The sequence below is a fragment of the Ruixingdingia sedimenti genome, from assembly GCF_031432425.1.
Classification (GTDB): domain Bacteria; phylum Pseudomonadota; class Alphaproteobacteria; order Rhodobacterales; family Rhodobacteraceae; genus Ruixingdingia; species Ruixingdingia sedimenti.
Genome location: NZ_JAVKPH010000010.1, coordinates 54,926 through 110,776 on the forward strand (window position 1 = coordinate 54,926; position 55,851 = coordinate 110,776).

General features: G+C 68.7%; 55 protein-coding genes and 1 tRNA gene (2 of these 56 only partly in view). 28 read left to right on the top strand and 28 right to left on the bottom strand.

Annotated features, from left to right (window positions below; translation table 11 throughout):
• The 5 genes from gltB to RGD00_RS10720 all read right to left on the bottom strand — a co-directional run.
• On the bottom strand, positions 1–3,916 hold the 5' portion of the coding sequence (gene gltB, locus RGD00_RS10700; protein WP_310457313.1) for a glutamate synthase large subunit. Its footprint begins 623 nt before the window's first position; the window shows 3,916 of its 4,539 coding nt (coding positions 1–3,916); the start codon lies at positions 3,914–3,916; the stop codon falls past the left edge of the window.
• Between the two features lie 3 nt (positions 3,917–3,919).
• Positions 3,920–4,642 (bottom strand): hypothetical protein, encoded by a 723-nt coding sequence (locus RGD00_RS10705; RefSeq protein ID WP_310457314.1) that lies wholly within the window; start codon positions 4,640–4,642, stop codon positions 3,920–3,922.
• 9 nt (positions 4,643–4,651) lie between these two features.
• Positions 4,652–6,088, bottom strand: a complete 1,437-nt coding sequence (locus RGD00_RS10710) for an NAD(P)-dependent oxidoreductase (protein WP_310457315.1) — start codon at positions 6,086–6,088, stop codon at positions 4,652–4,654.
• A 153-nt stretch (positions 6,089–6,241) separates the two neighbouring features.
• Entirely contained in the window at positions 6,242–7,045 is an 804-nt protein-coding gene (locus RGD00_RS10715) for an undecaprenyl-diphosphate phosphatase (protein WP_310457316.1), read from the bottom strand.
• A 5-nt stretch (positions 7,046–7,050) separates the two neighbouring features.
• Positions 7,051–8,034: a complex I NDUFA9 subunit family protein gene (locus tag RGD00_RS10720; RefSeq protein WP_310457317.1), complete on the bottom strand. Its 984-nt coding sequence runs from the start codon at positions 8,032–8,034 to the stop codon at positions 7,051–7,053.
• Positions 8,035–8,260: 226 nt separating this feature from the next.
• Here RGD00_RS10720 and RGD00_RS10725 point away from each other — a divergent pair.
• Positions 8,261–8,345, top strand: a tRNA-Leu gene (locus tag RGD00_RS10725).
• Between the two features lie 87 nt (positions 8,346–8,432).
• Here the strand turns inward: RGD00_RS10725 and RGD00_RS10730 are convergent.
• Positions 8,433–9,647 carry an AI-2E family transporter gene (locus tag RGD00_RS10730; RefSeq protein ID WP_310457318.1) on the bottom strand — a complete coding sequence of 405 codons (1,215 nt, stop codon included), beginning with the start codon at positions 9,645–9,647 and terminating at the stop codon, positions 8,433–8,435.
• A 210-nt stretch (positions 9,648–9,857) separates the two neighbouring features.
• Between RGD00_RS10730 and RGD00_RS10735 the strand changes: the two genes are divergently transcribed.
• From RGD00_RS10735 to RGD00_RS10770, 8 genes are all read left to right on the top strand, one after another.
• Positions 9,858–11,075 carry a cytochrome P450 gene (locus RGD00_RS10735; protein ID WP_310457319.1) on the top strand — a complete coding sequence of 406 codons (1,218 nt, stop codon included), beginning with the start codon at positions 9,858–9,860 and terminating at the stop codon, positions 11,073–11,075.
• Between the two features lie 94 nt (positions 11,076–11,169).
• Positions 11,170–12,012 carry an inositol monophosphatase family protein gene (locus RGD00_RS10740; RefSeq protein ID WP_310457320.1) on the top strand — a complete coding sequence of 281 codons (843 nt, stop codon included), beginning with the start codon at positions 11,170–11,172 and terminating at the stop codon, positions 12,010–12,012.
• Positions 12,013–12,079: 67 nt separating this feature from the next.
• Positions 12,080–12,694, top strand: a complete 615-nt coding sequence (locus RGD00_RS10745) for a ribonuclease D (RefSeq protein WP_310457321.1) — start codon at positions 12,080–12,082, stop codon at positions 12,692–12,694.
• A gap of 8 nt (positions 12,695–12,702) precedes the next feature.
• A complete protein-coding gene (gene lptC, locus RGD00_RS10750) occupies positions 12,703–13,302 on the top strand; it encodes an LPS export ABC transporter periplasmic protein LptC (protein WP_310457322.1) in 600 nt (199 codons plus the stop codon).
• Positions 13,299–13,850, top strand: coding sequence for a lipopolysaccharide transport periplasmic protein LptA (gene lptA / locus RGD00_RS10755; RefSeq protein WP_310457323.1), 552 nt, complete (start codon positions 13,299–13,301; stop codon positions 13,848–13,850). Before lptC ends, lptA begins: the two co-directional genes overlap by 4 nt.
• Positions 13,850–14,653 carry an LPS export ABC transporter ATP-binding protein gene (gene lptB, locus RGD00_RS10760; RefSeq protein ID WP_310457324.1) on the top strand — a complete coding sequence of 268 codons (804 nt, stop codon included), beginning with the start codon at positions 13,850–13,852 and terminating at the stop codon, positions 14,651–14,653. Before lptA ends, lptB begins: the two co-directional genes overlap by 1 nt.
• A gap of 228 nt (positions 14,654–14,881) precedes the next feature.
• The gene (gene hpf, locus RGD00_RS10765) at positions 14,882–15,457 is read left to right on the top strand and encodes a ribosome hibernation-promoting factor, HPF/YfiA family (protein ID WP_310457325.1); all 576 of its coding nucleotides are present in this window, start codon (positions 14,882–14,884) and stop codon (positions 15,455–15,457) included.
• Positions 15,458–15,493: 36 nt separating this feature from the next.
• On the top strand, positions 15,494–15,958 hold the full coding sequence (locus RGD00_RS10770; RefSeq protein WP_310457326.1) for a PTS sugar transporter subunit IIA: 465 nt from the start codon (positions 15,494–15,496) through the stop codon (positions 15,956–15,958).
• A 7-nt stretch (positions 15,959–15,965) separates the two neighbouring features.
• On the opposite strand, the gene RGD00_RS10775 is transcribed toward RGD00_RS10770, so the two are convergent.
• The 7 genes from RGD00_RS10775 to cysQ all read right to left on the bottom strand — a co-directional run bounded on the left by RGD00_RS10775 (position 15,966) and on the right by cysQ (position 24,515).
• Positions 15,966–17,396, bottom strand: coding sequence for a sulfotransferase family 2 domain-containing protein (locus tag RGD00_RS10775; protein ID WP_310457327.1), 1,431 nt, complete (start codon positions 17,394–17,396; stop codon positions 15,966–15,968).
• A gap of 3 nt (positions 17,397–17,399) precedes the next feature.
• Complete coding sequence (locus RGD00_RS10780; RefSeq protein WP_310457328.1) at positions 17,400–19,097, bottom strand: DUF5927 domain-containing protein; 1,698 nt, start codon at positions 19,095–19,097, stop codon at positions 17,400–17,402.
• Positions 19,098–19,110: 13 nt separating this feature from the next.
• Positions 19,111–20,097, bottom strand: a complete 987-nt coding sequence (locus tag RGD00_RS10785; RefSeq protein ID WP_425603408.1) for a glycosyltransferase family 2 protein — start codon at positions 20,095–20,097, stop codon at positions 19,111–19,113.
• Positions 20,098–20,156: 59 nt separating this feature from the next.
• A complete protein-coding gene (locus RGD00_RS10790; protein WP_310457330.1) occupies positions 20,157–21,389 on the bottom strand; it encodes a glycosyltransferase family 4 protein in 1,233 nt (410 codons plus the stop codon).
• An 8-nt stretch (positions 21,390–21,397) separates the two neighbouring features.
• Positions 21,398–22,297, bottom strand: a complete 900-nt coding sequence (galU, locus tag RGD00_RS10795) for a UTP--glucose-1-phosphate uridylyltransferase GalU (RefSeq protein WP_310457331.1) — start codon at positions 22,295–22,297, stop codon at positions 21,398–21,400.
• Positions 22,298–22,477: 180 nt separating this feature from the next.
• Positions 22,478–23,713, bottom strand: coding sequence for a glycosyltransferase family 2 protein (locus RGD00_RS10800; RefSeq protein ID WP_310457332.1), 1,236 nt, complete (start codon positions 23,711–23,713; stop codon positions 22,478–22,480).
• 7 nt (positions 23,714–23,720) lie between these two features.
• Positions 23,721–24,515, bottom strand: a complete 795-nt coding sequence (gene cysQ, locus RGD00_RS10805) for a 3'(2'),5'-bisphosphate nucleotidase CysQ (protein WP_310457333.1) — start codon at positions 24,513–24,515, stop codon at positions 23,721–23,723.
• Between the two features lie 138 nt (positions 24,516–24,653).
• On the opposite strand from cysQ, the gene RGD00_RS10810 reads away from it, so the two are divergent.
• Positions 24,654–25,475, top strand: coding sequence for an ABC transporter permease (locus RGD00_RS10810; RefSeq protein ID WP_310457380.1), 822 nt, complete (start codon positions 24,654–24,656; stop codon positions 25,473–25,475).
• A 20-nt stretch (positions 25,476–25,495) separates the two neighbouring features.
• Here the strand turns inward: RGD00_RS10810 and RGD00_RS10815 are convergent, their stop codons facing one another.
• Entirely contained in the window at positions 25,496–26,119 is a 624-nt protein-coding gene (locus RGD00_RS10815; RefSeq protein ID WP_310457334.1) for an alpha-ketoglutarate-dependent dioxygenase AlkB family protein, read from the bottom strand.
• A 185-nt stretch (positions 26,120–26,304) separates the two neighbouring features.
• Here RGD00_RS10815 and dnaK point away from each other — a divergent pair, with 185 nt between their 5' ends.
• Entirely contained in the window at positions 26,305–28,215 is a 1,911-nt protein-coding gene (gene dnaK / locus RGD00_RS10820; RefSeq protein WP_310457335.1) for a molecular chaperone DnaK, read from the top strand.
• A gap of 70 nt (positions 28,216–28,285) precedes the next feature.
• The gene (gene dnaJ / locus RGD00_RS10825) at positions 28,286–29,440 is read left to right on the top strand and encodes a molecular chaperone DnaJ (protein ID WP_310457336.1); all 1,155 of its coding nucleotides are present in this window, start codon (positions 28,286–28,288) and stop codon (positions 29,438–29,440) included.
• Between the two features lie 278 nt (positions 29,441–29,718).
• Here dnaJ and glyA read toward each other — a convergent pair whose 3' ends face one another.
• Entirely contained in the window at positions 29,719–31,014 is a 1,296-nt protein-coding gene (gene glyA, locus RGD00_RS10830; protein WP_310457337.1) for a serine hydroxymethyltransferase, read from the bottom strand.
• 150 nt (positions 31,015–31,164) lie between these two features.
• Between glyA and RGD00_RS10835 the strand changes: the two genes are divergently transcribed.
• On the top strand, positions 31,165–31,932 hold the full coding sequence (locus RGD00_RS10835) for an NAD kinase (RefSeq protein ID WP_310457338.1): 768 nt from the start codon (positions 31,165–31,167) through the stop codon (positions 31,930–31,932).
• A 3-nt stretch (positions 31,933–31,935) separates the two neighbouring features.
• Here the strand turns inward: RGD00_RS10835 and RGD00_RS10840 are convergent, their stop codons facing one another.
• From RGD00_RS10840 to RGD00_RS10850, 3 genes are all read right to left on the bottom strand, one after another.
• Entirely contained in the window at positions 31,936–32,334 is a 399-nt protein-coding gene (locus RGD00_RS10840; RefSeq protein ID WP_310457339.1) for a (deoxy)nucleoside triphosphate pyrophosphohydrolase, read from the bottom strand.
• A 118-nt stretch (positions 32,335–32,452) separates the two neighbouring features.
• The gene (gene argJ / locus RGD00_RS10845) at positions 32,453–33,868 is read right to left on the bottom strand and encodes a bifunctional glutamate N-acetyltransferase/amino-acid acetyltransferase ArgJ (RefSeq protein WP_310457340.1); all 1,416 of its coding nucleotides are present in this window, start codon (positions 33,866–33,868) and stop codon (positions 32,453–32,455) included.
• A gap of 19 nt (positions 33,869–33,887) precedes the next feature.
• Positions 33,888–34,733 (bottom strand): peptidylprolyl isomerase, encoded by an 846-nt coding sequence (locus RGD00_RS10850; RefSeq protein WP_310457341.1) that lies wholly within the window; start codon positions 34,731–34,733, stop codon positions 33,888–33,890.
• Between the two features lie 187 nt (positions 34,734–34,920).
• On the opposite strand from RGD00_RS10850, the gene secA reads away from it, so the two are divergent.
• The 3 genes from secA (at position 34,921) to RGD00_RS10865 (ending at position 40,102) form a co-directional block, all read left to right on the top strand.
• Positions 34,921–37,623, top strand: coding sequence for a preprotein translocase subunit SecA (gene secA, locus RGD00_RS10855; RefSeq protein ID WP_310457342.1), 2,703 nt, complete (start codon positions 34,921–34,923; stop codon positions 37,621–37,623).
• Between the two features lie 91 nt (positions 37,624–37,714).
• Complete coding sequence (locus RGD00_RS10860; protein WP_310457343.1) at positions 37,715–38,629, top strand: hypothetical protein; 915 nt, start codon at positions 37,715–37,717, stop codon at positions 38,627–38,629.
• Positions 38,630–38,650: 21 nt separating this feature from the next.
• On the top strand, positions 38,651–40,102 hold the full coding sequence (locus RGD00_RS10865) for a substrate-binding domain-containing protein (RefSeq protein WP_310457344.1): 1,452 nt from the start codon (positions 38,651–38,653) through the stop codon (positions 40,100–40,102).
• Positions 40,103–40,123: 21 nt separating this feature from the next.
• Here the strand turns inward: RGD00_RS10865 and radC are convergent, their stop codons facing one another.
• Both radC and RGD00_RS10875 read right to left on the bottom strand, forming a co-directional pair.
• The gene (gene radC, locus RGD00_RS10870; RefSeq protein WP_310457345.1) at positions 40,124–40,912 is read right to left on the bottom strand and encodes a RadC family protein; all 789 of its coding nucleotides are present in this window, start codon (positions 40,910–40,912) and stop codon (positions 40,124–40,126) included.
• Positions 40,913–41,102: 190 nt separating this feature from the next.
• Positions 41,103–41,474, bottom strand: coding sequence for a hypothetical protein (locus RGD00_RS10875; protein WP_310457346.1), 372 nt, complete (start codon positions 41,472–41,474; stop codon positions 41,103–41,105).
• 108 nt (positions 41,475–41,582) lie between these two features.
• Here RGD00_RS10875 and RGD00_RS10880 point away from each other — a divergent pair, with 108 nt between their 5' ends.
• Entirely contained in the window at positions 41,583–42,365 is a 783-nt protein-coding gene (locus tag RGD00_RS10880; protein WP_310457381.1) for an alpha/beta fold hydrolase, read from the top strand.
• Here the strand turns inward: RGD00_RS10880 and RGD00_RS10885 are convergent.
• From RGD00_RS10885 to RGD00_RS10920, 8 genes are all read right to left on the bottom strand, one after another.
• Positions 42,355–42,843 (bottom strand): cytochrome b, encoded by a 489-nt coding sequence (locus tag RGD00_RS10885; RefSeq protein ID WP_310457347.1) that lies wholly within the window; start codon positions 42,841–42,843, stop codon positions 42,355–42,357. The two genes, RGD00_RS10880 and RGD00_RS10885, sit on opposite strands and share 11 nt — an antisense overlap.
• A gap of 10 nt (positions 42,844–42,853) precedes the next feature.
• Positions 42,854–43,030: a CTP synthetase gene (locus RGD00_RS10890; protein WP_310457348.1), complete on the bottom strand. Its 177-nt coding sequence runs from the start codon at positions 43,028–43,030 to the stop codon at positions 42,854–42,856.
• A gap of 81 nt (positions 43,031–43,111) precedes the next feature.
• Complete coding sequence (locus RGD00_RS10895; protein ID WP_310457349.1) at positions 43,112–43,576, bottom strand: transcriptional regulator; 465 nt, start codon at positions 43,574–43,576, stop codon at positions 43,112–43,114.
• Between the two features lie 257 nt (positions 43,577–43,833).
• A complete protein-coding gene (locus tag RGD00_RS10900; protein ID WP_310457350.1) occupies positions 43,834–44,457 on the bottom strand; it encodes a trimeric intracellular cation channel family protein in 624 nt (207 codons plus the stop codon).
• On the bottom strand, positions 44,454–44,915 hold the full coding sequence (rnhA, locus tag RGD00_RS10905) for a ribonuclease HI (RefSeq protein ID WP_310457351.1): 462 nt from the start codon (positions 44,913–44,915) through the stop codon (positions 44,454–44,456). The genes RGD00_RS10900 and rnhA overlap by 4 nt, the downstream gene beginning before the upstream one ends.
• A 314-nt stretch (positions 44,916–45,229) precedes the next feature.
• Entirely contained in the window at positions 45,230–46,183 is a 954-nt protein-coding gene (gene ispH / locus RGD00_RS10910) for a 4-hydroxy-3-methylbut-2-enyl diphosphate reductase (protein ID WP_310457352.1), read from the bottom strand.
• 66 nt (positions 46,184–46,249) lie between these two features.
• A complete protein-coding gene (locus RGD00_RS10915; protein WP_310457353.1) occupies positions 46,250–46,816 on the bottom strand; it encodes a hypothetical protein in 567 nt (188 codons plus the stop codon).
• On the bottom strand, positions 46,816–47,397 hold the full coding sequence (locus tag RGD00_RS10920) for a LabA-like NYN domain-containing protein (RefSeq protein ID WP_310457354.1): 582 nt from the start codon (positions 47,395–47,397) through the stop codon (positions 46,816–46,818). The genes RGD00_RS10915 and RGD00_RS10920 overlap by 1 nt, the downstream gene beginning before the upstream one ends.
• Before the next feature lie 148 nt (positions 47,398–47,545).
• On the opposite strand from RGD00_RS10920, the gene folK reads away from it, so the two are divergent.
• The 11 genes from folK to recO all read left to right on the top strand — a co-directional run.
• Positions 47,546–48,130: a 2-amino-4-hydroxy-6-hydroxymethyldihydropteridine diphosphokinase gene (gene folK / locus RGD00_RS10925; protein ID WP_310457355.1), complete on the top strand. Its 585-nt coding sequence runs from the start codon at positions 47,546–47,548 to the stop codon at positions 48,128–48,130.
• Positions 48,131–48,213: 83 nt separating this feature from the next.
• Positions 48,214–48,567 (top strand): DNA-directed RNA polymerase subunit omega, encoded by a 354-nt coding sequence (gene rpoZ / locus RGD00_RS10930; protein WP_310457356.1) that lies wholly within the window; start codon positions 48,214–48,216, stop codon positions 48,565–48,567.
• Positions 48,568–48,598: 31 nt separating this feature from the next.
• Positions 48,599–50,713, top strand: a complete 2,115-nt coding sequence (locus tag RGD00_RS10935; RefSeq protein WP_310457357.1) for a RelA/SpoT family protein — start codon at positions 48,599–48,601, stop codon at positions 50,711–50,713.
• A 24-nt stretch (positions 50,714–50,737) separates the two neighbouring features.
• The gene (locus RGD00_RS10940) at positions 50,738–51,523 is read left to right on the top strand and encodes a DUF2062 domain-containing protein (protein ID WP_310457358.1); all 786 of its coding nucleotides are present in this window, start codon (positions 50,738–50,740) and stop codon (positions 51,521–51,523) included.
• 46 nt (positions 51,524–51,569) lie between these two features.
• The gene (locus RGD00_RS10945; RefSeq protein WP_310457359.1) at positions 51,570–52,328 is read left to right on the top strand and encodes a pyridoxine 5'-phosphate synthase; all 759 of its coding nucleotides are present in this window, start codon (positions 51,570–51,572) and stop codon (positions 52,326–52,328) included.
• 3 nt (positions 52,329–52,331) lie between these two features.
• Positions 52,332–52,751 carry a holo-ACP synthase gene (acpS, locus tag RGD00_RS10950; protein WP_310457360.1) on the top strand — a complete coding sequence of 140 codons (420 nt, stop codon included), beginning with the start codon at positions 52,332–52,334 and terminating at the stop codon, positions 52,749–52,751.
• Between the two features lie 53 nt (positions 52,752–52,804).
• A complete protein-coding gene (lepB, locus tag RGD00_RS10955) occupies positions 52,805–53,593 on the top strand; it encodes a signal peptidase I (RefSeq protein WP_310457361.1) in 789 nt (262 codons plus the stop codon).
• Entirely contained in the window at positions 53,590–54,279 is a 690-nt protein-coding gene (rnc, locus tag RGD00_RS10960) for a ribonuclease III (RefSeq protein ID WP_310457362.1), read from the top strand. Before lepB ends, rnc begins: the two co-directional genes overlap by 4 nt.
• Positions 54,272–55,189, top strand: coding sequence for a GTPase Era (gene era, locus RGD00_RS10965; protein WP_310457363.1), 918 nt, complete (start codon positions 54,272–54,274; stop codon positions 55,187–55,189). The genes rnc and era overlap by 8 nt, the downstream gene beginning before the upstream one ends.
• A 36-nt stretch (positions 55,190–55,225) precedes the next feature.
• Positions 55,226–55,561: a DUF1491 family protein gene (locus RGD00_RS10970; RefSeq protein ID WP_310457364.1), complete on the top strand. Its 336-nt coding sequence runs from the start codon at positions 55,226–55,228 to the stop codon at positions 55,559–55,561.
• 39 nt (positions 55,562–55,600) lie between these two features.
• Positions 55,601–55,851: the 5' end (the start) of a DNA repair protein RecO gene (gene recO, locus RGD00_RS10975; RefSeq protein ID WP_310457365.1), read on the top strand. The gene runs 466 nt beyond the window's last position; 251 of the gene's 717 nt are visible here — the first part of the coding sequence; it begins with the start codon at positions 55,601–55,603; its stop codon lies beyond the right edge, outside the window.

Consider the following 55,851-nt stretch of genomic DNA (forward strand, 5'->3'; position numbering starts at 1 on the left):
GGCCCGCGCTGCCGGTCAGCTTGACCGTCAGGTGGTCGGGTTGCAGGCTGTTGCGCATGCCGAACTTGCGCACGATATGGCTGGCCGCCCGCGTGCCGATGGTGCGGTGGGTGTTCCGCACGGCATAGGACAGCTGCATCTTTTCGCCATCCTCGAAGAAGCGCGCCCCGTCGCGGACGATTTCGGCGTCGAGCGTATCCGGCACCGCGTTGCGCGGTTTCGAGCGGTCGTAGGTGATGCGGTTCGCGCCGTCCACGGTGATCAAGAGCGGGTTGAGGTCGAGGTCATCGAGGCTCGCCGCGCCGCGGCTGATCTGCACCAGCAGGTCGGCCCGGCCGATGATCTCGTCCAGCGACCGCGCACCGATGGAGGCCAGCAGTTCGCGCACCTCCTGCGCGTAGAAGGTGATCAGGTTCACCACCTTGTCGGCGCTGCCGGTGAACTTGGCCCGCAGCGCCGGGTCCTGCGTGCAGACGCCGACCGGGCAGGTGTTCGACTGGCATTGCCGCACCATGATGCAGCCCATGGCGATCAGCGCGGCGGTGCCGATGCCGTATTCCTCGGCCCCCATCATCGCGGCGATGATGATGTCGCGCCCCGTGCGCAGGCCGCCATCGGTGCGCAGCGTCACCCGCTCGCGCAGGTTGTTCATGGCAAGAACCTGATGCGCCTCGGTCAGCCCCATTTCCCACGGCAGGCCCGCATATTTGATGCTGGTCGCCGGGCTGGCCCCGGTGCCGCCGTTGTGGCCCGAGATCAGGATGATGTCGGCCTTGGCCTTGGCCACCCCGGCGGCGATGGTGCCAACGCCGGAGGACGACACCAGCTTCACCGTCACCTTGCAGCGCGGGTTGATCTGCTTGAGATCGTAGATCAGCTGCGCCAGATCCTCGATGGAATAGATGTCGTGGTGCGGCGGGGGGCTGATCAGCGTCACGCCCTTGGTGGAATGGCGCAGCCGGGCGATCAGGTCGGTGACTTTCAGCCCCGGCAACTGCCCGCCCTCGCCGGGTTTTGCGCCTTGGGCGACCTTGATTTCCAGTTCCTCGCAGGCGTTCAGGTATTCCGCCGTCACCCCGAACCTACCGCTCGCCACCTGCTTGATCTTGGCGCAGGGGTTGTCGCCGTTGGGGAAGGGGTGCTGATGCGCCGGATCCTCGCCGCCCTCGCCGCTGTCGGACTTGGCGCCGATCCGGTTCATGGCGATGTTCAGCGTCATATGCGCCTCGGGCGACAGCGCGCCGAGCGACATGCCCGGGGTTACGAACCGCTTGCGGATCGAGGTGATGGATTCCACCTCTTCGATCGGCACCGGCTTGCCGAGCGGCTTGATGTCCAAGAGGTCGCGCAGGTGGATCGGCGGGTTGGCCCGCATCGTCGCGGAATACTGCTTCCACATCTCATAGGATGCGCGGTCGCAGGCCGATTGCAGCAGGTGCATGGTCTGCGCTTCCCACGCATGTTTCTCGCCCGTCCGGCGCGCCTTGTAGAAGCCGCCGATGGGCAGAACGCTGTCGCCCGCGCGCCAGCCCCGCGCATGGACCTGTTCCAGCTTTTGCTGGATGCCGGTCACGCCGATGCCGGAAATGCGGCTGTGCATGCCGGGGAAATATTCCGCCACCATCGCGCGGCTCAGGCCCACGGCCTCGAAGTTCAGGCCGCCGCGGTAGGAGGAGATGACGGAAATCCCCATCTTCGACATGATCTTGAGCAGCCCGGCATCCACCGCATCGCGATAGCGGCGCACGGCCTCTACCAGCGAGCCTTCCAGCAGGCCGCGGGTGATGCGGTCGCTGATGCTGTCCTGCGCCAGATAGGCGTTGACCGTGGTCGCGCCGCAGCCGATCAGCACCGCGAAATAATGCGGGTCGATGCATTCGGCGGACCGCACGTTGAGGCTGGTGAAGGTCCGCAGGCCCTTGCGCGTCAGCCAGCTGTGCACCGCGCTGGTGGCGAGGATCATGGGCATGGCCACGCGGTCCTCGTCCTGATGCTGGTCGGTCAGCACCAGATGGCCCGCGCCCGAACGCACGGCGTCCTCCGCCTCTGCCCGGATGCGTTCCAGCCCCTGACGCAGCGCATCGGGCTGGCCATCGGCGGGGAAGGTGCAGTCGATGACCGTGACCTGCGGGCCGAACTGGCGCACCATTTCATCGAATTCCGCATTGGCGATGAAGGGGCTTTCCAGCACCAGGATCTCGGTCTGGCTGCCATCCTCGTCCAGCACGTTCTTGAGGTTGCCGAAGCGGGTCTTGAGGCTCATCACCCGGCTTTCGCGCAAGGAATCGATGGGCGGGTTCGTGACCTGGCTGAAGTTCTGGCGGAAATAGTGGCTCAGCGGGCGATAGACCTTGGACAGGACCGCCGGCGGCGTGTCGTCGCCCATCGAGGCGATCATTTCCTTGCCGTCCTCGGCCATCGGGGCAAGGACCTGTTCCAGTTCCTCCAGCGTATAGCCCGCGGCGATCTGGCGGCGGCGCAGGTCGGCCCCCGTGAACATCGCGGTTTCAGGCAGCGCATCGAGCGTGGGGGAAAGTTCCACCACCTTTTCGATCCATTCGCCGAAGGGCTGGCTGGCGGCCAGTTTGTCCTTGAGCGCGCGGTCGTGGTAGAGCTTGCCTTCGGCCATATCCACCGCGATCATCTGCCCGGGGCCGAGCGCGCCCTTTTCACGCACGCTCGCCTCGTCCACCGGCACCATCCCGGCCTCGGACCCCGCGATCAGCAACCCGTCGCCGGTGATGACATAGCGCATGGGCCGCAGCCCGTTGCGGTCCAGCCCGCCGCAAACCCACCGGCCATCCGTCATCGCCAGCGCCGCGGGGCCGTCCCAGGGTTCCATGACGGCGTTGCAATAGGCGTACATGTCGGCCCAGGCCTTGGGCATCTCGACGGTCGATTTGCTCCATGCCTCGGGCACCAGCATGGTCTTGGTCATCGGCGCGTTGCGGCCGGACCGGACCATCAGTTCGAACACCGCATCCAGCGCGCCCGAATCCGAGGTGCCCGAGGGGATGATGGGCTTGATGTCCTCTGCCATCTCGCCGAACGCGCTCGACGCCATGCGGATCTCGTGGCTGCGCATCCAGTTGACGTTGCCCTTCAGCGTGTTGATCTCGCCGTTGTGGGCCAGCATGCGGAAGGGCTGCGCCAGCCACCATTGCGGGAAGGTGTTGGTCGAATACCGCTGGTGATAGATGGCGAAGGCGCTTTCGAACCGTTCGTCCTCCAGATCGGGATAGAAGGTGGCGACCTGTTCGGCCAGCATCATCCCCTTGTAGATCACGCTGCGGCAGGACAGCGAACAGAGGTAGAGCCCGCTGATCTGCGCCGCGATGGCGGCCTTCTCGATCCGGCGGCGGATGATGTACAACTCGCGCTCGAACTGTTCGCGGTCGATGTCCTTTTCGCAGCGGATCAGGATCTGTTCGATTTCCGGCCGGGTGGCGTTGGCCTTTTCGCCCAGAACCGAGGTGTCCACCGGCACGTGGCGCCAGCCGTAGATATAATGGCCCATGCGCAGCACCTCGGATTCCACGATGGTGCGGCAACGTTCCTGCGCGCCGAAATCGGTGCGCGGCAGGAACACCTGGCCCACCGCGATCCATTTGTCGGGTGCGGGTTCGTGCCCCGTGCTGCGGACCTGATCGTAGAAGAACCGCACCGGGATCTGCACATGGATCCCCGCGCCGTCGCCGGTCTTGCCATCGGCATCCACCGCGCCGCGGTGCCATACGGCCTTGAGCGCGTCGATCCCCGCCTGCACCACCCGGCGGCTCGGCGCGCCGTCGATCGACACCACCAGCCCCACCCCGCAGGAGGCGTGTTCGTCCTCTGCCCGGTAGAGGCTGTTTTCGGCCATCCACGCGCGCTTGGTCTCTTCCGCGGCAACCCAGGCTTCATCGTAGATCGTCATGGCTCACTCCTTGGGGTCGGCAGACATTGCGCGGGCGGGGATGATGCGGGCGGGGGCCTGCGACATCATCATGCCGCAGCCGTATTTCGGTTCGGTGGCGAAGAACCCGGGCTCGCCGGGAAAGACGAATTCGACCGGGCTGTGGTCGATGGGCTGGAACCCCTCGCCCACGTCCCATTCCGACGGGCCGGCAAAGAACAGCCGCCATTCGGAATGCACATATTCCCGCCCCCGCGCACGATGCAGCAGCGCGCCGGTATCGGCATCGGTTTCGGAAAAGGCGAATTCGGTCATCTGCAAGGGGACGCCGTCGATCACCCGCGTCTGCCCCGCCAGCCGGTCGAACCCGTCCACAAGACTGGCCGTGCCGTCATCGCGGACCAGCCCGAAGGAAAACGTGTCCATCCCGCTGGCCAGCAGTTCGGAAAACGACGCCGGGTCCGCCGGATCTGGCGCCAGCGACTGGCGGCGCGGGGGCGACAGGTCGACCGATTCCACCCATTGCGCCTCGTGATCGGTGCGCGAGATGAAATAGGCCCCCATCACGCCGAAATCGACGCGCCACTGGTCGCCCGGCGCATCGGCGCCGCAACGGTAGAAATTCGACAGCTTGCAGCCAAGCGCCTGCACCGTCAGAAAGCCGTCGCACCCCGCCGGCGGGGTGAAACTGCCCGCCCCTGCGGGCCCTGCGGCGAACGCCGCCCAAAGCCAGATCCAACGCCCCATCGCCGCCCCCTATTCCGCCGCGACACGCGCGGGCTGCGCCAGATAGTCGAGGATCGCGCCCGCCGCCTCGCGCCCGTCGCGGATCGCCCAGACCACGAGGCTTGCCCCGCGCACGATGTCGCCGGCGGCATAGACGCCCGGCAGGTTGGTGGCGTGGCTGCGGAAATCGGCCTTGATGGTACCCCACCGCGTCACGCCCAGATCGGCGGCATCCCATCGGGCGGGCAGGTCCTCGGGCTCGAACCCGAGCGCCATGACCACCAGTTCGGCGGGTTCGACGTAATCCGCGCCCTCGATCACCTCGGGCGACTGGCGGCCGGACGCGTCGGGCGCGCCAAGGCGCATGCGCTGGACGATGACGCCCTCGACCGCCGTGCTGCCGGTGAAACCCTTGGGCGCGGCCAGCCAGACGAAATCGACGCCCTCTTCCTCGGCGTTCTGCACCTCGCGCTGGCTGCCGGGCATGTTGGCGCGGTCGCGGCGGTAGAGGCATTTGACCGAGGTCGCCCCCTGCCGGATCGCCGTGCGCACGCAGTCCATCGCCGTGTCGCCGCCGCCGATCACCACCACGCGCTTGCCCGCGGCGTTGAGCGTGCCGTCCTCATAGGCCGGAACCTCGTCGCCGAAGCTCAGCCGGTTGGAGGCGGTGAGATAGTCGAGGGCCGGCACGATGCCGCCCGCGCCCGACCCCGGCGCCATCAGGTCGCGCGCGCGGTAGACGCCCGTCGCGATCAGCACCGCATCATGCTGGCCCCGGATCGCATCGAAGGAAATGTCGGTACCCACGTCGCAGTTCAGCACGAAGCCCACGCCGCCCTGTTCCAGCTGGTCGATCCGCTGCATCACCACGGGCTTTTCCAGCTTGAACCCGGGGATGCCATAGGTCAGCAACCCGCCCGCCCGGTCGTGGCGGTCATAGACCGTGACCTGCACCCCCGCCCGGCGCAGCGCATCCGCCGCCGCAAGGCCCCCCGGCCCGGCGCCGATGATGCCCACACTTTCTGCGCGTTCGGCCATGGGGCGGACGGGCTTGACCCAGCCTTCCTCCCACGCGGTGTCGGTGATGTATTTCTCGATCGCGCCGATGGTCACGGTGCCGTGGCCCGACTGCTCGATCACGCAGTTGCCTTCGCACAGCCGGTCCTGCGGGCAGATGCGGCCGCAGATCTCGGGGAAGGTGTTGGTGGATTGCGACAGCTCGTAGGCCTCTTGCAGGCGGCCCTCGGCGGTCATGCGCAGCCAGTCGGGGATATTGTTGTGCAGCGGGCAATGCGACTGACAATAGGGCACGCCGCACTGGCTGCACCGGCTGGCCTGTTCGGCCGCCTTGGCATCGGCGAATTCGCGGTAGATCTCGTGGAAATCATGTGCCCGCAGGTTGGCCGGGCGCTTTTCGGGCGTCTCCTTGCCGAGCGTGACGAACTTGAGCATCTTTTGCTGGGCCATGACCGATCTCCCTTGCGTCGCGCCGTGGTACAGCGGGCCGCAGGGGAATAAAAGTCAGTACGACTGACCTAAATTCAGCATTTCTGGCCTATGCTGAAATTTTTTGCATTCTAGACCCGGAAAACAGGTCAGTTCAGTTTACCTAACCCAGCGTCACCCCCACCACAAGGCCACCAGAGCCGCCCCGCCGACGATGATTCGCCACCAGCCGAAGGGCGCCACCCCGTGCCGCGCGATGAAGCCGAGCGCCCATCGCACCACCAGCACCGCGCTGACGAAGGCCATGACGAAGCCGATGCCGATGTCCCACATCGCGCTGCCGTCCAGCACGTCGCGGTTCTTCCACAGGTCATAGGCAAAGGCGCCCGCCATCGTCGGCATGGACAGGAAAAAGGAAAACTCCGTCGCCGCGCGCGGGCCCACGCCCATGAACATCGCGCCGACGATGGTGGCGCCCGACCGCGACACCCCGGGGATCATCGCCAGACATTGCACCAGCCCGATGCCGAAGGCCGTGCGCAGCGGCACCTGCGCCGCATCGCCATAGCGCGGCCAGGGGGCCAGACGGTCGGCCAGCAGCAGGATGACACCCCCCAGCACCAGCATCACCGCGATCAGCACCGGGGTTTCGAACAGCACCCGCTTGATGAAGCCATGCGCCAGCACGCCGATCACCACCGCGGGCAGAAAGGCCAGCAGCACCGCGCCGATGAACCGCCGCGCGCCCGCGTCATGGGGGGCCGCCGCGAACAGCCGCGTCAGCCGCCCGGCATAGACGGTCAGCACCGCCAGCACCGCGCCAAGCTGGATCACCACCTCGAAGGTGCGGCCCGCGCTTTCGAACCCGAGGAAATGCCCCGCCAGCAGCAGATGCCCGGTGGAGGAGACCGGCAGGAACTCCGTCAGCCCCTCGATCACGCCCAGAAGCGCCGCGACCAGCGTGTCCGAAGCCGGCATGCCCGTCAGCTGCGCAGGTTGCGGGCCGAATCCATGATCGCCTTGAACTGTCCCGCCGGGCGGTAGGGCCACAGATATTCCGGCAGAACGGCGCCGAGCGGCGTCGGCGTGATGCCCAGATCGGCCAGCCCGCGCGCGTCCGGCGCCACCACATTGTCGCGGCCGAGGTTGCGCAGCTGGTCGCGCGTCAGCACGGTATTGGTGATCAGCCCCATCGTGATCCCCTGCACCATGTCCAGCCCGAAGGCCGGGATCCATGCAAGGAAGGACGGCAGCGGCAGGATCGCCCGGCGGCGCTGGATCACCGCCAGCATCTGGCGCATCAGGTCGCGCAGCGTCGCGACCTCGGGCCCGCCGAGTTCGTAGACGCCGGGCGCCGCCGCGCCGGTGGCCCCGGCCACCGCCGCCTGCGCCACGTCATCGACATAGACCGGCTGGAACCGCGTCCCCGCGCCCGCCAGCGGCAGCACCGGGCTGCGCGCGGCCATGGCGCCGAAACGGTTGAAGAACTTGTCCTCGATCCCGAAGATGACCGAGGGGCGCAGGATCACCGCATCGGGACGGGCGGCCAGCACCGCGGCCTCGCCTTCCGCCTTGGTGCGGGAATAGGTGCTGTCGCTGTCCGCATCCGCGCCGAGGGCAGAGATATGCACCAGCCGCGCCACGCCCAGATCCGCCGCGATCCGCGCCACGCGGGCGGCGCCGTCCACATGCACGGCGTCGAAACGGTTGCGCCCGGCGGTGTTCAGGATGCCGACGCAGTTGACCACCGCATCCGCCCCCAGCATCGCCGCGCGCACGGAGGCGTCGTCGCGGATGTTGCACAGCACGGGTTCCACCTGCCCCGGCGCGCCATAGGGGCGCACGAAGATCGCCTCGTTCGGGCGGCGGACGGCGACGCGCACCCGCCAGCCGGCCGCTGCCATGCGCCGCGCGATATAGCGCCCCACGAATCCCGAACCGCCGTAGATGGTGATGAGCTTCGCCATGCCCGAACCTCCGCCGCATTGCCGTATCGCTGTGCTGCCCGTTCCATAGCCTTGCCCCCGCCCTGCGACAAGCGCAATAGGCCGACCCCGCGGCGAAATCGCCGTAAACCTGCCACAACGCGGCGAAATCGGCGCGAATGCGCGGGCGCGGCGAATTTGCCGAAAGGCGCAACTTCACCCGTTGACAGCCCCCGCGCACCCCGATACATCACGCCCCACGACACCGGCCCAGGTGGCGGAATTGGTAGACGCGCTGGTTTCAGGTACCAGTGCTGCAAGGCGTGGAGGTTCGAGTCCTCTCCTGGGCACCAAGTTTCGGCTGGAAGCCGCGCAACCCGTAAGGGATGCGCGGCTTCTGTCTTTTCGGGCCTCCGGTGGCTGCCCGCCCCCGGCGGGGGTCAGGCATCCGGGGTGACGTCGGCCTTTTCCATGCGCGCGGCCGCCACCGGTGGCGGGGGCGGCGGGGGCGGGGGCGGGGCGGTTCCGGCCACGGTCTCTGTCCCTTCGGGCAGGTCCACCGCCAGTTCGCGCTGCCATTCGCGCCAGATCGACACCAGGATCGCCATCAGCACCGGGCCCACGAACAGCCCCACGATCCCCATCGTCTTGACCCCGCCGATCAGCCCGAAGAACGTCGGCAGGAACGGCAGCCGCACCGGCCCGCCGACCAGCATCGGCCGGATGGTCTTGTCGACCACGAACAGTTCCACCGTGCCCCAGAGGAACAGCGCCACGCCTTCGAACGGACTGCCGCTGGCCACCAGATAGATCGACACCAGCGTGAACGACAAAGGCGCCCCCCCCGGGATCAGCGCCATGAACCCGGTGATGACCGCGAAGGTGACGGGCGAGGGCACGCCCGCCAGCCAGTAGGCGACGCCGAGGATGACCCCCTCGCCGATCGCGATCAGCGTCATGCCGGTGACGGTCGCGGAAATCGTCGTCGGCACGATGCGCGACAGCCGGTTCCACCGCCCGGGCAACAGCCGCGCGCCCACCCGGTCGATCTGGGCCACCAGCCGGTCGCCGTCGCGGTAGAACACGAACAGCGTGATCAGCATGAACACCAGGCTCAGCGCCAGATGGAAGGCGATGGACCCCGTGGCCAGCGCGGCGCGGTAGATGGCGCCGATGTTCTCGCCGCTGATGATCTGCACATATTCGCTGATCGCGCCGGGCCGGCCGATATGGCTTTGCCATTGTTCGTCGAGCCAGGGGCCGATCTGCGGCAGGCCGGGCACCCAGTCCGGCGTCGGAGCGCCGGTGCTGTTGACCATGATGCCCCAGGAAATCCAGCTGCGCAGTTCGCGAAAGGCGTAAAGCAGCGCCAGGATGATGGGCAGCACCAGAAAGCAGACCAGCGTCAGCACCAGCATCGTCGCGACGCCGGTCCGGTTCAGTTCCAGCCGGGCGAGCGCGCGCTGGCGCAACGGCCAGCTTGCCACCGCGATCACGCTCGCCGCCAGCACCGGCACGAGGAACGTATGGAAGAAATAGACCGAGGCCGCGAGAATCGCCAGCAACAGCCAGCGCGCCGCGGAAAGATCGGTGATCAGCGGACGGTTGCGCGGGCGGCCGGCGGGGGAACGGGGTGGTACCGTGGACTCGGGCATGAAATCCTTCTGGGCGCGGTTCTGGGCGCGGTTTGCCGGATGCTAGAGGGTTTGGTTCCCCGGGTCCATCGGCTTGCCGCGACGTCGCTGAATTGTCATGCGCCTCGCCGCGCGCACCCGTACCGCCGGAAGGGTACAGACAGCCCCCGCCCCGCGCCCGACGCTTTCCCCGCCGCCATCGGCCCGATGCCGACAGCAGGGAGAACCGGAATGACCGACACCGCCACCCGGACGGATCTGAAGGACCCGCCGCTTTTCCACATCGACCCGTACAGCACCGAGGTGCTGACAGACCCCCACCCCTTCTACCGCAAGCTGCGCGAGGCCGCGCCGGTGGTCGAACTCGCCGGCCACGGGGTCTATGCGGTGGGCGGCTATGCCGAGGCGCGGCAGGTCATCACCGACCACAGCCGCTTTTCCGGCGCGGGCAGCGTGGGGCTTTACGATCCGCGCAAGCCGGGCTTCGCCGGCCGCCCGCCCAACCCGCTGGAAACCGATCCGCCGGAACATACCCAGACCCGCGCGGTGGCGAACCGGATCATGTCGCCGCTCAAGATCCGCCGCTGGCGCGCGCTGTTCGAGGAAAAGGCGGCAGAGGCGGTGGACCGCATCCTCGCCAACGGCGGCGAATTCGACGGCGTGCGCGATCTGGTCGAACCCGTGGTCTTCGGCGGCTTTCCGGTGGCGATGGGGATCCGCTTCAACGCCGAGGCGATCCGCGCCATCGGCTACATGTCCTTCAACATGAGCGGCCCGCAGAACGAGTTGTTCTTCAAGGGCAAGGAGGCGGGCGAGCCCTGGGCGGACTGGTTCGCCGCCGCCTGCGAACGCGATTCGGTCCAGCCCGGATCCATCGCCGACGAATTCTTCGCCGCCGAGGCCGCCGGCGAATTGCGCCCGGGTTTCGCCACCTCCGTCACCCGGGCGCTGGTGCGCGGCGGCATGGACACGACGATGAGCGGCATGACCGGCGCCTTGCGCCTGCTGGCCGAATTCCCCGACCAGTGGCGGGTGGTCGAGGAAAACCCCGCCCGCATCCGCGCCGTGTTCGACGAGGCGCTGCGGTACGAACCGCCCACCCATATCGTATTCCGCACCACGCTGGCGGACTGCGAACTGTCCGGCTACCGGCTGCGCGGCGACACCAAGATCGCCTACCTGCCCGGCGCCGCCAACCGCGACCCGCGCCAGTGGGAAAACCCCGACAAGTTCGACGTGATGCGCGACACCGCCAATATCCACATGTCCTTCGGCATGGGCGAACACAACTGCATCGGCCAGAACGTCGCGCGGATGGAGGCGGAGGTGATGCTGCGCGCCCTCTTCGACCGGGTGAAGCGGATCGAGATGACGGCCAGGCCGCGCTACCTGATGCACAACCAGTTGATCACCATCGACCACCTGCCGCTGCGCGCGATTCCGCGCTGACCGCGCGGGGCCCGGCCGGGCCCCGCGACCCGCTTGCAGCCGCCCGCCGATTGCGGTCTGTGATGGGGCAGGCGCACCCCGGCAGGAGGCGGAGATGACCTTTACCCCGGCCCGCATCGGCCAGATCTGCGCGCTGCTGAGCCGCGTCGGCAAGGTGGAACTGCTGCCCCGGTTCCGGGCGCAGATGCCCAACCGGGTCTATGAAAAGACCTCTGCCTTCGACGTGTTCAGCGAGGCGGATCAGGCGGCAGAGACGGAAATCACCGCCGAACTGGCCCGCCTCTTTCCCGGCGCGCTGCTGGTCGGCGAGGAAACCAGCGGCCACGACGCGCAGGCCATCGCGCGGCTCGGGCAGGCGGATATCGCCTTTCTGGTGGATCCGATCGACGGGACCAAGAACTTCACCTCGGGCCTGCCGCTGTTCGGGACGATGATCGCGGGCCTGATCCGCGGGGAAATCGTCTTTGCCGCGATCCACGATCCGGTGTGCGGGGACACCGCCCTTGCCCTGCGCGGCGAAGGCGCGTGGATGCGGCGGGCGGACGGCGCCGAAACCGCGCTGCGCGTCGCGCCGCCCTGCGCGCCGGGGCAGATGACCATCGTCGCCGGGACGAACTTCCTGCCCGCCGACCTGCGGCCCGTCGTGCTGGCGAACCTGCCGAAATTCGCCATGAACTTCTGGCTGCGCTGCGCCGCGCACGAATACCGCCTTGCGGCGGGCGGGCAGTGCGACCTGCTGGTCTACAACAAGCTGATGCCATGGGATCACGCCGCCGGCTGGCTGCTGCACCGCGAGGCGGGCGGCTACAGCGCGCATTTCGACGGGACGGACTATCTGCCCGTGCATACCACCGGCGGGCTGATCTGCGCCCCCGACCGCGACAGCTGGCTGGCGGCGCGGGATTGCCTGTTCGGCGGGCGGATCCCCGGCCGTTGACCCCGGCCGGCCGCGCGTTTATTCCTGCGCCACCCGCCCCGTCCGGGGCTGCCGCATGGGGGCGCGCTTGGCCATCTACCTTCACCGTCACGATCTGCCCGAGGGGCTGGACCTCGGCCCCGTCGTCGCCATCGACACGGAAACCATGGGCCTCGACCCGCGCCGCGACCGGCTGTGTCTGGTGCAGCTGTCGTCGGGCGACGGCGATGCGCATCTGGTGCAGATCACGCGCGACCAGACCCGCGCGCCGCGGCTCGAATCGCTGCTGGCCGACCCGGCGGTGCTGAAGCTGTTCCATTTCGGCCGGTTCGACATCGCGGTGCTGGAGGCGCGGTTCGGCGTCACCACGGCGCCGGTCTGGTGCACCAAGATCGCCTCGAAACTGACCCGCACCTTCACCGACCGGCACGGGCTGAAATACCTTCTGGCCGATCTTCTGGGCGTCGACATTTCCAAGCAGCAACAGACATCCGACTGGGGCGCGGCCGACCTGACCGAGGCGCAGAAGGAATATGCGGCCTCGGATGTGCTTTACCTCCACCGGCTCAAGGCGGAACTGGAACTGCGACTGGCGCGTGAGGGGCGGACGGAACTGGCGCAGCGGCTCTTCGACTTCCTGCCGGTGCGGGCGCGGCTCGACCTTCTGGGGTGGGGTGATGACGCCGATCTTTACCGCCACTAGGCCACCCCGTGGCTGAGCACCTGCGATCGCGCATCGTCGCCATGCTCAAGGTGGCGATGCCGCTGGCGGCGCTGGCGATCCTGTCGACCCTGTTCCTTCTGTCGCGCGGGCGCGAGCCGGGCACGACCCTGCCCTTCGCCGATGTGGATATCGAGGCGCTGCTGCGCGAACCCCGGCTGACCGCGCCCACCCATGTGGGGGTGACGGCCGACGGCGCCTCGCTGCGCCTGACGGCGGATGCCGCCCGCCCCGATACCGCCGCGCCGGGCAGCGGGACGGTGGTCCGGCCCCGCCTGCTGGTCGACACCCCCGACGGCCGGCGCAGCGAACTGACCGCCGGAGAGGCGCGCATCAGCGCGGGGGAAGAACTTCTGCTGCTGTCGGGCGGGGTGCATCTGGACAACAGCCTCGGCTATGGGCTGGATACCGAGGCGCTGACCGCCGCGCTCGACCGCACGCGGCTCGAATCGCTCGGGCCGGTGGCGGGGGTGGCGCCGGGGGGCACGATCAGCGCCGGGCGGATGGAACTTCGCCGCACGGATGCCGCCGGACCCTATGTTCTTGTGTTCACCGGCGGGGTGAAGCTGCTATACCAGCCGCCGACATGACCGCCGACAGAGCCCCGCCCATGCCCGCACCCGCACCCCGCCGCCCCTTTCGCCCGCTTGCCGTGGTGGCGGCCCTGGCCGTGGCCCTGATGACGCTGACCCCGCCCGCCGCGGCGCAGGGGATCGACTTCAACGGCCTGCAACACGACAGCACCCAGCCGATCGAGATCACCGCCGAACGGCTGGAGGTCAGCCAGACCGACGGCACGGCGCTGTTTTCCGGCGAGGTGCTGGTCGTCCAGGGCGAGGCGCGGATGACCGCGGGCAGCCTGCGCGTGACCTACGCCACCGACAGCCGCCGCATCGACCGGATGGAGGCGACGGGCGGCGTCACCTTCGTGACCCCCACCGACGCGGCAGAGGCGCAGGGCGCCGTCTATGCCGTCCCGGCGGGCGAACTGGTGATGACCGGCGAGGTTCTGCTGACCCAGGGCCGCAGCGCCATCGCCGGCGACCGGCTGGTGGTCGATCTGGACGCCGGCACCGGCCGGGTCGAGGGCCGCGTGCGCACCGTGCTGCAACCCCGCGACGGCACGGGCCGCGACTGATGGCGCCCGGGCTGCACGGCAGGGCCGCACCGGCGGCGGCGGACAGCCGCACGGGGGAGGGGCGCACGGGCGACAGCCATACGGGCCTCAGGGTCGTCGGCCTGCGCAAAAGCTATCGCCGCCGCCCGGTGATCCGCGATGTCAGCCTGCATCTGGACCGGGGCGAGGTGGTGGCCCTTCTGGGCCCCAACGGGTCGGGCAAGACCACCTGTTTCTACGCCATCGCCGGGCTGATCGTGCCCGAAGGCGGGCAGGTCCTGCTGGACGGGCGCGACGTGACCGCCCTGCCCATGTACCGCCGCGCGCGGCTCGGCATCGGCTATCTGCCGCAGGAAGTGTCGATCTTCCGCGGGCTTTCGGTCGAGGACAACATCCTCGCCGTGCTGGAAATCACCGAATCCGACCGCCACAAGCGCCGCGAACGGCTGGAAGAACTGCTGAGCGAGTTTTCCATCACCCATCTGCGCCGCGCCCCCGCGCTGTCGCTGTCGGGGGGCGAACGGCGGCGGGTGGAAATCGCGCGCTGCCTGGCCGCCGATCCGAAATACCTGTTGCTGGACGAACCCTTCGCCGGGGTCGACCCGATCGCGGTGGGCGAGATCCGCCACCTCGTCCACGACCTCAAGGGCCGGGGGATCGGCGTGCTGATCACCGACCACAACGTGCGCGAGACGCTGGAAATCGTGGACCGCGCCTATATCCTGCACGATGGCCATGTGCTGAAAAGCGGCACCACGGCAGAGGTCGTGGCCGACGAAAACGTCCGCCGCGTCTATCTGGGGCAAAGCTTCCGGTTCGACTGACGCCCGTGCACCCGCGGCATCGCGCCGCGACCGCATGACGACACAGTTGACAACCCCCGCCCTGCTGGCCCCAAATGAGCCTATGCGAGCAGCGACAACCATCCTTGGAACTGCCCCCACGGCCCCGCTGGCCGCCGCTCCGATCTGGGGCTTTTCCATGAAAGATCAGCCGGTTGACCATCCGCACGCGGCGGCTGGAACCAGACCGGCATGCCAAGAGGAGGCAACATGCGCTACCAGATCAGCGGACGTCAGATCGACATCGGCGAGGCGCTTCAGACCCATGTGAAGGCCGAACTGGGCGAAACCGTCGAGAAATACGCCCAACGCCCGACCGAGGCGCTGGTGGTGTTCTCGAAGAACGCCTACGAACACGTCTGCGAAACCACCATCCATCTGTCGACCGGGCTGACCGCGCAGGCCAAGGGCCATGCCCCCGACATCTATGCCGCCTTCGAAAGCTGCCGCGAGAAGATGGACAAGCAGTTGCGCCGCTACAAGCGCCGTTTGCGCGACCATCACGACCGGCGCGCGCGCCCTGTTGAGTTTGCCGGCGGTTCCGCCTATATCCTCGCCGCGTCCGAGGACCACGAGGACCAGGAACCTGAAAGCCTGCAACCGATGATCATTGCCGAGATGGAGACGAAAGTGCCGGAAGTCTCGGTAGGAGAGGCGGTGATGCAGATGGAGCTGTCGGGCCAGAAGATGTTGGTGTTCCGCAACGAGGGGCATGGCGGCGTGAACGTCGTCTACCGTCGCGAGGATGGCAACATCGGCTGGATAGACCCGCGCAACAGCAAGTAACGGCCGCCGCTGGCGGCGCTGCAACCCGGAAGTGACATGGATATTGCCAGTCTGCTGAAACCCGAGGCCGTTCGCGTTCTCGGCACCATGACAAGCAAGAAAAGGCTGTTCCAGGAACTCGGTGACATTGCCGCAGCCGCCTATGACCTCGACGCGGCTGCGGTGGTCGACGGGTTGCAGGAACGCGAAAGCCTTGGCCCCACCGGTGTGGGCCATGGCATCGCCCTGCCCCATGCGCGGCTGGAGGGGATCGAGCGGATCGTCGGCATCTTCATGCGCCTCGAACGCCCGATGGATTTCGATTCGGTCGACCGCCAGCCGGTCGACCTGATCTTCGCGCTGTTCGCGCCCAAGGAATCGGGGGTGGAACATCTCAAGGCGCTGGCGCTGATCTCGCGCACGATGCGGGATGCCAATACCTGCGCCAAGCTGCGGGCGAACAATTCGCCCGCGACCCTGCACGCGATCCTGACAGAGGCGCGCCACACCCACGCGGCCTGAGCCGCGTTCAGCCCCGGGGCCGCCAGTCGCCGAAACCGAACGCCTGATAGTCGCGCGCATAGGCCTCGCGCGCGGCGGCCTCGATTTCCGGCGTCCAGATCGCGGCCAGCGCATGGGGGCGGTCGTCCGGCGGGGGCGGGGCCAGCGGGGGCGAATCGGCGCCCAGTTCGGCGGCAAGGAAGGCCAGCCCCTCGGCCAGCCGTTCCTCGCGCAGCACCAGATCGGGCGACACCACCGCGCCATAGCCCTGCAACACCGCCGATTGCGTCGCCCAATGGGCATCCACCCGCACCGCCGTCTGCCCCGCCAGATTGCCGCGCAGGAACCGCAGGAAGCCGAGGAAGGCCGCCTGATGGCCTGCCGCATCCTGCCGGTGCAGCTTGTCCGCCGGCGGCAGGTCGATCTTGTAGGCCTTGCGCAGCGACTGGCGCACCTCGGGCGTGGCGCCCGACAGGATCCGGTCGCAGAACGCCGCATGCGCGCGGTCCAAAGGATGGCGCAGCACGGTGAAAGTACGCGATCCCGCAGCCTCGCGCAGCCACTGGCGCAGGGTTTTCTGCGTGAACCGCCCCAGCACCCCCCCGCCCGCGCCGGGCCGCGCCAGCCGGTCCAGCCAGTCCACCACCGCGGCCTCGGGCCCGCCGGGGATAGGCAGGAACAGCGCCGGCGCCCCCGCGGCGGCGATCAGCGCGGGAACAGACGGCCCCCGGCGCGGTTCGAAATTCGGCGTGCGCGCCAGGTTGAAACGGTCCACCCGCGCCAGCGCGGCCTCCATATCCGCGGGGTTTTCCACCAGATCGGCCAGCGGTTCGGGGTTCTGTTTCTTGATCGTCTCGACCACCGCGTCGAGCCGCCCGGGCACACCCAGCCACGCGGCCAGCCCGTTCAGCACCGCCACGTCCTGAATATCGTCGTAGTCGATGTAAAAGGCCGTCTGCCCCGTGGTCTGCAACGCACGCAGCACCCGCAGTTGAAACGCCTGCAACGCGGCCAGATGCGCCTCGAACTCCGCCCCGTCGAACACCGCCCGCGCCGCGCGCCGCCGCCGGGCATCGCCCAGTTTCCACTGCCCCGTCGCCTGCGCGATCTTGAGCGAGACATAGCTTTCCAGCGGGTTGCGCGTCAGCACGATCTTGGCGCAGCGCGGGTCGGGCAGGCAGGCGGCCAGCACGCGGGGGTCATGGTCGTGGAAGAAACGGAAACCCGACAGGCCCTCGGTTTCCTCTTCCATCCGCCGCATCAGCGCCAGGGGATCGGCCTCGCGCGCCTCGAAGGTGACGCCGAGGTATTCCGCCCGGTCCTTCTTGCCGATGAAATGGGGGTTGAACGCCTCGCCATGGCAGGTCAGGCCCGCCAGCGCGTTCAGGTTTTCCTCGAGGAAATTGGACCCCGTGCGCATTTCGGCAAGCAGGATGAAGCGGTCGAAGGGTCTGCGCATGCGTCATTTCACCAGATAGGGCCGGCCGCGGCGGTTCATCGCCGGGCGGGGATCTTCGCCCACCGGAATATCGCCGACCAGCGTCGGCTGCATGCCCTGATTGCGCAGTTCCTGCAAAAAGCGGCCGAAGCCGGTCAGATCGACCAGCCGCGGCACCTCGGTCAGCCGGCGCAGCGCGTTGGGGCTGGTTTCGTCGATGACGGTCTGCAACGGCACCATCGGGTTGTCGAGGAATTCGGCCAGCGTCCAGATCCGTACCCGGGCCTTGGTCCAGGGGGACCGCAGGATGTTCAGATGTTCGCTTTCGATCTTTTGCAGCCGCGCAGCCTCGCGCCGGAGGTCGGAAAAATCGCCCTTGGCACGGAACAGCGGCACCGCCCAGGCCCCGGTGATGACCGCGATCTGCGCGTTCACATCGCCGGCGATGAACCAGCCGATCCCCTGATTGTCGCGCGGGCCGAACATGAAACACTGCCGCTCGCCCCGGGTGTTCCAGATCAGGCTGGTCAGAAACCCGCGCGGGTCGTGGTCGCGCAGGGCCGCGCTGTCGATCAGCGCACCGTTGTAGGTGGTTTCCCCGCCCGCGAACTCCGCCCGTTCGGGGGCGAAAAGATGCCGGTGCACCCGCCCGCCGATGGTGCGGCCCAGCCAGGTGTCGAAATCCTCGAAAATGTCGCCAAAGCCCTGGAACACCGAATAGGGCGCGGCGGTGCGGCCGTTTTCCCAGTTTTCGTTCGGATAGCGGCTTTGCATGTAAAGCCCCGCCCGGCCCCGCGTCCGCCGTTCCACCGCCTTGGCGAACAGCCGGTCGATCTTGCCCGGGTTGGGTTCGGCCCGCTGCTGCAACACCGGGGCGGGCGACAGGAATTCACGATATAGCCGGTCCGCATGCGGCCAGATCTTGCGCGCCACGAAACAGTCCGACCGGCGCAGAAGCTGCAGGTGGTCGTCGTAGAAGATATGCGGCTTGCCCTGGAAATCGAACTTGGACAGCGTGAGGGAACGGCTTTCCACCGTGGTCGAATGCAGCCGGACCAGCGTCTGGAAATAGCTTTCATCCGGGATCCAGACCCGGCGGAAGTAGCGGTCGTAGGCCGGGCGGTCGGGGTCCTTCAGGATCGATTCCAGCGTCTGGCGCGTCAGGCACCACCACTGGCTGCCCAGATGCGGCACCAGCCCCGGCGGGATGCGGCGGCGAAACCCCACGCGCCGTTGCAGGCGGACATAGAAATCGAACGCCTTGCGCTGTTTGCGCCAGGCGAAGGGAAAGCGCATCGTGAACCGTTCGATGCTGAGCCCGCCGATGGCCCAGCCTACATCCTCGGTCGTCACCGATTCGATGAAATCGGTGCGCGGGCGGGCGTCGAGGTAATCGCGCAGTTCCTCCGGCGGGCGCAGCGGCATGCAGGACCCCGAGGCGAGGTAGACATGCCGCACCTGCGGAAATTCGGCCAGCATCAGTTCGGCCGCGTCCTGCGTCGCCGCGACCAGCCCCCAGGTGCCCCATTCGCAGGCATGGCGGCGGGAAAAGCGGATGTCGGACAGGTCGGAAAGGCTGCGCCGGAACCGGTCGAACACCTTCGGCCGCACGCGGGCATCGACATGGATCACCACCGGGAAACCCCGTTCCACCCAGTGGCGCGCCACCTGCGCCGCGCGGTCGAAGGCCGTGTGGCACAGCATGATGAAGCCCAGGCTCATCCCCGCTGTCCCCTCATGCCCAGTTGCCCTTGGACATCAGGCCCAGAATCTCCAGCTGGCGCCAGTTGATGTATTTTTCCGACCATTTGCACCACAGGTCGGTCTTGTCCTGAAGCCCGGCGTGGTAGGCGCGGTATTCGTGGCTGCCGGCGTAGTGCTGACGGCGTTCCATTTCCTCCGCCGCCTTGACGGTGAAGGTGTCGAGGAACTTGGCGTGCAGCAGCACCCCCGACGCCTTTTCGCCCCCCCATTCGTCATAGACGAGGTTGAGCCCGCGCGGCAGCAGCATGTGGGTGGAACTGACATAGGCATAGCTGCGGTGCCATTTCACCAGCGGGATCTTGTTCAGCGCCGGGGCGCGTTCGGGCGCGTCGGTGAAAAAGCTGCGCGCGCGCGGCCCGCCCTGGATCCACAGATTACCGAAGCGCGAATTGCGCCGGATCGTATAGTTGCCGGAATCGAACCAGCAGGCGATCTCGAACGGGTCGGTGCCCTCATGATAGGGCTGCGCGTCGATGGGCCCGCGGGGATACATGTCCAGAAGCATCGCCCCGAAGGATTTGATCGAGGAGGCATCCAGCCAGTCCGTCAGCGCCTTGAGCGGCCGGGTGTCGCAGAACGGGTAGACGAAGAATTCGTCCGGGTCGACGACCAGCGTCCAGTGGTTGTGGCCATGGCGCATCTGCAACCAGTTGAGCCAGTCCACCCCGAAGCGCGACCGTTTGTAGCTGTGTTTCGTCGTCCACAGCGACACATCGGGCTGTTCGCGCAGGTATTCGCGCGAGCCGTCGTCGCTGTCGTTGTCCACGATCAGGAAATGGGTGACGCCGAGGTCGCGGTAATAGCGCAGGAAGAACGGCAGGCGCACCTTTTCGTTGCGCAGGGTGGAAAACAGCAGGATGTCATCGGGACGGATGGCCGAGGTCCGGCTGACAACGGGCGTCAGTTCGCGCCGCTTGCGCAGCGCGCGCACCAGCCATCGCCTGCGCGCCAGCCGCAACCCGTATCTTCGCAACAAACCCACCTGCGCCGCCCTCGTGAACCATCTGATGCCTGCTATCAGGCGCAGCTTAACACAAGCTTGAAATGATCGTCCCAACCGGGGGTTGCGGGGGGGTGGCCTGCGTCGGTCATATCCTGCCTGCGTCCCTCGGATTGTTGTTCTATTGTTTCGGCCCAAGCATAAACGTCAGAGGTTTCAAGGTAAACCGGGTAGTCGCCGGCGATTTCGCGGAACACCGGCAGGGGCGAACATACCGCCGGCAGGCGCAGCGCCATCGCCTCGGTCAGGGGCAGGCCGAAACCTTCGTCATGGCTGGGGAACAGCAGCGCGCGGGCGCCCTGCAACAGCGCGGCGCGGCCCGGATCGTCGAGGCCCGCAAGCTCCACCACCGCGCCGCCCGCCACCGCCCGGTCGAGCCGCGCCAGCAGCGCCGCATCCGCCCATCCCCGCCGCCCGGCCACCACCAGCCGGGGCATCCGCGCGGGCGGCAGGCGTTCGGCCAGCAGGTCCCACACATCCAGCAGCAGCGCGTGGTTCTTGCGCGGCTCGATGGTGCCGAGGGTAACGAAATAGGGGCGCGACAGGTCGAACCCGGGGGGCAGATGCGCGGGGTCGGGGTGCTGTGGTTCCGTCCCCAGATGCGCGACCAGCCCGGGCGGCACCCGGCCCCAGGCGGCGAAATGCGTCTCTGCCCGTGTGCGGGTCCAGGCGGAATTGTAGATCACCCGGTCCGCCTCTGCCCCCACCAGCCGCATCCGCGCGGCAAAGGGGGCGATCGTGTCGGGGCGGGTGTGGTGCGGATGATCGAGCGGGATCATGTCGTGCACCAGCACGGTGATCCGCGCGCCGGGCACCTGCCGCAGGGCGGCAAAGACCTGCGGGCGCAGGTTGGCGTGGCCGGTGTTCAGGTATTCCACCCCTTCGGGCAGATGCCGGCGCAGCATCCGCGCCAGCCCCGCCCTACCCGCCCGCGCCAGCGCCAGTGCGCGCACCGCGCTGTCGGCGCGCGCCTGTGCAGGCGCGGAACGGTGGTAAAGCCGCGGCACCAGCGCCGCCCGCGCCGGCAGGGGCGCGCGCCCCTCTGCCAGATCCAGCAGGCGCGCGGCCCCCTGCCGATCCAGCAGGCAGGCACCGCCAAAGGCGCTGCGCGTCAGGGCGAACAGGGGTTCCGGCCGGGCCAGCAGCGCACGCAGATAGGCGCGTTCCACCCGGTCGATGCCGGTCGGCGCGGCATGGTCCAGCCGCGCCGCCATCCGGCTGAGATCCAGCAGCCGGGCGGGCGGGGGCATCCCGCCCCCTACTGCGCCGCCTTGGGCAGGGCGACCATCTGTTGCAGGTATTCGGCCAGTTCGTCGCGCAGATCGTCACGCGCCAGCCCGAAGGCCACCGTCGCCTGCAGGAACCCGGCCTTCGATCCGCAGTCGAACCGCTGCCCGCGGAAGCGGAAGCCATAGACCCCGCCGCGCCCCTCGGCGCATTCCTCGGCGATGGCGTCGGTCAGCTGGATTTCCCCGCCCGACCCCGGTTTCATCCGGTGCAGGTTGTCGAGCACCTGCGGCGTCAGGATATACCGCCCGATGACGGCAAGGTTCGAGGGCGCCTCCTCGGCCTTGGGCTTTTCCACCATGCCCCTGGCGCGCACGGCGGCGCCCAGATCCTCGGCCACGTCCAGCACGCCATAGGCCGAGGCCTTTTCGGGCGGCACCTCCATCGCGGCGACCATGTTGCCGCCGAGTTCGGCATGCGCCTCGACCATCTGTTGCAGGCAGGGCTTTTCCGCCGCGATCACGTCGTCGGGCAGGATGACCGCGAAGGGCTCGTCCCCGATCAGGCGGCGGGCGCACCAGACGGCGTGACCCAGGCCCAGGGGGCGGTTCTGGCGGATATAGGCGATCGCGCCCGATTCCATGTTGGTGTGCCGCAGCACCTCGAGCAACTGGTCCTTGCCGGACCGGCGCAGGGCGGATTCGAGTTCCGGCGCGGTGTCGAAATAATCCTCCAGCGCGCTCTTGCCGCGCGAGGTCACGAAGATGAATTCCTTGATCCCCGCCGCGCGCGCCTCGTCGATCGCGTACTGGATCAACGGCCGGTCCACCAGCGTCATGATTTCCTTCGGGATCGACTTGGTTGCGGGCAGAAACCGCGTGCCGAGCCCTGCGACCGGAAACACGGCCTTCGTAATCTTTTGTTTCTTCATCGAACCACCATCCATCGCCGCCACCGCACCCCCACGGCACGATTCCCCCCTTAATACCCGGGGGCGCGGCGCATAGAAGCCCAGCTTCACGGCGTTTTTATGGTATAGGCGGAAAAAAGGCGATGCAAGAAATGGGTTTGTCGCCGAATCCGCCACAATCTTGCGCCATTTCCCGCCGGCTCAGGCGACGGGGCGGGTGGCCTCCAGCCGCGCGGCCTCGCGCAGGGCGCGGTCGGCGGGGCGCCAGAACCGCAGGGCCGGATCGCTGCGCAGGCTTGCCCCCCACAGCCCGCCGCGCTGTTCCCAGATGCCGTCCGGGCGCAGCCACAGCCGGTGCCGCCGCGGCCCGGGCAGCAGGCGCAGCAGGGTGACGACGGCGCCCCCGGCGCGGGCGGCGGCGGCCTCTGCCTCTGCCCGCGGGTCGGGGCGCAGGCCGGCGGACAGCACCAGCCACCCCGGCCGCGGCCCGGTGCCGGGCAAGGGCAGGAAGGCCGCACCCGCCCCCGCCAGCGGGCGCAGGGGCGCAAGGGTGCGGTCGAACCCCTGTGCGATACCGGATTCCAGCCCCCGCAGCAGGGGGGCGACCGCGCCGGGGTCCAGCCGCCCCGCCAGCATATGCGCGATCAGCCGCCGCCGCTGTTCGGCGCGCAGCCGGGCCAGCGCGGGGCCGTGGTCGGCCCCGGGCGCGTGGCGGCGCAGGAACACGGCGGTGCTGGCGCCGATGTCGGTCAGGTCCGTCGGCACGCGGTCGGCGCGGCGGCGGGCACTGGCGGCAAAGCCGTGGATCACCTCGGCCCGCGGCACCACCGCCGTCAGATGCCCGGCACCGGCAAGGCGCAGGTTCACATCCGCCTCGTCCAGATAGAACCGGAAGGCCGGGTCGAAACCCCCCGCCGCCAGCAGCGCCGCGCGGCGGAAGGCGCAGTTGGTGCCCTGCGTCTTGACCGCGCGGGTGGACGTGCCCTCGTGCAGGCTGACGCCTTCGGGGTCCACCTCCAGCGGGTGGTCCTGGCCCAGATGGTCCACCGCCAGCGCGCGCCACTGGAAGGAAATCCCGTTGCGCCCGCGCACGAACCCCCCGGCCGCGCCCACACGGGGATGCGCAAAGGGCGCGGCAAGGCGGCTGGCCCAGGTGGGTTCGGGCACGGCGTCGTCGTCGATGAAGGCCACCACCGTGCCCGCCGCCTGCGCCAGACCGTGGTTGCGGGCGGCGGCGATGTTCGCCTCGTCGAAGGGCAGGATGCGCAGGCGGTCCGCCCATCCCGCCGCCGCCACCGCCGCGCAGGCGGCCGGGTCGGCGACCACGATCACCTCCATCGCCGGATGGTCGGATTGCGCCAGCCCCGTCAGGCACAGCAGCAGCGCCGCCGGCCGGTGCCGGCTGACGACGATCACGCTGAGCCGTGGCGGCGTCATGCCCGCCTTAGCGTTTCAGATCCACGCCCGGCGCATGGGCGATGAAGAAGGGGTTGTCCCAGCCCGGCTTGCCATAGGCCAGCGGCGCGAAATCGTCAAAGCGGATGACATGCCCGCCCGCCCCGCGCAGCACCGCATCGCCCGCCGCGGTATCCCATTCCATCGTCCGCCCGAGCCGGGGATAGAGATCCGCCTCGCCCGTCGCCACCAGACAGAACTTGAGCGAGGATCCCGCCGAGGTCATGTCCTTGACCATGTAGCGCGCGATATATTCGTCGGTCGCCTGGTCGCGGTGGGATTTCGAGGCGACGACCATCAGGGCGCTGTTGTCGGGCACGGCCACCCGCAGCCGTTTCACAGGGCCGGGCCGGTCGCGGTCGAACGGGCCCTGTTCCTCGACCGAATGCCCCTCTGCGTCGGTGTAGAACAGCCGCCCCTTGGCCGGCGCATAGACCACGCCGCGCAGAGGCACGCCGTTTTCCACATAGGCGATGTTGACGGTGAAATCGCCGCGGCGCTGGACGAATTCCTTGGTGCCGTCCAGCGGATCGACGATCAGGAAGGTGGCGGCGCGCAGGTCGTGGCTCGCAGCCTGTTCCTCGGTGATCAGCGCCACATCGGGGAAGGCCGCGCGCAGCCCGGCGGAAATCACCGCATCGGCGGCCTCGTCGGCGGCGGTCACGGGGCTGGCGTCGTCCTTGGTGCGCACATCCATGTCGGCGGAGTCGTAGATCTTCATGATCGCCGCACCGCCATCCAGCGCCAGCGCCCGCATCTCGCGCACGAGCCGTTCGAAATCCATCGCGTGAACCCTTCTTCCAATATGCCGCCGGCCTTTGTTGCCAGACCGGCCTGCGCGCTTTATCCTGCCGCGTCAAGGTATCGGCAAGAAGTCGGGTTGTACAAGAAGCCGGCGGGGTCCATGCCGGGGGCGGCAGAGATGTTTCAGCAACGTCGGCGGAAAACCACGACGCAGGGTGCGTTCGACATCCTCGAACTCATCTATCACGCATCGGTGCGCAACGTGCGCAAGAACCACGGCAACGCGGTGATCGGCCTGCTGCTGAACCTGGTGCAGACGGTGCTGATGGTGGCGGTGTTCTGGGTGATGTTCGAGTTGCTGGGAATGCGGCGCAACGCGATCCGGGGCGATTTCCTGCTGTACCTGATGTCGGGGATCTTCCTGTTCTTCACCCATACCAAGACGGTGGGCGCGGTCGCGGGGGCGGACGGGCCGACCTCGCCGATGATGAAGCACGCGCCGATGAACACGATCATCTCGATCACCTCGGCGGCGCTCGGGGCGCTTTATCTGCAACTTCTGGCGGGGGGGATGGTGCTGTTCTTCTACCACGCCGCCGTGACCCCGATCACGATCGAGGATCCCGTCGGCGCGCTCGGCATGTTGATGCTGTCCTGGGTGTCGGGGATCGGGGTGGGGATGGTGTTCCTCGCGATCAAGCCCTGGTCGCCGGATCTGGTGCGCATCCTGGTGCAGGTCTACCAGCGGGCGAACATGATCGCCTCGGGCAAGATGTTCGTGGCCAACACGATGCCCGGCTATCTGCTGGTCTTCTTCGACTGGAACCCGCTGTTCCACGCGATCGACCAGGCCCGGGGCTTCATCTTCATCAACTACAACCCGCATTACACCTCGATCAGCTATCCGATCTATGTGACGCTGGTCTGCCTGATGGTCGGGCTGATGGGCGAATTCTACACCCGCCGCCATGCCTCGATCAGCTGGGGCGCGCGGCGGTAGGCGGAGCGGCAACCAACCCCTCAGGCAGAGGTGACGACCCGCAGGGTCAGGTTGATCCGCCCGCCCTGCGGCAAAAGGCGCGAGGAGCCGAAGCGCAGCCTGTCCACCCCGTGCCAGGCGAGCCGCGCGGCGCCGCCCATCACCACCACATCGCCGGAGCGGAGCCACAGGCTCTCCGTCCCCGCACCGCGATCCGCCCCGCCCATGCGGAACAGCGCGTCGTCGCCCAGGCTGACCGACACCACGGGCCAGGTGAAATCGCCCTCGTCGCGGTCCTGATGCAGACCCATCCGCGCGCCCTCGCCATAGAAGTTCACCAGACAGCAGTCGGGATCGCGGTCCAGCCCCGTAACCCCGCGCCACAGCGCCAGAACCCGCGCCGGGATCGGCGGCCAGGGCACGCCCGAAGGGTGGCGCGCGGCATAGCGATAGCCCTGCCGGTCCGTCACCCAGCCCACGCGCCCCGCCACCGTCATGCGCACCGACATGGGCCGCCCGCCGGGCGTGACCGGCGCGACGAAGGGCGCCGCGCGCGCCACGGCGCTGATATCCGCGACCATCGCCGCCTGCGCCGGCGCGTCCAGCCACCCGCGCCATATGGCGAAACCGCGCACCATCAGCGGCGGGTCCTTGTCCTGCGCCATTCCATCCTCCCGGAAAATCACGGTTCCGTGACGCTTGCAGCCCCCGATACCCCTCCTTATATACGCCCAGAAGCCGGAACCGGGGCGTCTTGACCGCGCGCCCCGGGGCCAAAACCCAGGGATCGGGGCAGGATGCCGAAATCGGGTCTCTGCCCCAACATATCGCCGGAAGAAGAGGTAAGCACATGGCCAAAGTCATCGGGATCGACCTCGGGACGACCAACTCCTGCGTCGCCATCATGGACGGGTCGCAACCCCGCATCATCGAAAACGCGGAAGGCGCGCGCACGACGCCCTCCATCGTCGCCTTCACCGAAGGCGAACGGCTCGTCGGCCAGCCCGCCAAGCGGCAGGCCGTCACCAACGCCGCCAACACCGTCTTTGCCGTCAAGCGCCTGATCGGCCGCCGCATCGGCGACGACGCCGTGGAAAAGGACAAGAAGCTGGTGCCCTATGCCATCGTGGATGGCGGCAACGGCGACGCCTGGGTCGAGGTGCGCGGCGAGAAATACAGCCCCTCGCAGATCTCCGCCTTCATCCTGCAAAAGATGAAGGAAACCGCCGAGAACTATCTGGGCGAAACCGTCACCCAGGCGGTGATCACCGTCCCGGCCTATTTCAACGACGCGCAGCGCCAGGCCACCAAGGACGCGGGCAAGATCGCCGGGCTCGAGGTCCTGCGCATCATCAACGAACCCACCGCGGCCGCACTGGCCTACGGGCTCGACAAGAAGGACACCAAGACGATCGCGGTCTATGACCTCGGCGGCGGCACCTTCGACATCACCATCCTGGAAATCGACGATGGCCTGTTCGAGGTGAAATCGACCAACGGGGACACGTTCCTCGGCGGCGAGGACTTCGACATGCGGATCGTCCAGTACCTGGCCGACGAGTTCAAGAAGGAACACGGCGTCGACCTGACGCTGGACAAGATGGCCCTCCAGCGCCTGAAAGAGGCGGCGGAAAAGGCCAAGATCGAACTGTCGTCCAGCCAGCAGACCGAAATCAACCAGCCCTTCATCAGCATGGACAAGAACAGCGGCCAGCCGCTCCATCTGGTGATGAAGCTGACCCGCGCCAAGCTGGAAAGCCTGGTCGACGACCTGATCAAGCGGTCGATGAAACCCTGTCAGGCCGCGCTCAAGGACGCGGGCCTCAGCAAGGACGACATCGACGAGGTGGTGCTGGTCGGCGGCATGACCCGCATGCCCCGCGTGGTCGAGGAAGTGACGAAGTTCTTCGGCAAGGAACCCCACAAGGGCGTGAACCCCGACGAGGTGGTGGCCGCAGGCGCGGCGATCCAGGCGGGTGTGCTGCAGGGCGACGTGAAGGATGTGGTGCTGCTCGACGTGACGCCGCTGTCGCTCGGCATCGAAACCCTGGGTGGCGTGTTCACCCGGCTGATCGACCGCAACACCACGATCCCGACCAAGAAAAGCCAGGTCTTCTCGACCGCCGAAGACAACCAGAACGCGGTGACGATCCGGGTGTTCCAGGGCGAACGCGAAATGGCCGCCGACAACAAGATGCTTGGCCAGTTCAACCTCGAAAACATCCCGCCCGCACCGCGCGGCATGCCGCAGATCGAGGTGACTTTCGACATCGACGCGAACGGCATCGTCAGCGTCAAGGCCAAGGACAAGGGCACCAACAAGGAACAGGCGATCACCATCCAGGCCTCGGGCGGCCTCAGCGACGAGGACATCGAGAAGATGGTCAAGGACGCCGAGGCGAATGCCGAGGCCGACAAGACCCGCCGCGAAACCGTCGAAACCCGCAACCAGGCCGAAAGCCTGCTGCATTCGACCCGCAAGTCGCTGGACGAACACGGCGACAAGGTGGATCCCTCGACCGTCGAGGCGATCGAACTGGCCATGGGGGCGCTGGAAGAAACGCTCAAGTCCGATGACGCGGGCAAGATCCGCGGCGGCATCCAGAACCTGACCGAGGCGGCGATGAAGCTGGGCGAAGCCATCTACAAGGCGCAGCAGGCCGCGGCCGAGGGCGACGAGGACGGCGGCCCGCGCGCGACCGACGAGGACGACATCGTCGATGCCGACTTCGAAGACCTCGGCAATTCCAAGCGCAAGTAATCCGGCTTGAACCCGCGGCGGGAGGCCCCCTGAAGGGGCCTCCCGCTCGCGTTCCCCCGAGGGGTCTGACATGGCAAAACGCGATTTCTACGAGGTTCTGGGCGTCACCAAGGGCGCCTCCGCCGAAGAGATCAAGAAGGCCTACCGCGCCAAGGCCAAGGAACTCCACCCCGACCGCAACGCCGACAATCCGCAGGCAGAGGCCCAGTTCAAGGAAGTGAACGAAGCCTATGACGTGCTGAAGGACGACACGCGCAAGGCCGCCTACGACCGCTACGGCCATGCGGCGTTCGAGGGCGGCATGGGCGGGGGCGGCGGCGGGCCGCGCGGCGGCTTCCAGCAGGGCGATTTCGCCTCTGCGTTCTCGGACGTGTTCGAGGACCTGTTCGGCGACTTCATGGGCGGGCGCGGCGGTGCGGGCGGGGCCCGGGCGCGGGCGCAACGCGGGTCGGACCTGCGCTACAACCTGCGCGTGACGCTGGAAGAGGCCTATCGCGGCGTCCAGAAGACGATCACCATCCCCGCTTCGGCCGCCTGCGACGCCTGCCACGGCACAGGCGCCGAGGGTGGCGCCGAACCCGTCGTCTGCCCGACCTGTTCGGGCATGGGCAAGGTGCGCGCGCAACAGGGCTTCTTCACCGTCGAACGCACCTGCCCCACCTGCGGCGGCGCGGGCCAGATCGTCAAGAACCCCTGCCGCGTCTGCGGCGGCGCGGGCCGGGTGGAACGCGAACGCGCCCTGTCGGTCAACATCCCGCAGGGCGTGGAAACCGGCACCCGCATCCGGCTGGCCGGCGAAGGCGAGGCGGGCCTGCGCGGCGGGCCGACCGGGGATCTTTACATCTTCATCGAGGTGAAGGACCACCCGATCTTCCAGCGCGACGGCGTGCACCTCTACTGCCGCGTGCCGGTTTCCATCGCCACCGCCGCGCTCGGCGGCGAGGTGGAGGTGCCCACGATCGACGGCGGCCGCAGCCGCGTGAAGGTGCCCGCGGGCAGCCAGACCGGCAAGCAGATGCGCCTGCGCAGCAAGGGCATGCCCGCCCTGCGCGGCGGCGGGCAGGGCGACATGCTGATCGAACTGGCCGTGGAAACCCCGGTGAACCTGACCGCGCGGCAAAAGGAACTGCTGCGCGAGTTCGAGAAACTGTCCGAGGACAACAACCCAGAAAGCAGTTCTTTCTTTTCCAAGGTCAGAAGCTTCTGGGACGGGATGAAGGGCTGACCTTCACCGGCCTTGCGGGGCGGAAAGCACAGCGCCGGGGGCTTCGCGCCCCCGGACCCCCGCGGGATATTTGTGCCAGCCTGAAGATCAGGGCGCTCTTGCAAGAGGGTAAGCGCACCCCTCATTCTTCAGGCTGGGCCTGAATATCCCCGCCGGAGGCTCCCGCACTTTCCACGCGGCCAACCGCCGAAAAGAGGGTGTATCCCCCTGTTCATTTTCTGTCTGAAAATATCCCGCGGGGGTCCGGGGGCGCGAAGCCCCCGGCGCCGCCCCAGGGATCAGAGCGTCGGGTAGAGCGGGAAGCGGGCGCAGAGGGTGGCGACCTCGGCCTTCACTTTCGCCTCGACCTCGGCATTGCCTTCCTCGCCGTTGGCGGCGAGGCCGTCGACGACCTCGACGATCCAGCGGGCGATCTGGCGGAATTCATCCTCGCCAAAGCCGCGGGTGGTGCCCGCAGGGGTGCCGAGGCGGATGCCGCTGGTGACGAAGGGTTTTTCGGGATCGAACGGCACGCCGTTCTTGTTGCAGGTGATATGGGCGCGGCCCAGGGCGGCCTCGGTCGCCTTGCCGGTGACTTTCTTCGGGCGCAGGTCGGCCAGCATCAGGTGGTTGTCGGTACCGCCCGACACGATGTCGATCCCGCCCTTCATCAGCTCGTCCGCCATCGCGCGCGCATTGGCCACGACCTGCGCGGCATAGTCCTTGAATTCGGGGCGCAGTGCCTCGCCGAAGGCCACGGCCTTGGCGGCGATGACATGCATCAGGGGCCCGCCCTGCAGGCCCGGGAAGACGGCGGAGTTGATCTTTTTCGCGATCTCGGCGTCATTGGTCAGCACCATGCCGCCGCGCGGGCCGCGCAGCGATTTGTGCGTGGTGGTCGTGACCACATGCGCATGCGGCAGCGGCGAGGGATGCTGGCCGCCCGCCACGAGGCCCGCGATATGGGCCATGTCGACCATCAGGTACGCCCCCACCTCATCCGCGATGGCGCGGAATTCGGCCCAGTCCCAGACGCGGCTGTAGGCGGTGCCGCCGGCGACGATCAGCTTGGGCTTGTGTTCGCGGGCCTTGGCGCGGATGTCGTCCATGTCCAGCAGCTGGTCCTGCTTGCGCACGCCATAGCTGACCACGTTGAACCATTTGCCCGACATGTTCACCGGCGAGCCATGCGTCAGGTGCCCGCCCGAGTTGAGGTCGAGCCCCATGAACGTGTCGCCGGGTTGCAGCAGCGCCAGGAACACCGCCTGGTTCATCTGGCTGCCCGAATTGGGCTGCACGTTGGCGAAGCCGCAGCCGAACAGCTGTTTCGCCCGCTCGATCGCCAGGGTTTCCGCCACGTCCACGAACTGGCAGCCGCCGTAATACCGCTTGCCCGGATAGCCTTCGGCATATTTGTTCGTCATCACCGAACCCTGCGCCTGCAGCACCGCCAGCGAGACGATGTTTTCCGAGGCGATCAGTTCGATCTCGTCGCGCTGGCGGCCGAGTTCGTCGGTGATCGTGCCGAAGATTTCCGGGTCGCGGCTGGCGAGCGGTTCGGTGAAGAAGCCGGTGTCGCGGTGCGGGGCGTTCATGGGATCCTCCTGCGGATGCGCGGTCAGCGGCTGTCTAGCCCAAGCGCGCGCCATGGGAAAGGCGGATTTGGCGGGCGGCGGGGTTGAGTTCCCCGATGCCGCACCGCATCATGGGCGTGCCGCGGGTGCGGCCAGAGGGGTTTGCCGGCAATGACCGCGGATTTGGGGATCGCCTTTCGCGCCTCGGCCACCGAACAGGCGCAGGAGGCGCTGGCCGAACTGGTGACGCGCTACGGGCAGGCGCCCGAGGGGCGCGCGCGGGCGATCGTGGCGCTTGGCGGCGACGGGTTCATGTTGCAGACGCTGCATGACACGCAGGCGCTCGACGTGCCGGTCTATGGCATGAATTGCGGCACCATCGGGTTCCTGATGAACGCCTTTTCGCTGGATGCCCTGCCCGAACGGCTGGCGGTGGCGGTGGAAGAGGTCATCAACCCGCTGGCGATGCGCGCGGTGACGGTGGACGGGCAGGTGGAAACGGCGCTGGCGATCAACGAGGTGTCGCTGCTGCGCGCGGGGCCGCAGGCGGCCAAGCTGCGCATCACCATCGACGGCAAGGTGCGGATGGAGGAACTGGTCTGCGATGGCGCGCTGGTCAGCACGCCCGCCGGATCCACCGCCTACAATTACTCGGCGCACGGGCCGATCCTGCCCATCGGGTCGGACGTGCTGGCGCTGACGCCGATGGCGGCGTTCCGGCCGCGGCGCTGGCGCGGGGCGCTGCTGCCGAAATCGGCGGTGGTGCGGTTCGACGTGCTGGAGGCCGAAAAGCGCCCGGTGATGGCCGATGCCGACAGCCGGCAGGTGGACAGCGTGCTGTCGGTGGAAATCCGGTCCGACCCGGCGGTGCGCCACCGGATCCTGTTCGACCCCGGCCATGGGCTGGAGGAACGGCTGCTCAACGAACAGTTCGTCTGAGGGCTATAGCCAGTCGCGCAGGATCGGGATCAGCGGCAGGTCGGCGGGCGGCATCGGATAGTCGCGCATGTCGGCCGGGCGGACCCATTTCAGCACCTGGCCTTCGCGCGGGATCGGCGTGCCCTGCCAGCGGCGGCAGGCGTAGAGCGGCATCAGCAGGTGGAAGCTGTCATAGGCGTGGCTGGCGAAGGTCAGCGGCGCGAGGCACGAGGCCCAGGTGTCGATCCCCAGTTCCTCGTGCAGTTCGCGGATCAGCGCGGCTTCGGGGGATTCGCCGGGTTCGACCTTGCCGCCCGGAAATTCCCACAGGCCCGCCAGCGATTTGCCGGGCGGGCGTTGGGCCAGCAGGACGCGGCCGTCGGGGTCGATCAGGGCGACGGCGGCGACGAGGGTGAGTTTCATGCGGTTGGCCCTGGTGGCGGGGTGGGGGCCGGGGCGCTGCCCCGCGCCTGCCGGTTCTCGAACCGGTGGCGCCCCGGCCGGCGCCCCGGAGTATTTGGGAAAAGATGAAGCCGCGGGGTCAGGACCGGTAATCGGCGTTGATGTCGATGTACTGGTGCGTCAGGTCGCAGGTCCAGACCGTGCGCGCAGCCGTACCGAGGCCGAGGTCGACGCCGATCACCAGTTCGTCCCGCTTCATATAGGCCGAGGCCGCGGCCTCGTCATAGCCGGCGGCGCGCTGGCCCTTTTCGGCCACCACGAATTCGCCGAAGCGGATCGCCAGCCGGTCGCGGTCGGCCCGCGCGCCGGATTTGCCGACCGCGGCGACGATGCGGCCCCAGTTGGCGTCCTGCCCGGCGATCGCGGTTTTCACCAGCGGCGAGTTGGCGATGGCCATCGCCACGCGGTGGGCGTCGGCTACGTCGGCGGCGCCCGTCACCTGGATTTCCACGAATTTCGTGGCACCCTCGCCATCGCGCACCACCTGTTGGGCGAGGTCGAGCATCACCCCGCGCAGGGCGGATTCGAATTCCCGCGCGGTCTTGCTGCGCAGGTCGCGGATTTCGGCGGCGGCGGACCGGCCCGTGGCGGCGACGATCAGCGCGTCCGAGGTGGAGGTGTCGCTGTCCACGGTGATGCAGTTGAAGGTGTCGTCCACCTGACGGCTGACCATCCGCTGCAACAGCGCCGGGGGGATCTTCGCGTCGGTGAAGATATAGACCAGCATCGTCGCCATGTCGGGCGCGATCATGCCAGAGCCCTTGGCGATCCCGGCGATGCGGATGGTGCCGCCCTCGCCCTCGATTTCCGCCATCGCGCCCTTGGGGAAGGTGTCGGTGGTCATGATCGCGCGGGCGGCGGGTTCCATCGCGTCCGCCGCCAGCGCGCCGACCAGATCGGGCAGCTTGGCGATGATGCGGTCATGGGGCAGCGGTTCGCCGATCACCCCGGTGGACGAGGTGAAGACCCGCCCCGCCGGCACGCTGGCGACCTGCGCCACCGCGGCGCAGATCGCGGCGACGGAGTTTTCCCCCACCAGACCCGTGAAGGCGTTCGCGTTGCCCGAGTTCACGAGGATCGCCGCCCCCGCATCCGTTTCCGGGGCCTGGGCAAGCTTCGCCTGACAGTCGAGGATGCAGGCCGCGCGCGTGGCCGAGCGGGTGAAGGCGCCGGCCACCGCCGTGCCGGGGGCGAGGCGGATCAGCGTCACGTCGGTGCGGCCCTGATAGCGCACACCGGCCTGCACGGCGGCGAATTCCACGCCGTCGATCACCGGCAGGGCGGGGAAGCCCGCCTTGGGGGCGAGGGGCGAGGTTTTCAGCGCGGCCTTGCCCTTGGCGGGGGCGATGGCCTGACCGATGGCGGTTTCCACCGCCCCGGCCTTGTCGGCGACCTCTTCGGCGACCTCGCGGGCGATGCGCCGCAGGCGCTTTTTCAGCTTGGCGACCTTGCCTTTCAGCTCTTTCGCCTCTTCCTTCCAGTCGGTCTTGCCCATGTCGCCCCCAAAGCGCGGATCAGTTCGCGAACAGTGTCTGATCGCGCATCAGCGCGGGGTCAATACCCTCGTCCTTGCGTTCGATATTCGCCGCGCCGGTCAGGTCGGCGACCAGCGCCTCGACCGCGGCGCCCTCGATCCCCTCGGCCAGTTCCTCGCGCACATCCTCCAGCGGGGGGACGGCGGCGAGGCGGGTTTCGTTCAGCTTGATGATATGCCAGCCGAACTGCGTCTGGAGAGGATCCGACACCTGCCCGGGCTCCATCGCGACCACCGCATCCTCGAACGGCTTGATCATCATGCCGAGCCCGAACCAGCCCAGATCGCCGCCACCCGCGCCCGAGCCCGGATCCTTGGAATGCACCTTGGCGAGTTCGGCGAAATCGGCGCCGCCGTCGAGATCGGCCTTGAGCTTCTTCGCCTCGTCCTCGGTTTCCACCAGGATGTGGGCGGCGCTGTATTCGGTCTGCGGCGCGGCCTCGGCGTAGCGTTCCTTGTAGGCGGCGGCGATCGCATCCTCGGTCACGGCGCCGTCGATGGCGGCGCGCAGCGCGACGGTGGACAGATAGGCGCGGCGTTCGTTTTCCAGCGCCACGTCGTCGCGGGCATTGGTCTTGCCCTCGGCCGATTGCGCCAGCGCGGTCTGCTGGATCAGCTGGTCGAGGATGCCCTTGAACAGCACCTCGTCGGGCAGCGCCTTGTATTCCGCCGGCAGCTGGTCGAGCATCACCGCCACATGGCCCAGGGTGATGTCGGTGCCGTTGACGCTGGCCAGAACGCGGTCCGCGCCCTCTGCCCGGGCGGTCCCGGCCGTGATTGCCAGCGCAACCGCGAGCGTGGCGCCAATTCCTGCCTGTCTTGCCATCCGATCCGTCCTTGCCCAGTTCCGCGACCCCGCGCGGCGTTGACTCCCAACCGGCCGCCCCTTACATCGCTGTGGTCGCGCAAGAACGGGGTGTCCGGGCCTCGCCGTCCTTCTAGGCAAGGCGGGACCGCCGGGCAAGGCCAGAGGCTCGCACGATCTTGTCAGGAACGACCTAGGCGGAGAAAACATGCTGGGTATGGGAACGCTCGCGCGGAAGGTGTTCGGCACGCCGAACGACCGCAAGGTGAAATCGGCGCGCCCCCTGGTGGCAAAGATCAACGCGCTGGAACCCGAATTCCAGCAACTCGACGATGCCGGACTCAAGGCCAAGACGGCGGAATTCAGGGCGCGGCTGGAAAAGGGCGAAAGCCTCGACGACCTCTTGCCCGAAGCCTTCGCCAACTGCCGCGAGGGCGCACGCCGCGCCCTGGGCCTGCGCGCCTTCGACGTGCAGCTGATGGGCGGGATCTTCCTGCATCAGGGCAATATCGCGGAAATGAAGACGGGCGAGGGCAAGACGCTGGTCGCCACCTTCCCGGCCTATCTGAACGCGCTGACCGGCAAGGGCGTGCATGTCGTCACCGTCAACGACTATCTGGCGAAACGCGACGCGGAATGGATGGGCAAGGTCTATGCCGCGCTCGGCCTGACCTGCGGCGTCGTCTACCCCTGGCAGCCCGAGGACGAAAAGCGCGCGGCCTATGCGGCCGACATCACCTATGCCACCAACAACGAACTGGGCTTCGACTACCTGCGCGACAACATGAAGTCGCGGATGGAGGAAATGGCGCAGCGCGGGCATTATTTCGCCATCGTGGACGAGGTGGACAGCATCCTCATCGACGAGGCGCGCACGCCGCTGATCATTTCCGGCCCGTCGCAGGACCGGTCCGACCTCTACATGGCCGTGGACGGGCTGATCCCCCCGCTGGCCGAAGACCATTACAAGCTGGATGAAAAGACCCGGCAAGTGACCTTCACCGAGGAAGGCAACGAGGCCATCGAACAGGCGCTGCACGATGCGGGCCTGCTGCCGCAGGGCCAGTCGCTCTACGATCCCGAAAGCACCACGCTGGTGCACCATGTCACCCAGGCGCTGCGCGCGCACAAGCTGTTCCACCGGGACCAGCAATATATCGTGCGCGACGGCGAGGTGATGCTGATCGACGAATTCACCGGCCGGATGATGAAGGGCCGCCGCCTGTCCGAGGGCCTGCACCAGGCGATCGAGGCGAAGGAACGCGTGGCGATCCAGCCGGAAAACGTGACGCTGGCCTCTGTCACCTTCCAGAACTACTTCCGCCTTTACGAAAAGCTCTCGGGCATGACCGGCACCGCCGCGACCGAGGCAGAGGAATTCGCGGAAATCTACAAGCTCGGCGTGGTCGAGGTGCCGACGAACCGCCCCGTCGCCCGCAAGGATGAACACGACGCCGTCTACCGCACCGCGCGCGAGAAATACGAGGCCATCGTCAAGGAAATCGAGGCGGCGCATGAAAAGGGCCAGCCGATCCTCGTCGGCACGACCTCGATCGAGAAATCGGAAATGCTGTCCGAACTGCTCAAGGCGGCGGGCATCCCCCACAACGTGCTGAACGCGCGCCAGCACGAGGCCGAGGCCCAGATCGTCGCCGATGCCGGCAAGCTGGGCGCCGTGACCATCGCCACCAACATGGCCGGCCGCGGGACCGACATCAAGCTGGGCGGCAACGTCGACTTCAAGGTGATGGAGGCCATCGCCGCCACCCCCGACGAACATCCCGACGCCGTGCGCGCCCGGATCGAGGCCGAACATGCCGCCGACGAAGAGGCGGTCAAGGCCGCGGGCGGGCTGTTCGTGCTGGCCACCGAACGCCACGAAAGCCGCCGCATCGACAACCAGCTGCGCGGCCGGTCCGGCCGTCAGGGCGACCCGGGCCGGTCGGCCTTCTTCCTGTCGCTGGAAGACGACCTGATGCGCATCTTCGGGTCCGAACGGCTCGACAAGGTGCTGTCCTCGCTCGGGATGAAAGAAGGCGAGGCGATCGTCCACCCCTGGGTGAACAAGAGCCTCGAAAAGGCGCAGGCCAAGGTCGAGGCGCGCAACTTCGACATCCGCAAGCAATTGCTGAAATTCGACGACGTGATGAACGACCAGCGCAAGGCCATCTTCGGCCAGCGGCTGGACATCATGCGCGCCGAGGATCTGGAAGACATCGTGCGCGACATGCGCCACCAGGTGGTCGAGGATACGGTGGACCAGTACATGCCGCCGAAATCCTACCCCGACCAGTGGGATATGGCCGGTCTGGCAGAGGCGCTGCGCACCGGCCTCAACCTCGACCTGCCGGTGGCCGACTGGGCCGCAGAGGAAGGCGTGGACCAGGACACGATCCGCGAACGCATCATCGAACAGTCCGATACCTACATGGCCGAAAAGGCCGAGGCCTTCGGGCATGCCGTGATGCGCGACATCGAGAAACAATTGCTGCTCCAGACCATCGACGCGAAATGGCGCGAACATCTGGTGACGCTGGAACATCTGCGGTCCGTCGTCGGCTTCCGCGGCTATGCGCAGCGCGACCCGCTGAACGAATACAAGACCGAGGCGTTCCAGCTGTTCGAATCGATGCTGAACGCGCTGCGGGTGGACGTGACGCAGAAACTCGGCCAGATCCGTCCCCTGACCGAGGAAGAACGCGAAACGATGATGCGTCAGTTCCTGGCGCAGCAACAGACCGCGGCCGCGCCTGCGCTGGTGCCCGCGGGGGCAGAGGACGAACCGCCTCCGCAACCGCTTGCGGGTTTCGACGCGGACAACCCCGATACCTGGGGCAACCCGGGCCGCAACGACCCCTGCCCCTGCGGATCGGGCGAAAAGTTCAAGCACTGCCACGGCCGCATCGTCTGAGGCCGCGGCCCGCGAACCACCTTGCCGCCGCCATGCTTGTGCCGCTTTCGGAAACGATCTTCCGGGGGTCGCCAAGCTGGTGGAGCCCGGAATGGAACGCAAACGCAGGATCATCCTTGTCGCCGCAGTAGTGGCGGTGGCCGCCGGCAGCGGCCATCTGATGCAGCGCAGCCCCGCCGCGGCCAAGCCGCAGGCCATCGTGCCGCTGTCGGCCACCGCGCCGGCGGAACCGGCGCTGCCCGCCGTCACGCCGCCGGCCCCGGTCCTGGCGGCCGTACCGGCCGAAACCCCCGCCGAAATGCCGGTCGAGGAATCCGCGCTGGCCGCGGCCCCCGACTGCACCCCCGCGCTGGCGCTCACGCCCCTGCCCGCCGCCCGTGTCGCGCTGGCGCTGGCCGCACCCTGCCGCGGGGCCGAACGGGTGGTGATCCGCCACGCGGGCCTTGCCGTCACCGGGCATCTGTCGTCCGCGGGAATGCTGGCGGTCAGCCTGCCCGCGCTGCAAAGCCCGGCGCAGGTTTCTGTCCTCTTCGGCGATGGCGACAGCGCCGCCGCCGCCATCGCCGTGCCCGACCTTTCGGATTTCGACCGTTTCGCGGTGCAATGGCCCGGCGACGACGCCTTCCAGCTTCAGGCCTATGCCGATGACGCCGATTTCGGCGCGCCCGGCCATGTGTCGGCCCTGCGCCCCGGCCTGCCCTCTGCCGCCGGCCATTTCGTCACCGCCCTCGGCGACCCGACGACCGAGGCGCCGCTGCTGGCCGAGGTCTATACCTTCCCCGCCGGTACTCGGGCCGGCAGCCCCGCCCTGCGGCTCGACATCGAGGCCGCCGTCACCGAGGCCACCTGCGACCGCGAGATCCTGGGGGAAACCCTGCAACTTGCGGGCGGCGATCTGGTTCTGCGCGAACTCACGCTCGCCATGCCGGGCTGCGATGCGGTGGGCGACATTCTGGTCTTGCCAAATCCGCTGGCCGACCTGAAACTCGCCGCCCACGAGGGCTAGGCCGAGGCGGAAATGGCGGCAATGATCCGGTGCGCGGCGGTGATCGCCGCGCTTTTTTTCATCGCCCTGCCCGCGCGGGCGCAGGATGTGACGCTGCGCGCCCATGCCGGAAACCTGAACGTTTCCGGCACTTTGCTGTCCTACGACGGGCAGGTCTACCGGGTCGATACCGCCTATGGCACGCTGGTCGTCGATGCGCTGGCGGTGGATTGCGCGGGCCCGGGCTGCCCCGAACTGGCGCTTTTGCCGCCCCGGTTCCGCCTGCTGGCAGAGGATGCGGCGATGGCCGGCCTGCTGGCCGCGCTGATCCGCGATTTCGCCGCCACGCAGGGCCGGCAGGTGCTGGCGGAACCCGACGCGCTGGCACTGGCCGATGCCGGGGGCCGGGTGCTGGCACGGTTCGCGCTATCCACCGCGCCGGCAGCGGAGGCGCGGCAGCGCATTGCGCGCGGCGGGGCGGAACTGGCGCTGGTCGATGCCGCCCCTTGGCCGCCGGAGGGGCGGGTGCTGGGCCATGACGGGCTGGTGGTCGCGGTGGCGGCGGCCAACCCGCTGCGGCAGATCGCGCTGGAGGATCTGGCCCGCGTTCTGGCGGGCGAGGTGACGGATTGGGCCGGCCTCGGCGCCCCGCCCGCGCCCATCGCGCTGCATGCCCCCGCCCCCGGCACCGGCGCGCGGCGGCTGGCAGAGGCGCGGCTCGGCCCCATCGGGGCGGGACAGGCCCATGACGACCCCGCCGCGCTGGCCGCGGCGGCGGCGGGCGACCCCTGGGCGCTGGCGCTGCTGCCGGCCCGCGCCCTGCGCCCCGATCTGGCGGTGCTGCGGCTGACCGACCGCTGCGGCGCGCTGCTGGATCCCGAGGGGTTCGCGCTGCGCACCGGCGATTATCCGCTGGCGCTGGCGTTGCAACTCGCCCCGGCGGGCGGGCGGCTGCACCCCGTCCTGCGCGCACTGCGCGACCACCTCGGCACAGCTTCGGCGCAGGCGCTGGTGGCGGGCGCGGGGCTGGCCGACCTGACGGTGCAGCGACACCCGGCCGCCGAACAGGGCGCGCGGCTGGTCAACGCGATCCGCGCTACCGAGGGCGCGGCGGGGCTGGCGGCGCTGCAAGAGGTCGTGGCGGCCATGGCCGGGGCGGACCGGCTGTCGCTGTCCTTCCGGTTCGAACCCGGCACGGCGCGGCTCGACCCCGCATCGGCCCTGCTGGCGGCGGATGTGGGCGCGGGGATCGCCGCGGGTGCGCATGCCGGGCAAGTCCTGCTGCTGGCGGGTTTCGGCGACGACGCCCGCGATGCGCAGGCGCTGGCGGGTGCGGCGCTGGCCGCAGTAGAGGCGGCGATGACCGACCCTGTTCCCGGCGCGGCGACCCTGACCACCGCCGCCTTCGGCCCCGCCCTGCCCCTCGGCTGCGCCGACACCGCCGCGGGCCGCCATCTGAACCGGCGCGTCGAGGTCTGGCAACGGCTGCGCTGAGGGGCCCGCCCCGGCATCGCCCTACAGATACCCCGCCGACCGGAAGCTCAGCTCGCGCATGCGCCCGATGATCAGGTGGTCGTGCAGCGCCAGCCCCAGAACCTCCGCCGCGTCGCGGATCTGCATCGTCATGGTGATGTCGGCATCGCTCGGCGTCGGGTCGCCCGACGGATGATTGTGCACCAGAATCAGCGCCGAAGCGTTCAGTTCCAGCGCGCGTTTGACCACCTCGCGCGGGTAGACCGGCACATGGTCCACCGTGCCGCGGGCCTGCTCCTCATCCGCGATCAGCACGTTCTTGCGGTCGAGGTACAGCACGCGGAACTGTTCCGTCGCCGCATGCGCCATCGCGGTGTGGCAATAGTCCAGCAGCGCATCCCAGGACGAGATCACCGGCCGGTGCATCACCCGCGCCCGCGCCATCCGCTGCGCCGCCGCCGCGACGATCTTGAGTTCCGTCACCACCGCATCGCCGACGCCATCCACATCCGCCAGCCGCGCGGGTTCGGCGCTCAGCACGGCGTTGAAATCGCCGAAACGGTCCAGCAGGCGGCGGGCGAGCGGCTTCACGTCCTGCCGCGGGATGGCGCGGAACAGCACCAGTTCCAGCAGTTCGTAATCCGGCATCGCCGCCGCGCCGCCCTCGCGGAAGCGCGCGCGCAGCCGGGCGCGGTGGTCGCGGATGTAGGACGGCAAACGCCCCGCCAGCGCCTCGGGCAGCGCCGCCCCCTCGGCCTCGTCCGCGCCGGGGGGGGCGGAGGCGCCGAACAGCGGCAACGGGGCTTCGGAAAAGACATGTGCGCGGGTCATGCCGCCAGCATCGCGCCCGAGGGTGAAGGAAAGGTTAACGCGCGCCGCCCCCACCCTCCATCCTGCCGGAAAATACGCCCGGCAAGGCCCCGCCGCCCTCATCCGAAACGGGCCGCATTCACTTTCTGTCCCTAAATATCCCGGGGTCCGGGGCAGCGCCCCGGCGCCGCCCCCGACACCGGCGAAACCCTCAGAGGTATCCCCGCCAGACCAGCACCCCGATCACCAGCCCCGCCACCACCAGCAGCGCGAAGGCCAGCGATCCGGTGATCCCCAGGACCGCCGCCCAGAACCGTTCCGCCGCGCCGATACCGTTCAGATGCCTCAGGCAGACGTCATAGGCCGCCGCGATCCGGGCATCGTCCAGCATCAGCTGCACCCGCGGGTTCTGGGCCAGAACGGACACCTCGGCCAGATATTCCGCCTCGCGCCGCACGCGCCGGGGCAGCCGCCGCCCGCCGCGGCGCAGCTTTTCCGGCAGGCCCCTGCCGCCGACATTCAGACGCGATTCCATCAGGGCGGCAATGCGGTCCGCCATCTGCTGTACGGTTGCGTAGCCCATCCCTGCCTCCGACCTGCGCGGGCAGCCTACAGCGGGATGCGCGCCGCCTCAACGGTCTGGAAGAAGGGGGGGCTGGCGGCGGCGGGCGGGGCGCGCTATGCCAAACACATGCTGAACACGACCCTGCATGGCACCGCCACCGACCGCCCGCCCCTGATCATCGCGCATGGCCTGTTCGGGTCGGGGCGCAACTGGGGCGCGATCGCGCGGCGCCTGTCCGACAGGCGGCAGGTGATCGCGGTCGACATGCGCAACCACGGCGACAGCCCCTGGTCCGACCGCCACGACTATCCGGCGATGGCGGGCGATCTGGCAGAGGTCATCGCCGCCCATGGCGGGCAGGCGGATGTGCTGGGTCATTCCATGGGCGGCAAGGCGGCGATGATGCTGGCGCTGACCCACCCGGATGCGGTCAACCGGCTGGTGGTGGCCGATGTCGCGCCGGTCGCCTATGACCACGACCAGCGCCGCAATGTGGACGCCATGCGCGGGCTGGACCTGACCGGCCTCACCAGCCGCAGCGAGGCCGACCGGCGGCTGGCGGCGGTGATCGGCGATCCCACGCTGCGGTCGTTCTTCCTGCAATCGCTCGACCTGCGGGCCGATCCGCCGCGCTGGCGGCTGAACCTCGACGTGCTGGCGGCAGAGATGGACCGGATCGTCGGCTGGCCCGAACCCGAGGCCGGCTATCCGCCCTTCCCGCGCCCGGCGCTGTTCCTGTCGGGCGCGCTGTCGAACTATGTCCGCCCGGAATACCGCGCGCAGATCAAGGCGCTGTTCCCGGCGGCGCGGCAGGCCAAGATCCCCGGCACCGGCCATTGGCTGCATGCCGAAAACCCGCGCGCCTTCGAGGCCGCGGTGGCGGCCTTTCTGGAACCCGTCAGCGGCTGATCCGCATCCGCGACAAAAGCCCGTCGCGCAGCCAGAACTGATGCCACAGCGCCGCGGCGATATGCAGCGCCACCAGCGCCAGCAACAGCTTGGTCATCACCGCATGCGCGCCGCCCGCGCCTTCGACCCCGCCGATCCAGGCCACCGCGCCCGATACCGGCAGCAGCAGCGTCAGCGCGTAGAGCGCCCAGTGCACCGCCGCCGCGGCGAACCGCAGGGGTGCGGCCTCTTCCGCCGGGGGCGGGGGCGCGCCGCGCGTCAGCCGCAGCACCAGCCGCCAGAGCGTCAGCAGCAGGACCAGCATCCCCGGCAGGATATGCAGCGCGATCCCGGGACCGCCCTCGACCACCTGCCCCTGCCGGAACGCCCGCCAGGCCTCGGCGATGGGCTCGTTGTTGAGGTATTGCGCGAGGATCAGCACGACGACCAGCCAGTGCAGAACGATCTGCGCCCGGCTGTAGGTGCGGGGATGGGGCATGCCTGTCTCCTTATTGCAGACGGCGGGCGAGCAGCCAGCTGACCGGCAGCGCGGCCACCAGCCCGATCGCCGCCGCGATCACGATCGGCTCCAGCCGGTAGTGGCCGAGTACCAGCGCCACCACCACGCCGATCCCCATCAGCGTGACCGAGGCGATACTGAACAGAACCATCGTCAGACGCGACATGAGCCGTCTCCGTTACATACACACAGGGGCGCAGCATAGGCGGGGGGCGCCAGGCCGTCCTTGACGCGGATCAACCGGGCCTCAGCCGCCGAGCCGGCGCAGCGCCTCCTTCAGGCGGAACCCGCGCCCGCCCGCGGCGGACCACGCCATCTGCCCGGCCCAGGCGGCAAAGAGAATCGCCGCAAGCTCCGCCCCCTTCGCGCCACCGCCGAGCCGCGCGGCCAGCGCCCCTTCCACGCCCGCGCGCCAGTCGGCGGCAAGGGAGGCGAGCGCGGGGTCCGCGGCCTCTGACGGGTCGGGCATGCCCGCCTCTGCCAGCGCCTTCAGCAGCGCCACCGCACCCTTGGCATTGGGAGGCAAGGTCGCGTCGAGCGCCAGCAACCGCGCCTGCCGCCCGGCCCAGGCATGGGCGCGCGCATCGCGGATCATCCCCGCGACCGAGCCATGCCGCTGCACCAGCGACGACGCCGCCAGCCCCGCCCCGGCGGCAACCGCCCCGAAGGTCACGGCCTTTTCGCCCCCGGCATACAGAAGCGACAGGACCATATCGAAAACAACGGCATCAGGTACGGAACGCGGACGGGCCATGAGTATACCATAACCACTTTCCACGCCGCCGCACAGCCCCGTCGGGCGGGGATTGCGGGCCTGTATCGGGGTTTCGGGCGATAGGACGCGGGCAGGCGGGGGCCAGCCCCAGATCGGCCGGGTCTGGCTGGAACGCGCGGCGCCCCCGGGATCCGTCTGGACGGAAAGGGAAGCGGGCGCCTTTCCGGCTGGACGACGCCGCGGGCCCGTGCGGGTCAGCGGCGCGGCGGGCGGGGGCGGTAGGCCGGCAGTTTCCAGCCGAAAACCAGACTGCCCGCGCGCAGGGCCAGTGTCACCGCGGCGCAAGCGATCAGCGCCGCGCGCTGGTCGAGCCCGGCGGCCAGCGCCAGCACCGCCGCCAGCGCACCGGCAAAGGCGGCGGTCACGTAAAGCTCGCCCGCGCGCAGCACCAAGGGCACCTCGTTGCAGACGACATCGCGCATCAGCCCGCCGAAACAGCCCGTCGCCACCCCCATCATCAGCAGAACCGGCCAGCCCTGCCCCTGCGCCAGCGCCACGCCCACCCCGGCAGGCACCGCCACCGCCAGCGCGCAGGCGTCGAGCCACAACAGCGCCCGGTAGCGGCTTTCCAGCAGATGCGCGGTGAAGAACACGATGACCGCCGCGATGGCCGCCAGCCCGATCATCTGCGGCCGTGCGACCCAGAACACCGCGCCCTGCCCCAGCACCAGATCGCGCAACGTGCCGCCGCCCACCGCCGTGAGGCTGGCCAGGAACACGAAGCCGACCAGATCCAGTTGCGCCCGGCTGGCCGCCAGCGCGCCGGTCAGCGCAAAGACGAAGACCGATGCAAGCTCCAGCAGCGCGACAAGGGTCATTTCTTCGCCGGCTTGAACGGGGCCATGCCCGCGCGGGCGAGTTCGTCGGCGCGCTCGTTCTCGGCATGGCCGGCATGGCCCTTGATCCATTTCCAGACGACGCGGTGCTGGCGCTGCGCCGCGTCCAGCCGCTGCCACAGGTCCACGTTCTTCACCGGCTTGCCGTCCGAGGTGCGCCAGCCGTTGCGCTTCCACCCGTGGATCCACTGGCTGACGCCGTTCTTCACATAGGCGCTGTCGGTCACTACCGTGATCGCCGAGGGCCGCGCCAGCGCCTCCAGCGCGGAAATCGCCGCCAGCAGTTCCATCCGGTTGTTGGTGGTGTCCGCCTCGCCGCCCGAAAGGGTGCGTTCGCGCAGCACCGCCTCGCCCTCGCGCGCCAGCAGCAGGACGCCCCAGCCTCCGGGGCCGGGATTGCCGGAGCAGGCTCCGTCGGTATAGGCGAAAAGATCTGGCATGGTGGCGCAGGGCTATGCGATCGCGGCGCGGGGCGCAAGCGGTTGGGGCGGCGCCGGGGGCCTACCCGGGCTTCCCTTCCCCCGGGAGTTGGGCGCGCGTCCAGGTGGGCGCCGGGGGCCAGCCCCGCGCCGGCTGGTTCTCGAACCAGTGGCGCACCAGCCGGCGCCCCCGGGATATTTTTGGACAGAAAATGAGGAAAGGCAGGATCTTGGGCGCAACCCTGTTCATTTTCTGTCCGCAAATATCCCCGCCGGAGGCGCAGCCATCCGCCGGGCCGAAGGCCGGGAGAGCGCGCGGGATCCGTAGGCCGGGGCTATGCCCCGGCTTCGCGCAGCAGGCGGGGGACCTTGAATTCCACCCGTTCCACCGCCGTCTCGACCAGTTCGCGCGTCAGGTCGTAGCGGGCGGCGAAGGCGTCGATGACCTCGTTCACCAGCACCTCGGGGGCCGAGGCCCCCGCCGTCAGCCCCACCGCGCGCGCGCCGTCCAGCGCGCGCCAGTCGATGTCGGCGGCGCGCTGGACCAGTTGCGCATAGCCGCAGCCCGCCGCCCGCCCGACCTCGACCAGCCGGCGGGAGTTCGAGGAATTCGGCGCGCCGATGACCAGCAGCGCGTCGATCCGCGGCGCGATGGCCTTCACCGCCTCCTGCCGGTTGGTGGTGGCATAGCAGATGTCCTCCTTCCCCGGGCCCATGATGGCGGGGAAGCGGGCGCGCAGGGCGGCGACGATCGCCGCCGTGTCGTCGACCGACAGCGTCGTCTGGGTGATGAAGGCCAGCCGCGCGGGGTCGCGCACCCGAAGGGTCGCCACATCGGCCACGGTTTCGACCAGCAGCACCTCGCCCTCGGGCAGCTGTCCCATCGTGCCCACGGTTTCGGGATGGCCGGCATGGCCGATCATCACCAGTTGCAGGCCCTGTTCGTGGTGCCGCTGCGCCTCGATATGCACTTTGGTGACAAGGGGGCAGGTCGCGTCCACCGCGATCATGTGGCGGCGCGCGGCCTCTGCCGGCACGGCCTTGGGCACGCCATGGGCGGAAAAGACCACCGGGCGGTCGTCGGGGCAGTCGTCCAGTTCCTCGACGAACACCGCGCCCTGCGCGCGCAGGGCGTCCACCACGAACTTGTTGTGCACGATCTCGTGGCGGACATAGACCGGCGCGCCCCATTTCTGCAACGCCATCTCGACGATGCGGATCGCGCGGTCCACACCGGCGCAGAACCCGCGCGGGGCGGCGAGGTAGAGTGTCAGGGGCGGCAGGCTCATGCGGGACCTCGTGTTTCGCGCGCCCAGAGGTATGCCGAAGCGGCGCGCAGGTCCAGCCCGCCGCCCTCAGGGCGGGGCGTTGCGCGCGGCATCGCGCCAGCGGGCGGAGAAGAGCTTCATGTCCTCCTCGTCCACGAAGGCGTGATGCGGCAGGATCAGCACCTGTTCGCCCGCGTCGAGGAACAGCCGTTCCGGCGTGGTCACGATCTGGCGGATGGCCCGCGCGGGGATCACCTGCGCCCGGTCGGGCGCGGCTTCCGGCCAGACGGTCAGCGCGTCGGCCTCGCCCCCGGCCTCGCAGACCATGTCCACCTCTGCCGGTACACGCAGCAGCGCGCGGCGCTGCATGTCGCGCGCCAGCAGGTATTGCGCCAGCACGAAGGCCGTGACCGAGGCCGCCAGCGCCACACCGATCTGGATGCCCACGCCGACCTCGAGGTTCATCATCACCGCGTAGGACAGGCCGACGGCGATCCACGGCGCCATCCGTCCCAGCCGCACCTTTTTGGTGGGCGCGGCCTGCATGTGTTCCCACGCCAGCGCGTCCAGCGGCTTCAGCCGGTAACGCAGCACCCGCGGCGGCGGCACGGCGCGCGCGTCGCCGTCCCGGCCCGCTTCCTGATCCGCGGCCATCAGGTTTCGACCGTCGCCTCGGGTTCGCGTTCCACCCGCGGTTCGCGCGGTTCGCGCGGCGGGCGGCCGATGACCTCGCGCAACTCGTCGAGTTCGATGAAGTTGTCGGCCTGGCGGCGCAGTTCATCGGCGATCATCGGCGGCTGGCTGCGGATCGTGGACACGACCGACACCCGCACCCCCTGCCGTTGCAGGCTTTCCACCAGCGGCTTGAAGTCGCCGTCGCCGGAAAACAGCACGATATGGTCCACCCGCGGCGCAAGTTCCATCGCATCGACGGTCAGTTCGATGTCCATGTTGCCCTTGACCTTCCGGCGGCCCTGGCTGTCGGTGTATTCCTTGGCCGGTTTCGTGACCATGGCGAAGCCGTTGTAGTGCAGCCAGTCGACCAGCGGCCGGATGGGCGAGTATTCCTCGTTTTCCAGCAGCGCGGTGTAGTAGAACGCCCGCACCAGTTTGCCCCGGCGCATGAACTCCTGCCGCAGAAGTTTGTAGTCGATGTCGAAGCCGAGGGCCCGTGCCGCCGCGTAAAGGTTGGACCCGTCGATGAACAACGCCAACCGGTCGTCCTTGTAAAACATGTCAAATCCTTCCAAAATCGTAACCGGCTGACAGGCTCCGTGAGTGAGAGGGCTGCTCTGCGCAACGCAAGACCGGTGTGTGAACGGTATGTAAGACAACCGTGACGAAGCTCAATCGACCTCATACGAAAGTGTTTGGAAATTGCACATGCGGTATGGCAGCGCATTGATCGCGCTCGGTGCGAATCTGCCCCATGCGGGGCGCACGCCGGCGCAGACGCTGCGCGCCGCGCTGGCGGCGTTGCGGGATGCGGGCTTTGTCCACCTGCGGGAAAGCGCGCTTTACGCCACCCCCTGTTTTCCGCCCGGCGCGGGCCCCGATTATGTGAATGCCTGTGCGGTGGCGGACTGGGCGGGGGACGCCGCGGCGGCGCTGGCGGCGCTGCATGGGGTCGAGGCCGCGTTCGGGCGGAGCCGGGCGGAGCGGTGGGGGATGCGGACGCTGGACCTCGATCTGATCGCGCTGGACGATGCCGTGCTGCCCGACCGCGCGACCTGGGCGCATTGGGCGGGCCTGCCCCCGGCGGAACAGGCCCGCGCGGCGCCCGACCGGCTGGTCCTGCCGCATCCGCGGCTGGCGGACCGGGCCTTCGTGCTGGTGCCGCTGGCCGAGGTGGCCCCCCTCTGGCGCCATCCGGTCACGGGGCGGACGGTGGCCGGGATGCTGGCCGCCCTGCCCGCCGCCGACCGCGCCGCGGTGGTGCCGATCGGCCCCCGGATCGCCCCGAAGTGACCGGCGCAGGGCGTTATCCGCTTGTCAAGCCCCCCTGTCCGTCCTAGATAGACGGCTCTTGCCTCCACATGGAAGGATGACCGATGGCCCGCGTGACGGTCGAAGATTGCGTTGACAAGGTTCCGAACCGGTTCGAGCTGGTGTTGCTGGCATCCCACCGCGCGCGCGAGATCGCGGCGGGTTCGCCCCTGACGGTGGACCGTGACAAGGACAAGAACTCGGTCGTGTCGCTGCGCGAGATCGCCGAGGAAACCCAGGGCGCCGATTCGCTGCGCGAACGGCTGATCGCCAGCCTGCAGACCCAGATCGAGGTCGACGAGCCCGAGGACGACCAGATGGCGCTGCTGATGGGCGCCGAGATGGACCGCCCGGTGCAGGACGACATGTCGGAAGAACGCATGCTGCGCATGCTGATGGAAGCCCAGGGCCAGGGCTGAGAACGGGGCCGCGGGGCCGGTACGGTGTGCGATGATCGACGTTGAAGACCTCATCGCGCTTGTCCGCAACTACAACCCGCGTACCAATGACGACCTGATCCGCCGCGCCTACGACTATGGCCGGCGGATGCACGAAGGCCAGTTCCGCCAGTCGGGCGAGCCCTATTTCACCCATCCCGTCGCCGTCGCCGCGATCCTTACGGAAATGCGGCTGGACGATGCGACCATCGTGACGGCGCTGCTGCACGACACGATCGAGGATACGAAATCCACCTATACCGAGGTCGAACAGAAGTTCGGCCCCGAGGTCGCGGAACTGGTGGATGGCGTCACCAAGCTGACCAACCTGCAACTGTCCTCGGCGCAGTCGAAACAGTCGGAAAACTTCCGCAAGCTGTTCTTCGCCATGTCCAAGGACCTGCGGGTGATCCTGGTCAAGCTGGCCGACCGGCTGCACAACATGCGCACGATCAAGAGCATGCGGCCCGAAAAGCAGGCCCAGAAGGCGCGCGAGACGATGGAGATCTATGCGCCGCTGGCCGGCCGCATGGGCATGCAGTGGATGCGCGAGGAACTGGAGGACCTGTCCTTCCGCGTGCTGAACCCCGAGGCGCGCAATTCCATCCTGCGCCGCTTCGTCACGCTGCAACGCGAATCGGGCGACGTGATTCCGAAAATCACCGCCGACATCCGGCTGGAACTGGACCGCGCGGGGATCGAGGCCGACGTCTACGGCCGCGCGAAAAAGCCCTATTCGATCTGGCGCAAGATGCAGGAAAAGGATCTGGCCTTTTCCCGCCTGTCCGACATCTACGGCTTCCGCATCATCACGCGCAGCGTGGCGGACTGCTATCGCATCCTCGGCGTGATCCACCAGCGCTGGCGCGCGGTGCCGGGGCGGTTCAAGGACTACATCAGCCAGCCCAAGTCGAACGGCTACCGTTCCATCCACGCCACCGTGTCGGGCCGCGACGGCAAGCGGGTCGAGGTGCAGATCCGCACGCGCGAGATGCACGAGGTCGCAGAGGCCGGGGTGGCCGCGCACTGGTCCTACCGCGACGGGGTGCGCAGCCTGAACCCCTTTGCCGTCGATCCGGCGAAATGGATCACCACGCTGACCGAACGCTTCGACGAGGGGGACCACGACGAATTCCTCGAACATGTGAAGCTCGAGATGTATTCGGACCAGGTGTTCTGCTTCACCCCCAAGGGCGATGTGGTGCAGCTGCCGCGCGGGGCGACGCCGCTGGATTACGCCTATGCGATCCACACCCGCATCGGCAACGCCTGCGTGTCGGCCAAGGTGGACGGCATCCGGGTGCCGCTGTGGACGCGGCTGCGCAACGGCCAGTCGGTGGAAATCATCACCGCCGAGGGCCAGCGCCCGCAGGCAAGCTGGATCGACATCGTGGTCACGGGCCGCGCCAAGGCCGCCATCCGCAAATCCCTGCGCGAGGAAGACCGCAGCCGGTTCATCAAGCTCGGCCGCGAACTGGCGCGCGTGACCTTCGAACGCTTCGGCAAGAAGGCGACCGACAAGGCGTTGCAGACCGCGGCCCGCACGCTCGGCCTGCCGGGGGAAGAGGAACTGCTGGCCCGCGTGGGGTCGGCAGAGATCAGCGCGCAGCAGGTGGTGGAACTGCTCTACCCCGACCTGACCGCCCCGCAGGACGAGGTGGATGCCGCCCGCCCCGTCATGGGCCTGCCCGAGGATCTGCCCTTCCGCCGCGCCGCCTGTTGCCAGCCGCTGCCGGGCGAGCGCATCGTGGGCATCACCTATCGCGGCAAGGGCGTCGTCGCCCATGCCATCGACTGCCCGGCGCTGGCCGAGGTCGAGGACCAGCCCGAACGCTGGATCGACCTGCACTGGCAGTCGGGCAAGCATGCGGCGGTCAATACGGTCAGCCTGGACCTGACGATCCTCAACGCCCATGGCGTTCTGGGGCGCGTCTGCACGCTGATCGGCGACCGCAAGGCCAATATCTCGGACCTGCGGTTCGTGGACCGCAAGCCGGATTACTACCGCATCACCGCGGATGTGGACCTGCGCGATATCGAGCATCTGCACAACGTGATGACGGCGCTGGAGGCCGAAACCGACGTGGCGCGCGTGTCCCGGCTGCGGGACATGCACCGCAAGCCCTGAGGCCCGGGCCGGAAGGAGGCGGGGGTGGTGTTCAAGCGACGCGACGCGCGGCCCTGGCCCCGTATCGCCATCGAGTTCTTCTATCCCCGGGGCGGGTGGAAACGCGCGGCCTGGTACATCACCTACCGGCTGCAACGCCTGCCCGATTCGCCCGAACGCATCGCGCGCGGGATCTTTGCGGGGGTGTTCATTTCCTTCACGCCCTTCTTCGGCTTTCACTTCATCGGGGCGGCGCTGATCGCCTTCGTCATCCGCGGCAATATCCTGGCCGCGCTGCTGGCGACCTTTGCCGGCAACCCTATGACGACGCCGATCATCGCCATCACCGCGGTCGAGCTTGGTCACCGGATGCTGGGGATCACGACGCCGCTGGACGTGCATGTGATCGTCCACGCCTTTTCCGGCGCGGGGAAGGAATTGTGGCGCAACCTGCTGTCGCCCTTCACCGAGGACACCGCGCAATGGGGCAATCTGGGGAATTTCTTCCGCACGATCTATCTGCCCTACATGGTGGGGGGCGTCCTGCCCGGGCTGGCGGTCAGCACGGTGTTCTATTATGGATCCCTGCCGCTGATCCGCGCCTATCAGCGCCTGCGCCTGCGGCAAAAGGCCGAACGGGCCGAACGCCGTCTGGCCGCCCGCGCCGCCGCCCGCGCGCAGGCAGAGGCGCAGGACTGGGAGGAACTGACCGAAGGGCCCATGCCCCCCGCCCCGCCCACGCCCGACGACCCGGGCGTGGCAGGGCCGGAGGCGCCATTCGCCGCACCCGACCCGCGCAATCCGGCTGACGCCGCCGGCCGAAGCGGCTAGCCTTGCGGCGATTCCCGCCGCCGTCCCAGAGAACCCCGGAGCCCCGATGTCCCGTTCCCACACCACCAGCCGCCTGCGCCTTGGCGTGAACGTCGATCATGTGGCCACCCTGCGCAACGCCCGCGGGTCCGCCTATCCCGACCCGGTGCGCGCGGCCCTTCTGGCGCAGGATGCCGGGGCCGACGGCATCACCGCCCATCTGCGCGAGGACCGCCGCCACATCCGCGACGCCGACATCGAAAACCTGATGGCCGCCATCGCCGTGCCGCTGAACTTCGAGATGGCGGCGACGGCGGAAATGCAGGCCATCGCGCTGCGCCACCGGCCCCATGCCGTCTGCCTCGTCCCCGAAAAGCGCGAGGAACGCACGACCGAGGGCGGGCTCGACGTGGCGGGCGACGAATCGCGGCTGGCCGGGTTCATCGCGCCGCTGCGCGCGGCGGGCGCGCGGGTGTCGCTGTTCATCGGCCACGACACCGCGCAGATCGAGGCCGCGGCGCGGGTGGGCGCGGCGGTGGTCGAACTGCACACCGGCACCTATTGCGACCTGCATGCCGAAGGCCGCATCGCCGAACGCGACGACGAACTGCGCCTGCTGATGCTGGGCGCCGCCTATGCCCATTCCCTCGGGCTGGAGGTGCATGCCGGGCACGGGCTGACCTTCGACACCGTGGGCCCCATCGCCGCCATACCCGAGGTGATGGAGCTGAACATCGGCCATTTCCTCATCTCCGAGGCGGTGTTCATGGGCCTCGGCCCCGCCATCGCGGAAATGCGCCGGCTGATGGATGCGGCGCGGGCCTAGGCGATGATCCTCGGCATCGGTACGGATCTGGCGAACATCGACCGCATCGCCGCGACGCTCGACCGTTTCGGCGACCGTTTTCGCGAACGGGTGTTCACGCCCGAGGAACGCCGCAAGGCCGAACGCCGCCGCGACAAGGCCGGCACCTATGCGAAACGGTGGGCGGCGAAAGAGGCCTGTTCCAAGGCGCTCGGCACCGGGTTGCGGATGGGCATTTCGTGGAAGGACATGGCGGTGGCGAACCTGCGCACCGGCCAGCCGGTGATGCATCTGACCGGATGGGCCGCCGAACGGCTGGCCGCGATGACGCCCCCGGGGCACGAGGCGGTGGTGCATGTGTCGCTGACCGACGATCACCCCTGGGCGCAGGCCTTCGTGGTGATCGAGGCCCGCCCCCTTTCCGCCGCCCCGCGGGAAACTTGACTCCCCCCGCCGGGGCGCGCACATAGCCCCGACCGTCCAGCAAAGGAAGCATCATGGCCCGCGCGAAGAAAAGCCAAAGCGGCATCGTCGAGACGATCAAGACCATCGTCTATGCGCTGCTGATCGCGGGCATCTTCCGCACGCTGTTCTTCCAGCCGTTCTGGATCCCCTCGGGGTCGATGAAGGAAACGCTGCTGATCGGGGACTTCCTGTTCGTCAACAAGATGGCCTATGGCTATTCGCGCTATTCCTGCCCCTTCGGCATCTGCCCGATCACCGGGCGTCTCTTCGCGTCCGAACCCGAACGCGGCGATGTGGTGGTGTTCCGCCACCCGGTGAACGGGTCGGATTTCATCAAGCGCCTGATCGGCCTGCCGGGCGACACGGTGCAGATGAAGGACGGCATCCTTTATATCAACGGGCAGATGGCGCCGCAGGAACCCGCGGGCGTGTTCGAAGAGGTGTTCGAACGTCAGGGCCCGATGGGCCAGACCCCGGCCTGCGCCAACAGCCCCGTGGGCATGGGCGGCATCTGCCAGAAGGACCGCGCGGTCGAGACCCTGCCGGGCGGGCGCCAGCATGTGGTGCTGAACATCGCGGATAGCGGTTTCGGCGACAATACGCCCGTGTTCACGGTGCCGGAGGGGCATTATTTCTTCATGGGCGACAATCGCGACAACAGTCAGGACAGCCGCTATCCCCGCACCGTGCAGGGCGTGGGCTTCGTGCCCGCGGAAAATCTGATCGGCCGCGCCGACCGGGTGATCTTTTCCGCCGCCGGCCGCTCCATGCTGTATTTCTGGACCTGGCGGGGCGACCGCTTCTTCAAGGCCATCGAGTGAAGCTGTCGGCGGAACACCGGGCCTTCGCGGCGCGTCTGGGGCACGACTTCCGCCGGCCCGAGCTTCTGGTGCGCGCGCTGACCCATGCCTCCATCGCCTCGCCCACAAGGCCCGACAACCAGCGGCTGGAATTCCTGGGCGACCGCGTTCTGGGCCTGGTGATGGCCGAAGCCCTGCTGATGGCCGACCGCGCCGCGACCGAGGGCCAGCTGGCCCCCCGCTTCAACGCGCTGGTGCGCAAGGAAACCTGCGCCGAGGTCGCGCGCGATCTGGGTCTGGGCGAGGTGCTGCGCCTCGGCCGGTCGGAAATGCTGACCGGCGGGCGGCGCAAAGAGGCGCTTCTGGGCGACGCGATGGAAGCCGTGATCGCCGCCGTCTATCGCGACGCGGGGTTCGAGGCCGCGCGCGCCGTGGTGCTGACCCTCTGGGGCGACCGGGTGCGCCGCGTCAAGGCCGATGCGCGCGACCCCAAGACCGCCTTGCAGGAATGGGCACAGGCCCGCGGCCTGCCGCCCCCCGCCTATACCGAAATCGCCCGCGACGGCCCGGCGCATCAGCCGCTGTTCACCATCGCGGTGCAACTGACCACCGGCGAGACCGAACAGGCGCAGGCCGGATCGAAACGCGCCGCCGAACAGGCGGCAGCCCGGGCATTGCTGACCCGGATGGAGAAACCGCATGACTGACACCCCCACCCGCGCCGGTTTCGTCGCCCTGATCGGTGAACCCAACGCCGGGAAATCCACCCTGCTGAACCGCATGGTGGGGGCCAAGGTATCCATCGTCACCCACAAGGTGCAGACCACCCGCGCCCGCATCCGCGGCGTCTGCATGGCCGGGCAGGCGCAGATCGTGTTCGTGGACACGCCGGGCCTGTTCCGCCCGCGCCGCAGGCTCGACCGCGCGATGGTGGCCGCGGCCTGGGGGGGCGCGGCGGATGCCGACATCGTGGTCCTGCTGGTCGAGGCGCACCGCGGCCTGACCGAGGGCGTGCAGGCGATCATCGACCGGCTGAAGGACCAGATGCCGCAGGGCCGGCCCGTCGCGCTCGCCATCAACAAGATCGACCGGGTGAAGGCCGAAACCCTGCTGGCGCTGGCCGAAGAGATGAACGCCGCCTTCCCCTTCGTGCGCACTTTCATGATTTCCGCCGAAAAGGGCTATGGGGTGGACGACCTGCGCGACTGGCTGGCGGGCGAACTGCCCGAGGGCCCCTGGTATTACCCCGAGGACCAGATCGCCGACCTGCCGATGCGCATGATCGCCGCCGAAATCACGCGCGAGAAACTGACCCTGCGCCTGCACGAGGAACTGCCCTACCAGCTGACGGTGGAAACCGAAAAGTGGGAAGAACGCCCCGACGGATCGGCCCGCATCGACCAGATCGTCTATGTCGCCCGCGACGGCCACAAGGGCATCCTTCTGGGCAAGGGGGGCGAGACGATCAAGGCCGTCTCCATCGCCGCCCGCGCCGAAATCGCGGCCTTCCTCGACCGGCCGGTGCATCTGTTCCTTCAGGTCAAGGTCCGTCCCAACTGGCTGGACGAGGCAGAGCGGTATTCGGAAATGGGGCTCGATTTCAAGGATGGCGACTGACCCGGCCCACTCCCGGCCCCCCGGGGGTACCCGGCGATGACGGCGCGGCTGACCGCCGATTTCTGGGTGCGCGCCTATCTGGCGCGGCTGCGGCTGGCCGATATTCCGGCCTATGTCACCGCCAGGGGCGATGCCACCGCCGGGACGGTGCTGGTGAAATGCGCGACCCTCGATGGCCGGGCGCAGGCGTTCCAGCGCAGCTATGACCTGACGACCGGCGCGCGGGTCTGGGTCGCGCTGGCCGAGGGCGCCGAGGCGGAGGTGGACGCCGCCATCGCCCGCCAGCGCGCCCGCGACCCCGACCTCTGGGTGATCGAGGTCGAGGACCGCGCCGGGCGCACCCTGCTGGACGAACCCGGCCTGTCGGACTGACCCCTTGCGCCCGCCGCCCTTGGGCCGATACTCGGCGCCATGGAATGGCAGGGCGAAGGGTTGCTTCTGTCCATGCGCCCGCATGGCGAAAGCAGCGCGATCATCGAGGTGCTGACGGCCGGTCAGGGCCGCCATGCCGGCGTCGTGCGCGGCGGCGCGGGGCGGCGGATGGCGGCGCATCTCATGCCGGGGAACATGCTGTCCCTGACCTGGCGCGCGCGGCTGGACGACCAGTTGGGCGCCTTCACGGTGGAACCCCTGCGCGCCCGCGCCGCCATGCTGATGCAGGA

Excerpts from the sequence above, each read along its gene's own strand:
- RGD00_RS10710 (WP_310457315.1), bottom strand. The coding sequence starts at position 6,088 with ATGGCCCAGCAAAAGATGCTCAAGTTCGTCACGCTCGGCAAGGAGACG.
- secA (WP_310457342.1), top strand. The coding sequence starts at position 34,921 with ATGCTGGGTATGGGAACGCTCGCGCGGAAGGTGTTCGGCACGCCGAAC.
- RGD00_RS10880 (WP_310457381.1), top strand. The coding sequence starts at position 41,583 with ATGCTGAACACGACCCTGCATGGCACCGCCACCGACCGCCCGCCCCTG.
- RGD00_RS10770 (WP_310457326.1), top strand. The coding sequence starts at position 15,494 with ATGGATATTGCCAGTCTGCTGAAACCCGAGGCCGTTCGCGTTCTCGGC.
- rpoZ (WP_310457356.1), top strand. The coding sequence starts at position 48,214 with ATGGCCCGCGTGACGGTCGAAGATTGCGTTGACAAGGTTCCGAACCGG.
- lepB (WP_310457361.1), top strand. The coding sequence starts at position 52,805 with ATGGCCCGCGCGAAGAAAAGCCAAAGCGGCATCGTCGAGACGATCAAG.
- RGD00_RS10720 (WP_310457317.1), bottom strand. The coding sequence starts at position 8,034 with ATGGCGAAGCTCATCACCATCTACGGCGGTTCGGGATTCGTGGGGCGC.
- RGD00_RS10735 (WP_310457319.1), top strand. The coding sequence starts at position 9,858 with ATGACCGACACCGCCACCCGGACGGATCTGAAGGACCCGCCGCTTTTC.
- RGD00_RS10895 (WP_310457349.1), bottom strand. The coding sequence starts at position 43,576 with ATGGTCCTGTCGCTTCTGTATGCCGGGGGCGAAAAGGCCGTGACCTTC.
- lptB (WP_310457324.1), top strand. The coding sequence starts at position 13,850 with ATGGCGCCCGGGCTGCACGGCAGGGCCGCACCGGCGGCGGCGGACAGC.
- lptA (WP_310457323.1), top strand. The coding sequence starts at position 13,299 with ATGACCGCCGACAGAGCCCCGCCCATGCCCGCACCCGCACCCCGCCGC.
- RGD00_RS10705 (WP_310457314.1), bottom strand. The coding sequence starts at position 4,642 with ATGGGGCGTTGGATCTGGCTTTGGGCGGCGTTCGCCGCAGGGCCCGCA.
- RGD00_RS10815 (WP_310457334.1), bottom strand. The coding sequence starts at position 26,119 with ATGGCGCAGGACAAGGACCCGCCGCTGATGGTGCGCGGTTTCGCCATA.
- RGD00_RS10840 (WP_310457339.1), bottom strand. The coding sequence starts at position 32,334 with ATGAAACTCACCCTCGTCGCCGCCGTCGCCCTGATCGACCCCGACGGC.
- dnaJ (WP_310457336.1), top strand. The coding sequence starts at position 28,286 with ATGGCAAAACGCGATTTCTACGAGGTTCTGGGCGTCACCAAGGGCGCC.
- acpS (WP_310457360.1), top strand. The coding sequence starts at position 52,332 with ATGATCCTCGGCATCGGTACGGATCTGGCGAACATCGACCGCATCGCC.
- argJ (WP_310457340.1), bottom strand. The coding sequence starts at position 33,868 with ATGGGCAAGACCGACTGGAAGGAAGAGGCGAAAGAGCTGAAAGGCAAG.
- RGD00_RS10885 (WP_310457347.1), bottom strand. The coding sequence starts at position 42,843 with ATGCCCCATCCCCGCACCTACAGCCGGGCGCAGATCGTTCTGCACTGG.
- RGD00_RS10790 (WP_310457330.1), bottom strand. The coding sequence starts at position 21,389 with ATGCCCCCGCCCGCCCGGCTGCTGGATCTCAGCCGGATGGCGGCGCGG.
- RGD00_RS10740 (WP_310457320.1), top strand. The coding sequence starts at position 11,170 with ATGACCTTTACCCCGGCCCGCATCGGCCAGATCTGCGCGCTGCTGAGC.
- RGD00_RS10730 (WP_310457318.1), bottom strand. The coding sequence starts at position 9,647 with ATGCCCGAGTCCACGGTACCACCCCGTTCCCCCGCCGGCCGCCCGCGC.
- cysQ (WP_310457333.1), bottom strand. The coding sequence starts at position 24,515 with ATGGATTTCGAACGGCTCGTGCGCGAGATGCGGGCGCTGGCGCTGGAT.
- radC (WP_310457345.1), bottom strand. The coding sequence starts at position 40,912 with ATGACCCGCGCACATGTCTTTTCCGAAGCCCCGTTGCCGCTGTTCGGC.
- folK (WP_310457355.1), top strand. The coding sequence starts at position 47,546 with ATGCGGTATGGCAGCGCATTGATCGCGCTCGGTGCGAATCTGCCCCAT.
- RGD00_RS10775 (WP_310457327.1), bottom strand. The coding sequence starts at position 17,396 with ATGCGCAGACCCTTCGACCGCTTCATCCTGCTTGCCGAAATGCGCACG.
- ispH (WP_310457352.1), bottom strand. The coding sequence starts at position 46,183 with ATGAGCCTGCCGCCCCTGACACTCTACCTCGCCGCCCCGCGCGGGTTC.
- RGD00_RS10800 (WP_310457332.1), bottom strand. The coding sequence starts at position 23,713 with ATGACGCCGCCACGGCTCAGCGTGATCGTCGTCAGCCGGCACCGGCCG.
- glyA (WP_310457337.1), bottom strand. The coding sequence starts at position 31,014 with ATGAACGCCCCGCACCGCGACACCGGCTTCTTCACCGAACCGCTCGCC.
- RGD00_RS10715 (WP_310457316.1), bottom strand. The coding sequence starts at position 7,045 with ATGCCGGCTTCGGACACGCTGGTCGCGGCGCTTCTGGGCGTGATCGAG.
- RGD00_RS10875 (WP_310457346.1), bottom strand. The coding sequence starts at position 41,474 with ATGGGCTACGCAACCGTACAGCAGATGGCGGACCGCATTGCCGCCCTG.
- era (WP_310457363.1), top strand. The coding sequence starts at position 54,272 with ATGACTGACACCCCCACCCGCGCCGGTTTCGTCGCCCTGATCGGTGAA.
- RGD00_RS10920 (WP_310457354.1), bottom strand. The coding sequence starts at position 47,397 with ATGTTTTACAAGGACGACCGGTTGGCGTTGTTCATCGACGGGTCCAAC.
- RGD00_RS10900 (WP_310457350.1), bottom strand. The coding sequence starts at position 44,457 with ATGACCCTTGTCGCGCTGCTGGAGCTTGCATCGGTCTTCGTCTTTGCG.
- galU (WP_310457331.1), bottom strand. The coding sequence starts at position 22,297 with ATGAAGAAACAAAAGATTACGAAGGCCGTGTTTCCGGTCGCAGGGCTC.
- RGD00_RS10915 (WP_310457353.1), bottom strand. The coding sequence starts at position 46,816 with ATGGCCGCGGATCAGGAAGCGGGCCGGGACGGCGACGCGCGCGCCGTG.
- dnaK (WP_310457335.1), top strand. The coding sequence starts at position 26,305 with ATGGCCAAAGTCATCGGGATCGACCTCGGGACGACCAACTCCTGCGTC.
- RGD00_RS10970 (WP_310457364.1), top strand. The coding sequence starts at position 55,226 with ATGACGGCGCGGCTGACCGCCGATTTCTGGGTGCGCGCCTATCTGGCG.
- RGD00_RS10810 (WP_310457380.1), top strand. The coding sequence starts at position 24,654 with ATGTTTCAGCAACGTCGGCGGAAAACCACGACGCAGGGTGCGTTCGAC.
- RGD00_RS10865 (WP_310457344.1), top strand. The coding sequence starts at position 38,651 with ATGATCCGGTGCGCGGCGGTGATCGCCGCGCTTTTTTTCATCGCCCTG.
- RGD00_RS10890 (WP_310457348.1), bottom strand. The coding sequence starts at position 43,030 with ATGTCGCGTCTGACGATGGTTCTGTTCAGTATCGCCTCGGTCACGCTG.
- RGD00_RS10935 (WP_310457357.1), top strand. The coding sequence starts at position 48,599 with ATGATCGACGTTGAAGACCTCATCGCGCTTGTCCGCAACTACAACCCG.
- RGD00_RS10860 (WP_310457343.1), top strand. The coding sequence starts at position 37,715 with ATGGAACGCAAACGCAGGATCATCCTTGTCGCCGCAGTAGTGGCGGTG.
- RGD00_RS10835 (WP_310457338.1), top strand. The coding sequence starts at position 31,165 with ATGACCGCGGATTTGGGGATCGCCTTTCGCGCCTCGGCCACCGAACAG.
- hpf (WP_310457325.1), top strand. The coding sequence starts at position 14,882 with ATGCGCTACCAGATCAGCGGACGTCAGATCGACATCGGCGAGGCGCTT.
- RGD00_RS10780 (WP_310457328.1), bottom strand. The coding sequence starts at position 19,097 with ATGAGCCTGGGCTTCATCATGCTGTGCCACACGGCCTTCGACCGCGCG.
- rnhA (WP_310457351.1), bottom strand. The coding sequence starts at position 44,915 with ATGCCAGATCTTTTCGCCTATACCGACGGAGCCTGCTCCGGCAATCCC.
- RGD00_RS10945 (WP_310457359.1), top strand. The coding sequence starts at position 51,570 with ATGTCCCGTTCCCACACCACCAGCCGCCTGCGCCTTGGCGTGAACGTC.
- RGD00_RS10850 (WP_310457341.1), bottom strand. The coding sequence starts at position 34,733 with ATGGCAAGACAGGCAGGAATTGGCGCCACGCTCGCGGTTGCGCTGGCA.